The following is a 57,671-nucleotide window of genomic DNA, read 5'->3' as shown; positions in this document are numbered from 1 at the left end:
GTGAGCACAACCACTACACCCCCGGCGAGCGCCAGGTGCAGTTCGAGCTCAAGGGTTGGCGAGTGCGACCGTTGATCTGCTACGACCTGCGCTTCCCGGTGTGGAGCCGTGACGCTCAGGACACCGATCTGCTGCTGTACACCGCCAACTGGCCCGGCGCACGGCGCCAGCACTGGAACCGCTTGCTGCCGGCGCGGGCGATCGAGAACCTGTGCTATGTGGCGGCGGTGAACCGCATTGGCACGGATGGCAAAGGTTTTGCGTATACCGGTGACAGCCAGGTGCTGGATTTTCAGGGCGAGACGTTGCTCAGTGCGGGGGAGGCTGACGGGGTGTTCAAGGTGGTGCTGGATGCGGCAGAGCTGGCGGCGTACCGCACGCGGTTTCCGGCGAATCTGGATGCCGATACCTTTGAACTCACCTGAGATTTTTGTTGCCTGACAGACCGCTTTCGCGAGCAGGCTCGCTCCTACATTGGATCGGTGTGAACACGGTCACTGTAGGAGCGAGCCTGCTCGCGATGGGGCCGGGATAAACAACGCAAAAACACCGGCAAACAAAAAGGCCCCGAGGTTCACACCCCGGGGCCTTTTGCACTTCAGCGATGGCTTACGCCGCTTTAGCTTCCGGCTGGCTCAGCGAGCGGTTCAGTGCGCTGAACAAGGCCTTGAAGCTGGCGGTGGTGATGTTTTCGTCGATGCCGACGCCATGTACCGCACGTTCGCCGTTCACTCGCAGTTCAATGTAGGCGGCAGCCTTGGCATTGGTGCCCGCGCCGATGGCGTGCTCGTTGTAGTCCATGATTTCCACCGGTACCGGCAGGCCGGCCACCAGTGCTTCCAGGGCGCCGTTGCCCTTGCCGCGCCAGTGCAGGTTGGTCTCGCCCTGGCCTTGGCTGGCCACTTCCACTTCAACGGCGCTGTGACCGTTTTCTTCCTGCAGGCGATGGCTGACCAGCGCGTACGGGGTGTTGGCCTGCAAGTACTCGCTGTGCAGCAATGCATGGATCTGCTGGGCGGTCATTTCAAGGCCCAGGCGGTCGGTTTCACGCTGTACAACCTGGCTGAACTCGATCTGCATGCGACGTGGCAGGCTGATGCCGTATTCCTGTTCCAACAGGTAGGCGATGCCGCCCTTGCCCGATTGGCTGTTGACGCGAATCACCGCCTCGTAGCTGCGACCGATGTCGGCCGGGTCGATTGGCAGGTAAGGCACTTCCCACATTGCATCGGGTTTCTGCTGGGCGAAGCCTTTGCGGATTGCGTCCTGGTGCGAGCCGGAGAACGCGGTGTGAACCAGGTCGCCGACGTACGGATGACGCGGGTGTACCTGGATCTGGTTGCACTCTTCGACGACTTTGCGCACACCGTCGATGTCCGAGAAGTCCAGCTCAGGGTGAACGCCCTGGGTGTAAAGGTTCAAGGCCACGGTCACGAGGTCGACGTTACCGGTGCGCTCGCCGTTGCCGAACAGGCAGCCTTCGACACGGTCGGCGCCAGCCATCAGGCCCAGCTCGGTGGCCGCAACGCCGGTGCCACGGTCGTTGTGGGTGTGCAGGCTGATGATCACGCTGTCACGACGGTTGATGTGACGGCCGAACCATTCGATCTGGTCGGCATAGATGTTCGGGGTCGCGCATTCCACCGTGGCCGGCAGGTTGAGGATCATCTTGTGCTCGGGCGTCGGGTTCCAGACTTCGATCACCGCGTCGCAGACTTCCTTGGCGAACTCCATTTCGGTGGCGCTGAAGGTTTCTGGCGAGTATTCGAAGGTCCACTCGGTGTCCGGCTGCATGGCCGCGTATTTGACGAACAGCTTGGCGGCGTTCACGGCGATGGCCTTGACCCCGTCCTTGTCCTGGTTGAAGACAATGCGGCGGAAGGAAGGGGAGGTCGCGTTGTACAGGTGAACGATGGCTTTCTTCGCGCCGCGCAGGGATTCGAAGGTGCGCTCGATCAGGTCTTCACGGCCCTGGGTCAGCACCTGGATGGTGGTGTCGTCCGGGATGTGGTTGCCTTCGATCAGGGTGCGAACGAAGTCGAAGTCGGTTTGCGAGGCGGCCGGGAACGACGCTTCGATTTCCTTCACGCCGACCTGCACCAGGGTTTTCCAGAAGCGCAGCTTCTTGACGGCGTCCATCGGTTCGATCAGCGACTGGTTACCGTCACGCAGGTCGGAGCTGCACCAGATCGGCGCGGCGGTGATGGTTTTTGACGGCCAGGTGCGGTCCGGAATGTCGATGGTCGGGAACGCGCGGTATTTCGAAGACGGGTCTTTGAGCATGCTCATCAGGAAATCCTTATTGTGTTGGCCGAAAAAAGGCGGCCTGCCGGTGGATCAAAAGTTCTTGGGGTACGGCTTGGGACGAGACACCACGATTCAGCCCGGCAGTCGTGCACTGACGAGGCACAGGCTGCGGTGCTGGCGGAGCTGAATGAGGGTGTGAGAGGTTTTCATGCCTTCAACCCTAACCTTGGGGGGGAAGGTTGGCAAGCAGTCGAAAAAAATTGAGAGGAATACTCGTGAGCGGGTATTTATCGAGATTTTATTGCTGCAAATGATTGCGAAGATTGTGTTGTTTGCGCGAGGTTTGAGCGGTGCGCAATTGGTGTGGGGTATGGCTGGACGACTTTCGGTGCCTGTGAAATTGCCATCGCGAGCAAGCTCGCTCCCACAGGACAGCGCAATCCCTGTAGGAGCGAGCTTGCTCGCGATGAGGCCAGAGGCCTTATTCAGGGATCAGGGCTGAAACGCACCAATGAAGATAGCCGGATCGACCCGCGCATCGTTCAGGCTGATATTCCAGTGCATGTGCGGTCCGGTCGCGCGGCCGGTCGCGCCGACTTTGCCGACCACGTCACCGCGGGCCAATGGCTGCCCCACCTTCACGTCGATTTTCGACATGTGGCAGAACATGCTGATAAAGCCTTGGCCATGGTCGACGAACACCGTGTTGCCATTGAAGAAGTAGTTGCCGATCAGGATCACCTTGCCGGCGGCCGGGGTCTTGATCGGTGTACCGGCCGGCACGGCGAAGTCCAGTCCAGCGTGGGGGTTACGTTCTTCACCGTTGAAAAAACGGCGCACGCCGAACTTGCTCGATAGCGGCCCGCTCACCGGTTTGTCCAGTAGCAGGTTGCTCGGGGTGTTGGGGCTGAACGTGCGGTAAGCGGCAATCTGCTCGGCCAGTTCACGCTCGATGCGCTTGAGGTTTTCCGGGTCCGGATTGACCTGTTGGGTGTTCTTCAGGGTGATGCGCTGTTCCGGGTATTTTTTGTCGCCAACCGTAAAACTCAGATTACGACCGCCGCTGCTGACCGATTGAGCCCCCGGCTTGACCGTCAGCGGTAGGCCGACAATGGCCAGCCAGTTGTTCTGTTCCTTGACCACCAGCACTGGTTTGCCTTCATAAGTGGCTTTTGGCGCCTGGGCGGACGTGCCCAGGTCCAGCACGGCAACGCCGCCCGGGACCGGTTTGTTCAACTGGCGGGTGATGTAGCTGTCGGCATGGGCGTTGAAGGTCAGGAGCAGCAACAGCAACGGAGCAAAGAAACGCGGCATGGATCAATCCAGTAAAGAAAGGGTGACAGGCGTCAGGTGATTGTCTTCGACCCGCACTTGCAGTTCGCCTTCGCCCAGTTTGGCTTTCAGGCGCTGGCCGGTATGGGTTTGCGCGGCGTTGCGGATCGCGTTGCCGCGCTCGTCCAGCAAGATGCTGTAGCCACGGCCGAGGGTCGCCAGCGGGCTGACCACATGCAGTGTCTGCATCTGGCTGTGCAGTTGCAGGCGACGGTTCTTCAGCCCTTCGCGGATCGCGCGCGGCAGGCGTTCGGCCAGGCTGTCGAGGCGCTGGCGCAGCATTGCCAGTTGCCGGCCCGGATGTTGTGCGGCCAGACGGGTTTCCAGGCGGATCAAGCGTTCACGACGGGTGTTGAGGCTGCGCTCGAACGCGCGGCGCATGCGCATGTCCAGGTCATCCAGGCGTTGCGCTTGCTGGCGCAGACGCTCGCCGGGATGGCGCAGGCGCCGGGAAATGCCTTCCAGGCGCAGGCGGTCGCGCATCAAGCGGTCACGCATGCGCATCACCAGCCGTCGGTGCAGGCTTTCGACCCGACGCATCAGGTCGCTGGAGTCCGGTGCCAGCAATTCGGCGGCCGCGGAAGGGGTGGGCGCGCGAACATCAGCCACGAAGTCGCTGATCGACACGTCGGTTTCATGGCCGACCGCGCTGACAATCGGTGTCACGCAAGCGTCTACGGCGCGGGCCACGGCTTCTTCGTTAAAGCACCAGAGGTCCTCCAGCGAACCGCCGCCCCGGGCCAGGATCAGTGCGTCGAAACCGCGGGCATCCGCCAGTTTCAGGGCGCGGACAATCTGCGCGGTGGCTTCGCGGCCCTGTACGGCGGTAGGGATCAGGGTCAACTGCACCTGCGGTGCACGACGGCGGAACACGCTGATGATGTCGCGGATCACCGCCCCGGTGGGTGAACTGATGATGCCGATGCGTTGCGGATGCGCCGGCAGCGGCACCTTGCGTTCGGCACTGAACAGCCCTTCGGCGCTGAGCTTTTCCTTGAGTGCATCGAAGGCCAGGCGCAAGGCGCCATCGCCGGCCGGCTCCACGGTGTCGAGGATCAGCTGATAATCACCGCGCCCCTCGAACAGCGAGACCTTGCCACGAACCTTGACCGCCAGGCCGTCCTTCAAGGCCTGGCGAACCCGTGCCGCGTTCTGCCGGAACAGCGCGCAACGCACCTGGGCGCCGCTGTCCTTGAGGGTGAAATACACGTGGCCGGACGCCGGGCGGGCGAGGTTGGAGATTTCGCCTTCGACCCAGATGTTGCTGAACACGTCTTCAAGCAACACCCGCGCGCGGCCGTTGAGCTGGCTGACGGTCAGGACTTCGCGGTCCAGGCCGAGTCTTGCAAAGGGATCTTTAATCATGGGGCGCAGTTTAAAGGCATTCGGTGGTCAATCTCCATGTGTCAGCACAATTCCCTTGTAGGAGCGAGCCTGCTCGCGAATGCGTTGTGTCAGCTACATCAATTTTGAATGTTATGCCCATTCGCGAGCAGGCTCGCTCCTACAGGAGGTAAAGTCGTCGGCGGTATTCAAGGAAGATGGGAGAGTGAGTGTGTTCGAACTGTTGAACCAATGGCCTTTCGGCCCGCTTGAATGGCTGGTAATCGGTGCAGGCATCGCCCTGGCCTACATCGTGTTCGGCATCGCCGGTTTCGGCACTGCGCTGGTGGCGGGGCCGATTCTGATTCTATTCATGCCGCTGTCGAAGATCGTGCCGCTGCTTGTGCTGCTGGATTTTGTCGCGGCGTTCGGCAACTTGTTGCCCTCGCGGCGTGATGTGGCGAAACCGGAACTGCTGCGCTTGCTGCCCTGCATGGCTGTGGGGTGCACGCTGGGGGTGATTTTCCTGCTGAACCTCAAATCCGACCTGTTGCTGCTGTTGATGGGGCTGTTTATCAGCGCCTATGCCATTTACAGCCTGTGGATCAAGACCCGACCAACACAGCTGTCCGCCCTGTGGGCGTTGCCGATGGGGACGGTGGGCGGAATGTTTGGCGCGTTGTTTGGCAGCGGCGGCTTTCTCTATGCGATCTATTTGAACAGCCGGTTGCCCAAGGAGGCGGCCCGGGCCACCCAGAGTGCGCTGATCAGTTGCAGTACGGTGGTGCGTCTGAGCCTGTTTGCAATCGCCGGTGTGTATGCCGATTTGCCGCTGTTGGTGCTGGCGGTTTGTCTGTTGCCGGCGATGGCGCTGGGGCTGTGGGTTGGCCGGAGGTTGACCATGCGTATGTCCCGCGAGGCGTTCGTGCGGCTGGTGACGTGGCTGGTGCTGGTCAGCGGGATTGCGTTGATCGGGCGTTACTTGAGCACTTAAAAATTCAACCTGTGGCGGGGAGTTGGTGTCAGAGAGCTATTTTGTGGCGAGGGAGCTTGCTCCCGCCCGGCTGCGCAGCAGACGCTTATTCATCCAGACCGGTTTAACTGACAGAAAGGCCAGGGCCGCTTCGCAGCCCAGCGGGAGCAAGCTCCCTCGCCACAATTATTTAGTCGTTGTACTGGCTCAACAACCGCTCCAGCCGTGCACTGAGGCGACGTTTGATTTCGGTCTCGATGTGCGGGGCGAAATCGTCGATCACGTCTTGCATGATCAACTGCGCGGCGGCGCGCAATTCGCTGTCCAGGTGCAGCAAGTCATCCGGGTTCTTGCTGGCGGCAGGCGCCGGCGTCGCCGCGGTGACGGGTTCAACGATAGGGGCAGGGGTTGTCGGTACGACGGGTGGCGAAGGCTCGCTCACGGTGTCGAACAACATCGGAATCTGTTCCTGGTCACCTTCCTCGACCGTATCGGTCAGCAGGGGCGGTTGCAGGTTGTCATCGCCGAGCAATTGGCGGATCGACTCAAGGTCGTCCAGCAGGTGCGCGGACTGTTGCAGCGGTTTTGGAGTGTCCATTGGAAGGCTCAGAGTCGCTGTAAACGGTGATCTTGCAGAGGATAGCCCTGTTCGCGGTAGAAACGGAAACTCTCCCGCGCGGCCGCTCTGATCGTCGGATCCTCCACCACCACTTCCGCCACCCGGGCGAACTTGTTGGCGAAGGCCGGGACTTTCAGGTCGAGATTGACCAGCAAATCCTGATGCTGACCGCAGTCATCGCCCAACCCCAGGACAATCAAACCCTCAGGTTCGCTGTCGGCGGGGCCGTGGGGCACGAAGCTTTCGCCCTTGAACGCCCACAGCCGCGCATCGAGATCGTCACGCTGGGCCGCGTCGCTGCAATGCAGGTAGATGCGGTGGCCCATGCGCCAGGCTTTCTCGGTGAGCTTGCAGGCAAAGTCCAGGCGTGCCGAAGGATCGGCGCTGGGCAGGATATAGAAGTCGACTTTGGTCATTGCGGTTCCAGAGCGGCAAGCGGCGTCACCGGAAAGTGACGCCGCCGCCCATCAACGGTTTCAGGCTTTGGCGCGGTCCAGCAAGTATTGGGTCAGCAGGGGAACCGGACGGCCAGTGGCACCCTTGTCCTTGCCGCCGCTGGTCCAGGCCGTGCCGGCGATGTCCAGGTGCGCCCAGTTCAGGTTCTTGGTGAAACGCGACAGGAAGCAGGCCGCAGTGATGGTGCCGGCCTTCGGACCGCCAATGTTGGCGATGTCGGCGAACGGGCTGTCCAGCTGTTCCTGGTACTCATCGAACAGCGGCAGTTGCCAGGCGCGGTCGTCGGCGGCCTTGCCGGCGCTCAGCAGTTGGTCGATCAGTTCGTCGTTGTTGCCCAGCAGGCCCGACGTGTGGGAACCCAGGGCAACCACGCAGGCGCCGGTCAGGGTCGCGATGTCGATGACTGCTTGCGGCTTGAAGCGCTCGGAGTAGGTCAGGGCGTCGCACAGCACCAGGCGGCCTTCGGCGTCGGTGTTGAGGATTTCCACGGTCTGGCCGCTCATGGTGGTGACGATGTCGCCCGGGCGCGAAGCGTTGCCGCTCGGCATGTTTTCGGCGCAGGCCAGAATGCACACCAGGTTGATCGGCAGCTTCAGTTCGAGCACGGCACGCAGGGTGCCGAACACGCTGGCGGCGCCGCCCATGTCGTACTTCATTTCATCCATGCCGGCGCCCGGCTTGAGGCTGATGCCGCCGGTGTCGAAGGTGATGCCCTTGCCGACCAGCGCGTACGGCTTCTCGGATTTCTTGCCGCCGTTGTATTGCATGACGATCAGGCGCGGAGGCTGGGCGCTGCCCTGGCCGACGGCGTAGAACGAACCCATGCCCAAGGCCTTGATCTTCTTCTCGTCGAGGACTTCGACTTTCAGGTCCTTGAATTCCTTGCCCAGGTTTTTCGCCTGCTCGCCGAGGAAGGTCGGGTGGCAGATGTTCGGCGGCAGGTTGCCCAGGTTGCGGGTGAAAGCCATGCCGTTGGCGATGGCAGTGGCGTGGGTCACGGCGCGTTGCACTTCGGCCTGGGCAGCCTTGATGGTCAGCAGGGTGATTTTTTTCAGGGCGCGGGGTTCGGCTTTCTGGCTCTTGAACTGGTCGAAGCTGTACTCGCCGTCCACCAGGGTTTCGGCCAGCAGGCGGGTCTTGCCGTAGCTGTCGCGGCCTTTTACGACCAGTTCATCCAGGGCCAGCACCGCATCGCTGCCGCCCAGGCCTTTGAGGGTATTGAGGATGCCGGCGATGATCTTGCGGAACGGGCGGTCACCCAGTTCGTCATCCTTGCCAACGCCCACCAGCAGCACGCGCTCGGCCTTGAGGTTCGGCAGGCTCTGCAGCAGCAGGCTCTGGCCAACCTTGCCGGCCAGGTCGCCGCGCTTGAGCACTGCGCTGATCGCGCCGCCGCTCAGTTCGTCGAGTTGTTTGGCAACAGCGCCGAGCTTGCGGCCTTCGCCAACGGAGACCACGAGAGTGGCGGTCTTCAACGTTTCGGGGTTGACGCTTTTTACAACCAGTTCCATGTCCGGGTCCCTGAATTGATGGTTATCACGCATGCGCCCGACACCTTATGTGCGTCGATTGCTTATAAACAGAAAGGCGCCAGGATCGACCGGCGACAAAGGCCGCAGTTTGAACCTCGCTACCGGCGGCTGACAACCCTCGGTTGTACGATCTTCAGCGCTTTCACAGGCTGCTTGAGCTTGCGCAGTGACAGGCGCACCCAATCACAGGATAATGCGCCATCTTTTTCGGCGGCTCTGCCTCGCGGGCTGTCCGATACGTTTGCTTGTTTGGCCGCCTTAGCCTGACAACCCTGGAGTGTCTGGTTTGATCGTCTTCCGTTATCTATCCCGCGAAGTCCTGTTGACCTTGAGCGCCGTCAGCGCCGTGCTGCTGGTCATCATCATGAGCGGTCGCTTCATCAAATACCTCGCCCAGGCGGCTTCGGGCCTGCTGGATCCGGGTTCGTTGTTCCTGATCATGGGCTATCGCCTGCCGGGTTTCCTCCAGCTGATCCTGCCGCTGGGGCTGTTTCTCGGAATCCTGTTGTCCTACGGGCGCCTGTACCTCGAAAGCGAAATGACCGTGCTCTCGGCCACTGGCATGAGCCAGCAGCGGCTGGTTTGCATGACGCTGTTCCCGGCCACCCTCGTTGCACTCATCGTGGCGTGGCTGAGCCTGAGCCTGGCGCCACAGGGGGCCAATCAGTTTCAGTTGCTGCTGAACAAACAGGATGCCCTGACCGAATTCGATACCCTGGAGCCTGGGCGCTTCCAGGCTTTGCGTGACGGTACCCGGGTCACCTATACCGAGCGCATGTCGGATGACCGCGTCAATCTGGGTGGTGTATTCATCTCGCAGAAAAACATCAGTTCCAATAACAAGGATCGCGGTATTTCCGTGTTGGTGGCGGAAAAGGGGCGCCAGGAAATTCGTCCGGACGGCAACCGCTACCTGATCCTTGATAACGGCTATCGCTATGACGGTAATCCGGGGCAGGCCGACTACCGGGCGATCAAGTACGACGAGTACGGTGTGTTGCTGCCAAAACCGGAAGTCAGCGACGAAGTCACCGACCGCGACGCGATGCCGACCAGTACGTTGATCGGCAGTGAAGACATTCGCATGCGCGCCGAGCTGCAATGGCGTATGTCTCTGCCGTTGCTGGTGTTCATCGTGACCTTGATGGCGGTGCCGCTGTCGCGGGTCAACCCGCGTCAGGGCCGATTCCTCAAATTACTGCCGGCGATTCTTCTTTATATGGCTTACCTGACCATTCTGATTGCCGCCCGCGGCGCCCTCGACAAGGGCAAGATCCCCGCGGTGATTGGCTTGTGGTGGGTGCACGGGATTTTCCTGTCCATCGGCCTGGGCTTGCTCTATTGGGAGCCCTTGCGCTTGAAGAGGGCGAGTCGCCGCAGCGCGCTGGAGGTGGCCCGTGGTTAAGCTGGATCGCTACATTGGTAGCAGTGTGTTCATGGCGATCCTGGCGGTGCTCGGGATCATTCTCGGTCTGGCGACCCTCTTTGCCTTCATCGACGAGATGGGTGAAGTCAGCGATACCTACACCTTGGTCGATGCGCTGAGTTATGTATTGTTGACCGCGCCGCGCCGGATGTACGAACTACTGCCGATGGCTGCGCTGATCGGCTGCCTGATCGGTCTGGGCAGCCTGGCCAGCAACAGTGAACTGACCATCATGCGTGCCGCTGGTGTGTCGATCGGCCGGATCGTCTGGGCGGTCATGAAGCCGATGCTGGTATTGATGCTCGCCGGTGTATTGGTCGGCGAGTACATCGCGCCACCTGCCGAAACCACCGCGCAGGCCAATCGCTCGCTGGCCCAGGGCAGCGGTGATGCACAGAGCGCCAAGCACGGTTTGTGGCACCGCCAGGGCGATGAATTCATACACGTCAACTCGGTGCAACCCAACGGCATTCTGTATGGCGTGACCCGCTATCGTTTCGACAACGAGCGGCACATGCTGTCGGCTAGCTTCGCCAAGCGTGCCGAGTTCGACACCGATCACTGGCAGCTGACGGATGTCACGACCACACTGTTCCACGAGCGCAACACCGAAGTGGTTTCGACCCCGCAAGAGCGCTGGGAAGTTGCGTTGAGCCCGCAGTTGCTGAATACCGTGGTCATGGTGCCCGAGTCGCTGTCGATCAGCGGCCTGTGGAGTTACATCCACTATCTGGCGGACCAGGGCCTGAACAATGGCCGCTACTGGCTGGCATTTTGGGTCAAGGTGTTGCAGCCGGTGGTGACTGCCGCTCTGGTATTGATGGCGATTTCCTTCATCTTTGGCCCTCTGCGTTCGGTGACCCTGGGTCAACGGGTGTTCACCGGCGTGCTGGTGGGCTTCACCTTCCGCATCGTTCAGGATCTGCTGGGGCCTTCGAGCCAGGTATTCGGCTTCCCGCCGTTGCTTTCGGTGCTGGTGCCGGCAGGTATTTGTGCCGTGGCGGGGCTCTGGCTATTGCGTCGAGCTGGCTGACGGCGGGCATTTCCCGACCGCTTTGACGTTAAAAAACGCCCTTGTCGCAAGACCGGGGCGTTTTTGTAGGCACCGTCTGACCTGCGAACGTGACGCTTGCGCCGTGGATCAGGTACAATTCCCGGCTATTTTTCGGCGGGCTATGCCTGCAGCCTTTTTGAGTGTTGATCCGTGAGTGATTTGAGTCATATCCGCAATTTCTCCATCATCGCCCACATTGACCATGGCAAGTCGACGCTGGCCGATCGCTTCATTCAGATGTGTGGCGGCCTCGCCGAGCGCGAAATGGAAGCCCAGGTCCTGGACTCCATGGACCTTGAGCGTGAACGCGGGATCACCATCAAGGCGCACAGCGTCACCCTGTATTACAAGGCCAAAGACGGCATCAACTACCAGCTGAACTTCATTGATACCCCCGGCCACGTTGACTTCACCTATGAGGTGAGCCGTTCGCTGGCCGCCTGTGAAGGCGCGCTGCTGGTGGTCGATGCCGGTCAAGGCGTTGAAGCGCAGTCGGTTGCCAACTGCTACACGGCAATCGAGCAGGGCCTGGAAGTGATGCCGGTGCTGAACAAGATCGACCTGCCACAGGCCGATCCGGACCGTGTTAAAGAAGAAATCGAAAAAATCATTGGCATCGATGCCACCGATGCGGTCACTTGCTCTGCCAAGACTGGCCTGGGCGTCGATGAAGTGCTCGAGCGCCTGGTCGCCACCATTCCTGCGCCGACCGGCAACTACGAAGATCCGCTGCAAGCGTTGATCATCGACTCCTGGTTCGACAACTACCTGGGCGTTGTTTCCTTGGTACGCGTGCGCCACGGTCGTGTGAAGAAGGGCGACAAGATCCTGGTCAAGTCCACCGGCAAGATCCACCTGGTAGACAGCGTCGGTGTGTTCAACCCGAAGCACACCCCTACCGCTGACCTCAAGGCCGGTGAAGTGGGCTTCATCATCGCCAGCATCAAGGACATTCACGGTGCGCCAGTGGGCGACACCCTGACCTTGAGCTCGACGCCGGACGTTGATGTACTGCCAGGCTTCAAACGTATTCAGCCGCAGGTCTACGCCGGTCTGTTCCCGGTCAGCTCCGACGACTTCGAAGACTTCCGCGAGGCGCTGCAAAAGCTCACCCTGAACGACTCGTCGCTGCAATACACGCCGGAAAGCTCCGACGCACTGGGCTTCGGCTTCCGTTGCGGCTTCCTCGGCATGCTGCACATGGAAATCATCCAGGAGCGCCTGGAGCGCGAGTACAACCTGGACCTGATCACCACGGCGCCGACGGTAATCTTCGAGCTGCTGCTCAAGACCGGCGAGACGATCTACGTCGATAACCCGTCGAAGCTGCCGGACCTGTCTTCCATCGAAGACATGCGCGAGCCGATCGTGCGTGCAAATATTCTTGTGCCGCAAGAGCACCTGGGCAACGTCATTACCCTGTGCATCGAAAAACGTGGTGTGCAGGTCGACATGCTGTTCCTCGGCACCCAGGTACAAGTGACCTACGACCTGCCGATGAACGAAGTGGTCCTGGACTTCTTCGATCGCCTGAAATCCACCAGCCGCGGCTATGCTTCGCTGGACTACCATTTCGATCGTTATCAATCGGCTAGTCTGGTGAAACTGGACGTGCTGATCAACGGTGACAAGGTCGATGCCCTGGCGCTGATCGTGCACCGTGACAACTCGCACTACAAAGGTCGCCAGCTGACCGAGAAGATGAAAGAACTGATTCCACGGCAGATGTTCGACGTGGCAATCCAGGCCGCCATTGGCGGGCAGATTGTTGCGCGGACAACCGTCAAGGCGCTCAGAAAGAACGTATTGGCCAAATGCTACGGTGGTGACGTCAGCCGTAAGAAGAAGCTGCTGGAAAAGCAAAAGGCCGGTAAGAAACGCATGAAGCAGGTCGGCAACGTGGAAATTCCACAGGAAGCCTTCCTTGCAGTGCTCAGGTTGGATAGTTAGGTCCTATGTCACTAAATTTCCCGCTGTTGCTGGTCATCGCCGTGTTCGTCTGCGGCCTGTTGGCGTTGCTCGATCTGTTGATCCTGGCCCCGCGTCGGCGTGCCGCCATCGCTTCCTATCAGGGCAGCGTCAGCCAGCCTGACATGGTCGTGGTCGAGAAGCTGAACAAAGAGCCGCTGCTGGTTGAATACGGCAAGTCGTTCTTCCCGGTGTTGTTCATCGTGCTGGTGCTGCGTTCGTTCCTGGTGGAACCGTTCCAGATTCCTTCCGGTTCGATGAAGCCAACCCTGGATGTCGGCGACTTTATCCTGGTGAGCAAGTTTTCCTACGGGATCCGCTTGCCGGTGATCGACAAGAAAGTCATCGAAGTCGGTGATCCGCAGCGCGGCGATGTGATGGTGTTCCGCTACCCGAGCGACCCGAACGTCAACTACATCAAGCGTGTGGTTGGTTTGCCGGGCGACACGGTTCGCTACACCGCCGACAAGCGCCTGTTCGTCAACGGTCAATCGATTGCCGAGCAACTGGTCGGCGCCGAGCCGGGCACGCTGGGCAGCGCTGAGCTCTACAAGGAAAAACTCGGCGCGGCCGAGCACATGATCCGCAAGGAAATGAGCCGCTACCGCGCAATGCCGGACCATTCGTGGACCGTGCCGGCCGGGCACTACTTCATGATGGGCGACAACCGCGACAACTCGAACGACAGTCGCTACTGGGATGATCCAAACATTCCCAAGGATCTGCTGGGCATGGTTCCCGACAAGAATATCGTCGGCAAGGCCTTCGCGGTCTGGATGAGCTGGCCGGAACCCAAACTCAGCCACCTGCCGAATTTCTCGCGGGTTGGCCTGATCAAGTAATCAAACACGGCGCTGTTGAACACAGCGCCGAATGCATTTCTGGAACCGGCAGATTCGGGGGCCAGAGGCATGAAAACAATGATATTCAGGACGTTATTTTTGAACACAGCGTTAATTGTCCCAAGCCTGCGCCGCCTCACGGCAATGGCGGTGGAATCCAGCCACGAACTCAGCGTGGGTAAACCGTGAGCGTCTCCTTAAGCCGTCTAGAGCGTCAGCTCGGCTACACCTTCAAGGATCAGGAACTGATGGTCCTGGCCCTGACTCACCGCAGCTTTGCCGGGCGTAACAACGAACGCCTGGAATTCCTCGGTGACGCCATTCTCAACTTCGTCGCCGGCGAGGCGCTGTTCGAGCGCTTCCCGCTGGCTCGCGAAGGCCAGTTGTCGCGTTTGCGCGCGCGACTGGTCAAAGGTGAGACCCTGGCCGTACTGGCCCGTGGTTTCGATCTGGGCGAATACCTGCGCCTGGGCTCGGGCGAGCTGAAAAGCGGCGGTTTCCGTCGCGAGTCGATTCTTGCCGATGCCCTCGAAGCGTTGATCGGTGCGATCTACCTCGATGCCGGCATGGAAATGGCCCGCGAGCGTGTGCTTGCCTGGCTGGCCGGCGAGTTCGAAGGCCTGACACTGGTCGACACCAACAAAGATCCAAAGACCCGCCTGCAAGAGTTCCTGCAGTCCCGTGGTTGTGAGCTGCCGCGTTACGAAGTGGTGGATATCCAGGGTGAGCCGCATTGCCGGACGTTCTTCGTCGAATGCGAAATCATCTTACTGAATGAAAAAAGCCGAGGTCAGGGTGTGAGTCGTCGTATTGCCGAACAGGTAGCGGCCGCCGCAGCACTGATTGCCCTGGGTGTGGAGAATGGCAATGACTGATACAAACGCAACTCGCTGTGGCTATGTTGCCATCGTCGGCCGTCCGAACGTGGGCAAGTCCACGCTGCTGAACCATATCCTGGGTCAGAAGCTGGCGATCACCTCGCGCAAACCGCAAACCACCCGTCACAACATGCTCGGTATCAAGACCGAGGGCGATGTGCAGGCGATCTACGTCGACACCCCCGGTATGCACAAGGGTGGCGAGAAGGCCCTGAACCGCTACATGAACAAGACCGCTTCGGCGGCGTTGAAAGACGTCGACGTGGTGATTTTCGTGGTCGACCGCACCAAGTGGACCGAAGAGGACCAGATGGTTCTCGAGCGCGTCCAGTACGTGACCGGCCCGCTGATCGTGGCGTTGAACAAGACCGATCGCATCGAAGACAAGGCCGAGCTTATGCCGCACCTGAGCTGGTTGCAGGAGCAGTTGCCGAATGCGCAGATCATCCCGATTTCCGCACAGCACGGGCACAACCTCGATGCACTGGAACGCGTAATCGCCGAGCACCTGCCGGAAAACGATCACTTCTTCCCGGAAGACCAGATCACCGATCGCAGCAGCCGTTTCCTTGCCGCCGAACTGGTGCGCGAGAAAATCATGCGCCAGATGGGCGCCGAGCTGCCGTACCAGATCACCGTTGAAATCGAAGAGTTCAAGCAGCAGGGCAAGACCCTGCATATCCATGCCTTGATCCTCGTCGAGCGCGATGGCCAGAAGAAAATCATCATTGGCGACAAGGGCGAGCGCATCAAGCGCATCGGCACCGAAGCGCGCAAGGACATGGAGCTGCTGTTCGACTCCAAGATCATGCTCAACCTGTGGGTCAAGGTTAAGGGTGGTTGGTCCGATGACGAGCGTGCATTGCGTTCGTTGGGTTATGGCGACCTGTAAAGCCGGACCCAAGTGATGTAACTGTAGGAGCGAGCCTGCTCGCGATAGCGGTCTGTCAGTCAACGAGTGTGTTGAATGTTAGTCCCTCATCGCGAGCAGGCTCGCTCCTACAGTGGTTTTGGGGTTGCCAGTAATATCTGCTTCTTCATCGAGATCTGCGATTTCCATGTCCCAACCCATCCCCCAACCCGCCTACGTCCTGCACTCCCGCGCCTACCGTGAAAACAGCGCGCTGGTGGACTTCCTCACGCCGCAAGGTCGACTGCGGGCGGTGTTGCGCAGTGCGCGGGGCAAGGCCGGGACGTTGGCGCGGCCGTTCGTGCCACTGGAAGTCGAGTTCCGGGGCAAGGGCGAGCTGAAGAATGTCGGGCGCATGGAAAGTGCCGGGGTTTCCACCTGGCTCATTGGCGAGGCGCTGTTCAGTGGGCTTTATCTCAATGAGCTGCTGATTCGTCTGTTGCCCGCCGAAGATCCGCTCCCCTCGGTGTTCGATCATTACGCCGCCACCTTGCTGGCGCTGGCCGAAGGTCGCCCACTGGAGCCCTTGCTGCGCTCCTTCGAGTGGCGCTTGCTCGATGACCTCGGCTACGGGTTTTCCCTGACGACTGATATTCATGATCAGCCCATCGCGCCGGACGGTCTCTACCGTTTGCAAGTGGATGCGGGGCTGGAGCGGGTCTATCTGCTGCAACCGGGCCTGTTCAACGGCACCGAACTGTTGGCCATGGCCGAAGCCGACTGGTCCGCCCCCGGCGCCCTGTCTGCCGCCAAGCGCTTGATGCGCCAGGCGTTGGCCGTTCACCTGGGCGGCCGTCCACTTGTCAGTCGCGAGCTGTTTCGCAAGCCCTGATCACACCGTATGCTGTGCACCGAACTTTCTCTTCTACTGGAGCGCTTTCCGTGACCACCAGCACCCGTATTCTTCTTGGCGTGAACATCGACCACGTTGCCACTCTGCGTCAGGCCCGGGGCACCCGTTACCCGGACCCGGTCAAGGCAGCGCTGGACGCGGAAGAGGCGGGCGCCGACGGCATCACCGTGCACCTGCGCGAAGACCGTCGGCACATTCAGGAGCGCGACGTTCTGGTGCTCAAGGACGTGCTGCAAACCCGCATGAACTTCGAAATGGGCGTCACCGAAGAAATGATGCAGTTCGCCGAGCGCATCCGCCCGGCGCACATTTGCCTGGTGCCGGAAACCCGTCAGGAACTGACCACTGAAGGCGGCCTGGACGTGGCGGGGCAGGAAGCGCGGATCAAGGCCGCGGTCGAGCGCCTGTCGAAGATCGGCTCCGAAGTGTCGCTGTTCATTGACGCCGATGAGCGCCAGATCGAAGCCTCCCGCCGTGTCGGCGCGCCGGCCATCGAGCTGCACACCGGGCGTTATGCCGATGCCGAGACACCGACCGAAGTCGCCGAAGAACTCAAGCGTGTGGCCGATGGCGTGGCCTTCGGCCTGGCCCAGGGGCTGATCGTCAATGCCGGCCATGGCCTGCACTATCACAACGTTGAAGCCGTGGCGGCGATCAAGGGCATCAACGAGCTGAACATCGGCCATGCGCTGGTGGCCCATGCGCTGTTCGTTGGCTTCAAGTCGGCTGTTTCGGAGATGAAGGCGTTGATTCTGGCGGCTGCCAAAGCCTGAAGAACGACACCAAACCCTGTGGGAGCGGGCTTGCTCGCGAAAGCGGTTTATCATTCAACATCTCTGTTGGCTGGCACACTGCTTTCGCGAGCAAGTCGAATCGTCGCACCGCCGCTCCCACATTTGATCTCGGTTGTTCTGTTAGAGCGGTGAAGGCTCTTGAGCAGGCTTGGTCTTGTCGATCCCCGGAACAAGCAGTTTGCCCTCGGCGACCTGATCGCCTTCAAGCTGCGGCTGCGTGACCCAGGTCAGAATGTCGTAGTAGCGACGGATGTTCGCCACGAAATGCACCGGTTCGCCGCCACGGGCGTAGCCGTAACGGGTTTTGCTGTACCACTTCTTTTCCGACAGGCGCGGCAGGATCTTCTTCACGTCCAGCCATTTGTCCGGGTTCAAGCCTTCCTTGGCCGCCAGTTTACGCGCGTCATCCAGGTGGCCGCTGCCGACGTTGTAGGCTGCCAGGGCAAACCAGGTCCGGTCCGGTTCCTGAATCGAATCGTCGAGCTGGTCTTTCATGTAGGCCAGGTACTTGGCGCCGCCCATGATGCTCTGCTTGGGGTCCAGTCGGTTGGACACGCCCATGGCCTGTGCGGTGTTCTGGGTCAGCATCATCAGGCCGCGCACGCCGGTCTTGGATGTGACCGCCGGTTGCCACAACGACTCCTGGTACCCGATGGCCGCGAGCAGGCGCCAGTCGACTTTCTCTTTCTTGGCGTACGACTTGAAGTGCTGTTCGTACTTGGGCAGGCGTTGCTGCAAGTGTTGGGCAAACGTGGTGGCGCCCATGTAGCCGAGGACGTCGACATGCCCGTAGTAGCGGTCCTTGAGGCGTTGCAGGGTGCCGTTCTTCTTGACCTTGTCGAGGTAGTCGTTGATTTCGTTGAGCAGGCTGTTGTCGTCGCCCGGTGCGACGGCCCAGCTCTGGTTGCTGGCGTCACCGAGGTCGAAGGCGACCCGGATGTTGGTGAAGTACACCTGGTTCATTGCCACTTCGTTGGAGTCGACCAGTGTCAGGTCGATCTGACCTTCGTCCACCATGCGCAGGAGATCGACGACCTCGACCGCGTCAGACTCTTCGTATTCGATGCCGGGAAATTTCTGTTTCAGTTGCGCGAGCTGTTCGGCGTGGGTGCTGCCCTTGAGCACCATGATCTTCTTGCCCACCAGGTCTTTCGCATCGGTCGGTCGTGACTGACCGTTGCGGTAGATGATCTGCGGGGTGACTTCCAGATAGGAGTGCGAGAAGCGCACCTGCTTCTTGCGTTCTTCGCTGCTGACCAGACCGGCCGCCGCCAGCACCGGGCCATTGGGCTTGCCGACCTGGTTGAACAGGTCATCGAGGTTGTCGGCGGTCTCGATCTTCAGCTCCACCCCCAGATCGTCGGCGAAGCGCTTCACCAGCTCGTATTCGAAGCCGGTTTCACCGTTGCGATCCTGAAAGTAGGTGGCAGGGCTGTTTCGGGTAACCACCCGCAGCACACCATCCTCCTTTACGCGCTCGAGCGTGTTGGGTTTATCAACACAGCCACCGAGCATCAGGAAGAGTCCGGTTGCGATCAGCCATTTGGCATACCGCGGACGCAAAGCCGTTGGGAAAAACATCTGCGCAGTATACGCAAAGGACCACGGGCGCCATATCTCGACAGTGAGGGGGTTGTCTGCTAGAGATCACAAAACCGGCAGAAACCCCGCAGGAATGGGCCTTTTCTGCATTTTGTTACAGTAAAAATAAGCTGTCGTCACACGCCCAATTAACCTGACTTTCGAGGCAGAAACACAGAACGACACCCGAGTGCAACCGTGCGTAGCGTTTCGGGTGATGTCGCGGGCTGTTTAGGCTAGAATGCACGGCCTCAAAGCACACCCCTTCCCGAGGCTGTCCCGAAGATGTTGATCCTGCGCGGCGCTCCTGCCCTTTCTGCCTTTCGCCACAGCAAACTCCTTGAGCAACTGAGCCAGAAGGTTCCGGCTGTCAGTGGCCTGTATGCTGAATTCGCTCACTTCGCCGAAGTTACGGGCGTCCTGACCGGCGACGAACAGCAGGTGCTTGCGCGCCTTCTGAAGTACGGTCCAAGCGTTCCGGTACAAGAACCGACCGGTCGTCTGTTTCTGGTGCTGCCGCGTTTCGGCACCATCTCTCCGTGGTCGAGCAAGGCCAGCGACATAGCCCGTAACTGTGGCCTGGCGAAAATCCAGCGCCTGGAGCGCGGTATCGCGTTCTACGTGGCCGGCCAGTTCAGCGACGCTGAAGCCCAGCTGATCGCCGACGGCCTGCACGACCGCATGACCCAGATCGTCCTGGGCAACCTCGAACAGGCCGCCGGCCTGTTCAGCCACGCCGAGCCAAAACCCCTGACCGCGATCGACGTGTTGGGTGGCGGCCGCGCCGCGCTGGAAAAAGCCAACACCGAGCTGGGCCTGGCCCTGGCCGAAGACGAGATCGACTACCTGGTCAACGCCTTCGTCGGCTTGAAGCGCAACCCGCACGACATCGAACTGATGATGTTCGCCCAGGCGAACTCCGAGCACTGCCGCCACAAGATCTTCAACGCCAGTTGGGACATCGACGGCCAGAGCCAGGAAAAAAGCCTGTTCGGCATGATCAAGAACACCTACGTGATGCACAGCGAAGGCGTTCTGTCGGCTTATAAGGACAACGCTTCGGTGATCGTCGGCTCCGTGGCCGGTCGTTTCTTCCCGGACCCTGAGACCCGCCAGTACGGCGCGGTGCAGGAACCGGTGCACATCCTGATGAAGGTCGAGACCCACAACCACCCGACCGCGATTGCCCCGTTCCCGGGCGCATCCACCGGTTCCGGCGGCGAAATCCGCGACGAAGGCGCGACCGGTCGCGGTGCCAAGCCGAAGGCTGGCCTGACCGGTTTCACCGTGTCGAACCTGCAGATCCCGGGCTTCGAACAGCCGTGGGAAGTGCCGTACGGCAAGCCTGAGCGCATCGTTACTGCGCTGGACATCATGATCGAAGGCCCGCTGGGCGGCGCTGCGTTCAACAACGAATTCGGTCGTCCGGCCCTGACCGGTTACTTCCGTACCTTCGAACAGTCGATCACCACCCCGCACGGTGACGAAGTTCGCGGTTACCACAAGCCGATCATGCTGGCTGGCGGCATGGGCAACATCCGTGAAGAACACGTCAAGAAAGGCGAGATCCTGGTCGGCTCCAAGCTGATCGTGCTCGGCGGCCCGGCGATGCTGATCGGCCTGGGCGGCGGCGCGGCCTCCTCCATGGCCACCGGCACCAGCTCGGCAGACCTGGACTTCGCTTCTGTACAGCGCGAAAACCCTGAGATGGAACGTCGCTGCCAGGAAGTCATCGACCGTTGCTGGCAACTGGGTGACAAGAACCCGATCAGCTTCATCCACGACGTGGGTGCGGGCGGTCTGTCCAACGCCTTCCCGGAACTGGTCAACGATGGCGACCGTGGTGGCCGTTTCGAACTGCGCAACATTCCAAACGACGAGCCGGGCATGGCCCCGCACGAAATCTGGTCCAACGAATCCCAGGAACGTTACGTTCTGGCGGTCGGCCCGGCTGACTTCGAGCGCTTCAAGGCGATTTGCGAACGTGAGCGTTGCCCGTTTGCCGTAGTCGGCGAAGCCACTGCCGAACCACAGCTGACCGTGACCGATAGCCACTTCGGCAACAGCCCGGTGGACATGCCGCTGGAAGTACTGCTGGGCAAGGCTCCGCGCATGCACCGTTCGGTGGTTCGTGAAAACGAACTGGGCGATGATTTCGATCCGTCGACCCTCGACATCGCCAACTGCGTCGAGCGCGTTCTGCATCACCCGGCCGTGGCCAGCAAGAGCTTCCTGATCACCATCGGCGACCGCACCATCACCGGCCTCGTGGCTCGTGACCAGATGGTCGGCCCGTGGCAGGTTCCGGTGGCCGACGTTGCCGTCACCGCCACCAGCTTCGACGTCTACACCGGTGAAGCCATGGCCATGGGCGAGCGTACTCCGCTGGCACTGCTGGACGCTCCGGCGTCGGGCCGCATGGCCATCGGCGAAACCCTGACTAACATCGCCGCTTCGCGCATCGGCAAGATCTCCGACATCAAGCTGTCGGCGAACTGGATGTCCGCTGCCGGTCACCCGGGTGAAGACGCACGCCTGTACGACACCGTGAAAGCGGTCGGCATGGAACTGTGCCCTGAGCTGGGCATCACCATTCCGGTGGGCAAGGACTCGATGTCCATGGCCACCCGCTGGAACGACGAAGGCGTGGACAAGTCCGTGACTTCGCCGATGTCCCTGATCGTGACCGGTTTCGCGCCAGTGACTGACATCCGTCAGACCCTGACCCCGCAACTGCGCATGGACAAGGGTACCACCGACCTGATCCTGATCGACCTGGGCCGCGGCCAGAACCGCATGGGTGCCTCGATCCTGGCACAGGTTCACGGCAAGCTCGGCAAGCAGGCTCCGGACGTCGATGACGCCGAAGACCTCAAAGCCTTCTTCGCGGTGATCCAGGGCCTCAACGCCGACGGTCACCTGCTGGCTTACCACGACCGTTCCGACGGTGGTCTGCTGACCAGCGTTGTCGAGATGGCGTTCGCCGGTCACTGCGGCCTGAGCCTGAACCTCGACGGTCTGGCAGAAACTTCGGCCGACATCGCCGCGATTCTGTTCAACGAAGAACTGGGCGCCGTGATCCAGGTTCGCCAGGACGCCACCCCGGACATCCTCGCGCAGTTCAGCGCTGCCGGTCTGGGTGATTGCGTATCGGTGGTCGGTCAGCCGATGAACAACGGCGAGATCAGCATCACCTTCAACGGCGAAACCGTGTTCGAAGGCCAGCGTCGTCTGCTGCAACGCCAGTGGGCCGAGACCAGCTACCAGATCCAGCGTCTGCGTGACAACGCCGACTGCGCCGAGCAAGAGTTCGACGTGCTGCTGGAAGAAGAGAACCCGGGCCTGAGCGTCAAGCTGAGCTACGACATCAACCAGGACATCGCCGCGCCTTACATCAAGAAAGGCATTCGCCCACAGGTTGCCGTACTGCGTGAGCAGGGCGTCAACGGTCAGGTGGAAATGGCGGCCGCGTTCGACCGCGCCGGGTTCAACGCGATCGACGTGCACATGAGCGACATTCTGGCCGGCCGTGTCGACCTGAACGAGTTCAAGGGCATGGTCGCTTGCGGCGGCTTCTCTTACGGCGACGTATTGGGTGCCGGTGAGGGCTGGGCGAAATCGGCGCTGTTCAACAGCCGTGCCCGCGATGCGTTCCAGGGCTTCTTCGAACGCAACGACAGCTTCACCCTCGGCGTGTGCAACGGTTGCCAGATGATGTCCAACCTGCACGAGCTGATCCCGGGCAGCGAGTTCTGGCCGCACTTCGTGCGCAACCGTTCCGAGCAGTTCGAAGCGCGTGTTGCCATGGTGCAGATCCAGGAGTCGAACTCGATCTTCCTGCAAGGCATGGCCGGTTCGCGCATGCCGATCGCCATTGCTCACGGCGAAGGTCATGCCGAGTTCTCCAGCGAAGAAGCACTACTGGAAGCCGATCTGTCCGGTTGCGTGGCGATGCGTTTCGTCGACAACCACGGCAAGGTCACCGAAAGCTACCCGGCCAACCCGAACGGCTCGCCGCGCGGGATCACCGGCCTGACCAGCCGCGACGGTCGCGTGACCATCATGATGCCGCACCCGGAGCGTGTGTTCCGTGCCGTGCAGAACTCGTGGCGTTCGGATGACTGGAACGAAGATGCACCGTTGATGCGCATGTTCCGTAATGCTCGGGTCTGGGTAAACTAAAAGCGGGTGAACTAAGCGCCGTGTACAAGCTCAGCTTTTTCGTTCCAACCAGTCACGTCGAAGACGTGAAGAGTGCCGTCTTCGCCGCCGGTGGCGGTCGAATCGGTGCTTACGACCACTGTGCATGGCAGGTGTTGGGCCTGGGTCAGTTTCGTCCACTGGACGGCAGTCAGCCGTTCATTGGCGAAGCGGGGCAGGTCGAGCAGGTCGAGGAATGGAAGGTTGAGCTGGTGGTGGCCGATGAGTTGATCCACTCGGTGGTGGCGGCTCTGAAACAGAGCCATCCCTACGAGACACCGGCTTATGAGGTGTGGCGGTTGGAGGATTTCTGATCTTCCTGGCTGCTGAAATGAGAAACCCGCTGAAAGAGATTTCAGCGGGTTTTTTGTTGCTCAGGATTCAGTGGTGTCAGTGAGGGCCTCATCGCGAGCAGGCTCGCTCCTACAGTGGTGCGGTGTACGCAGAGCAAATGTAGGAGTGAGCCTGCTCGCGATGGCGGCCTATCAGGCACCGAGGATCTAAACCTTGGCACTCACCTCACTGCGATTGACCAATGCTTCCAGCGCATCACTCAAGCTCGGCGCCTTGTCGCCAACCAACAGATGCCACACGCCACCTTCCAACTGGCTGACTCCCTGACAGCCCAGTGCTTTCAAATCACACTCCGACAACGCTTTGCCATTGGCCAGTTGCAGGCGAATTCGGGTCATGGCGATGCAATCGAGTTGCAGCACATTGTCACCACCGCCCAGGGCGCTGAGCCATTGCTGCGCCTCGGGTGTCACCACGGCGGCGGGTTTGGGTGCGTCGATTTCTGCCGCTGGTGACGACACTAAGGCCCGACCCAGCGCCGGCATCGCCAGGCGAATCTCATCGGCAATGGCATCGGCCATTGGCCCCACCACCACCTGCAAACTCCCGCCCTTGCCCGGACGCACCACGGCCATGGCGCCGAGCGCTTTCAGGTCGGTATCCGAGGCCTTGTTGCGATCCACCATGTCCAGGCGCAAGCGCGTAGTGCAGGCGCCGACGGTGATCAGGTTTTCGGCACCGCCCAAGGCCTTGATGTAAGCCCCGGCGCGCTCGTTGTCGGCAACTACAGTCTTCTCGACGGTGGCGGCATCTTCACGCCCCGGGGTTTTCAGGTCGAAGCGACGGATACAGAAATCAAACACTACGTAATAGATCACGGCATACGCCAGGCCCACCGGGAACACCATCCAGCCGTTGGTGGACTTGCCCCAGCCAAGGATCATGTCGATGAAGCCGCCGGAGAAGGTGAAACCCAGGTGGATGTTCAGGGCATTGGTGATCGCCATCGACAGGCCGGTCAACAACGCATGCAGCAGATACAGCAGCGGCGCGAGGAACATGAAGGCGAATTCGATCGGCTCGGTGACGCCGGTCAGGAACGCGGTCAACGCCATCGACAGGAAGATCCCGCCCATCACCTTGCGCCGTTCCGGCAGGGCGTTGCGGTACATCGCCAGGCAGGCGGCGGGCAGGCCGAAGATCATCATCGGGAACATGCCGGTCATGAACTGGCCACCTTTCGGGTCGCCGGCGAAGTAGCGCGACAGATCGCCGGTCACCAGCGCGCCGGTGGTGGGGTCGGTGAAGTTGCCGAACACGAACCACGCCATGTTGTTGAGGATGTGGTGCAGGCCGGTGACGATCAGCAGGCGGTTGAACACGCCGAAGACGAACGCGCCGAAGCTGCCGCTTTCCATCATCAGCGTGCCGAAGCTGTTGATGCCGTGCTGGATCGGCGGCCAGATGTAGCCGAACACCACGCCCAGGCCCACGGCGGCGAACCCGGTGGCAATCGGCACAAAACGCCGGCCGCCGAAGAACGCCAGGTACTCCGGCAGCTTGATGTCCTTGAAGCGGTTGTACAGCGCGCCGGCCATCAGGCCGCTGACGATCCCGGCGAGCATGCCCATGTTGATGCTCGGGTCGAGCACCTTGAGGGTGGAGATCATCACCAGGTAGCCGATCACCCCGGCAAGCCCCGCCGTACCGTTGTTGTCCTTGGCGAAACCGACCGCGATGCCGATGGCGAAGATCATCGCCAGGTTGGCGAAAATCACTTGGCCGGCGTCGTGGATGATCGCGATGTTCAGCAGGTCGGTATCGCCCAGGCGCAGCAGCAGGCCGGCAATCGGCAGGATCGCGATCGGCAGCATCAGTGCGCGGCCGAGGCGTTGCAGGCCTTCGATGAAAAGTTGGTACATGGCGGTTCTCCGTGGATTCTTGTTGTTCTTTAGCTCAGAGGCCAATGCTGGTGACAGGCGTGACGCACCGCGCTGGCGCTGCTCAACTTGAGCAGGTCGTGGCTGATGCGCCGGCATTCGCTGGCGTCGAGATGACGCACGCGGTCCTTGATTTCACCGACCTGTACCGGGCTCACCGACAACTCACTGACGCCCAGGCCGATCAACACCGGCGTGGCCAATGGATCGGACGCCAGAGCGCCGCACACGCCCACCCAACGGTTGTGCTGCGCCGCACCGGCGCAGGTCTGGGCGATCAGCCGCAACAGTGCCGGATGCAGCGCATCGACGCGCGCAGCGAGCCCAGCGTGGTCGCGGTCCATGGCCAGGGTGTATTGCGACAGGTCGTTGGTGCCGATGGACAGGAAGTCCGCGTGTTCGGCCAGTTGCTCGGCCAGCAGCGCGGCGGCCGGAACTTCGATCATGACGCCCAGTTCCGGGCGTTGCGCCAGGCCGAGTTCGCCGCACAAGGCATCGAGGCGCTGGCGGATGTGCAGCAGTTCATCGACTTCAGTGACCATTGGCAGCAGGATCCGGCAGCGTGACAACGGACGCAGGTGCAACAGCGCGCGCAGTTGCTGGTCGAGCAGTTCAGGACGCACCTGGGCCAGGCGAATGCCGCGCAGACCGAGCACCGGGTTGGCCTCAGCGGGCAGTGGCAGGTAGTCCAGTTGCTTGTCGCCGCCGACATCGATGGTGCGGATGATCACCGACTTGTCGCCCATGGCATCGAGCACCGCTTGATAGGCGTGGAGTTGTTCCTGTTCGTCCGGGGCGGTGTGGCGGTCGACGAAGAGAAACTCGGTACGCAGCAAGCCGACGCCGTCGGCGCCATTGGCCAATGCGTCTGCCGCTTCCGTGCTAGACGCCACATTGGCGGCGACTTCGATGCGCAGGCCATCGCTGGTCAGCGCAGGTGTGTGGGCCTGGGCCTGCTGTTCGGCCCGGCGTTGTTGCTGTTGCTGTTGCAGCTGGCGCACGTCGGTCAGGCGCTGTGTGCTGGGTGTCAGTTCGAGGCGGCCGCCGTCGGCGTCCAGCACCACCGGTTGCCCCTGTTGCTGATCGAGCAGCGTCGAACCCAGTGCGACCATGCACGGCAGACCTTTGCCCCGGGCCAGAATCGCGACGTGGGAGGTCGCGCCACCTTCGGCCATGCACAGCCCGGCGACGCCTTGCTGGCTCAGTTGCAGTAAATCGGAAGGCGTCAGTTCATGGGCCGCGACGATGGCGCCGGCCGGCACGTCGTAATGCCAGGTATCGCCGAGCAATGCGCGCAGTACCCGTTGCTTGAGGTCGCGCAGGTCGTTGGCGCGTTCGGCCAGCAGCGTGCTGCCGGTTTGCTGGAGGACTTCGCATTGCGCGTCGATGGCCTGGCTCCAGGCGTGGGTCGCGGCCGTGCCCTGGGCAATGGTTTGACTGGCGGCGTCCAGCAAGGCCGGGTCTTCGAGCAGCGCCAGGTGTGCGGCGAAAATCGCCTCCTCCGCGGTGTCCCTGTGTTTTTTCGCCAAGGCCAGCGTGTGTTCGATTTCGCTGCGCACCTGGCTCCGTGCCGCGTCCAGCACTTGCTGTTGTTGCAGCCGATCATGTTGGCCGGCATCCAGCGGCAGGCTGATCGCATTCAGGCGAAACAGAGGTCCGCCGACCAGGCCGGGTGCCGCGCAGACGCCGTGTAACACGCCGGCTTCGGCGGGACGATTGCGTTGGGCAATCGTTGCTGGCGCGGCAGCGTGGTGGTCTTCGGCCAGGGCTGTGGATAACGCGGTCAGCAAGGCTTGCAGCGCAGCTTCGGCATCCGGGCCCTGGCAACTGACCTGGACCTCCGCCTGCTCGCCGATGGCCAGCCCCATCAGGCCGATCAGGCTGTCGCAGGTGGCCGACTTGCCGGCGAAATGCAGCTGCGATTTGCTTTTGAATCCTTGCGCGGTCTGACGGATCAACGCAGCCGGCCGCGCGTGCAGACCGCCACGGTGAGCAATGCGCACGTGACCGACAATCTCTGCGCCAGCAAACTCGGTATCCACCTGTGCGCTCGACGTCTGTCGACGAATGATGTGCAGCAGCGGCTCGCCGACCTTGACTGACTTGAGGGTGATGGGCCGTGCCTGAAAGTCCTGGCTGTTGGTGAGGATCAGCAGGCTGACCAGGCTTTTGCACTGTTGCGCGACCTTGTCGAGGTCGTAGCGCAGCAGCGGCTGGCCGTTGGCGACACGCGCGCCTTCCTTGACCAGCATCGAGAAGCCCTGGCCCTGCAACTCGACCGTGTCGAGCCCCAGGTGCAGGAGCAATTCCGCGCCGTTGTCGGCACGCAGGGTTACCGCGTGACCGGTGCGGGCGACATGCACCACCACGCCGGCGCAGGGGGCGTGGAGTGTGTCGTTGAGCGGATCGATGGCGATGCCGTCACCCATGGCGCCGCTGGCAAACACCGGGTCCGGGACTTTGGCGAGCGTGAGCACCGGGCCGCTGAGCGGGGCGCTTAAGGTCAGCTCTTTATTGTTGTTATGCATGGCTCGGTCTCATCAGGAAATCGTTTCGAGTCGGACTCAATGGGTGCGCGTCACTTTGCTCAGGTGTCGCGGCTGGTCCGGGTCCATTCCGCGGGCCACAGCCAGGCCGGCGGCCATCACGTAGAAACTCTGGATCGCGAGAATCGGGTCGAGGGCCGGGTGCTCGGCGCGGGTCAGGGTCAGGTCGCGTTCAAGCACGTCATCCGGCGCGGCCAGCAGGACACGGGCGCCGCGCTGGCGCATATCGGCGGCCAGGCTCAGCAAACCGGCCTGTTCGGCACCCCGTGGGGCAAACACCAGCAGCGGGTAGTTGTCGCCGATCAAGGCCATCGGACCGTGACGGACTTCGGCGCTGCTGAAGGCTTCGGCCTGGATCGCCGAGGTCTCCTTGAACTTGAGGGCCGCTTCCTGGGCGATAGCGAAACCGGCGCCACGGCCGATCACCATCAGTCGCTGGCAATCGCGCAGGGCGTCGATGGCCGGGCTCCAGTCCTGTTGCGCGGCGTGGCGCAGACCTTCGGGCAAGGCAGAACCGGCCTCGAGCAGTTCGGCGTCTTCTTTCCAGTGGCCAATCAATCGGGCGCTGGCGCTGAGGGTGGCGATGAAGCTCTTGGTCGCGGCGACGCTACTTTCGGTGCCGGCACACAGCGGCAGGCTGAATTCGCAGGCAGCTTCCAGCGGCGATTCTTCTGCGTTGACCATCGAAATGCTCAGGGCGCCGCGCTTGCGCAACAGGCGCAGGCTGTTGACCAGGTCCGGGCTTTGCCCCGATTGCGAAAAGGCGAATGCCACCTGGCCGCTGACCTTCAATGGCGCTTGCTGCATGGTCACCACCGACATCGGCAGCGATGCCACCGGGATGCCCAGCAGTTGCATGGTCAGGTAGGCGAAGTAGCTGGCGGCGTGGTCGGAGCTGCCGCGCGCCACGGTCATGGCCACTTGTGGCGGCTGACGACGCAGGCGCCCGGCGATCTCGATCATCTGCGGGTCGAGTTTTTGCAACTGGGCCTGCACGGCCTCGAACGAGGACAGCGCCTCTTCAAGCATTTTTGAAGTCAATGTCTTCTCCTTCGACCATCACGGCGGTCAGTTTCAGTGAGCGATCCAGCCGCACGCAGTCGGCCCAGGCCCCCGGTTGCAGGCGCCCGCGTTCGGTGATGCCGAGGTAGTCGGCGGGGAATTGCGACAGGCGCTGCGAGGCTTCGGCGATGGGCAGCCCGATCTTCACCAGGTTGCGCAGGGCCTGATCCATGGTCAGGGTGCTGCCGGCCAGGGTGCCGTCGGGCAGGCGCACGCCGCCCAGGCATTTGGTCACGGTGTGGCTGCCGAGCTTGTACTCGCCATCGGGCATGCCGGCGGCCGCAGTCGAGTCAGTGACGCAATACAGGCACGGAATCGAACGCAGGGCCACGCGGATGGCGCCGGGGTGCACGTGCAGCAAGTCCGGGATCAGTTCAGCGAATTTGGCGTGGGCCAACGCGGCGCCGACGATTCCCGGTTCGCGGTGATGCAGCGGGCTCATGGCGTTGTAGAGGTGGGTGAAACTGCTGGCACCGGCCTCCAGCGCGGCCACGCCTTCCTCGTAACTGCCCAGGGTGTGGCCGATCTGCATGCGAACGCCGCGGCTGCTGAGGTCGCGAATCAAGGCATCGTGACCGGCGATTTCCGGGGCAATGGTGATCACCCGGATAGGGGCGAGCGCCAGGTACGCTTCGACTTCGGCCATCAGCGCGGTGTGGGCGAAGTTGGGTTGCGCGCCGAGTTTGCCGGGGTTGATGTAGGGGCCTTCGAGGTGCACGCCGAGCACCCGGGCGCAGCCTTGGGGCCGCTGCTCACAGAATTCGCCGACGGCCTTGAGCACGCGCAAGATCTCTTCGTTCGGTGCGGTCATGGTGGTGGCCAGCAGCGACGTAGTGCCGAAGCGCACGTGGGTTCGGGTGATGGTTTCGAAGGCCGGCGTGCCCTCCATGATGTCTTTGCCGCCGCCTCCGTGAACGTGCAGGTCGATGAAACCCGGCAGCAGGTACGGCAGATCGTTGTCCGCCGGATCGCAGGGCTGGCCTTCGATCGACACGACTTTGCCGTGTTCGTGCACCAGTCGGCCGCGAACCCAGCCGTGGGCGGTGAGGATGTTGTCTTCGGACATGATCGGGATCTCGGTGTTTAGCGACACAGCTCTTTATCTACGGAGCTCTGCGACAAAGTCGTAGTAGTCGTTACGGCAGTAGGTGTCGGTGACTTCGATGGGCGTGTTGTCTTCGAGGTAGCCGACCCGGGTCATCAGCAACATGGCGGTGCCGGGGGCGATGCCCACCAGTGCGGCGAACTCGTCCGAGGCGTTGATCGCCTGGATGTGCTGCAGGGCGCGGACAACCGGCTTGCCGATGCCGTCGAGGAACTCGTAGAGGGAATCGCCCACCGCCTGCGGTTTGGGAATGATCGAGGCGGGCAGGGTGCTCATCTCGATGGCCATCACCGTGTCGTCGGCCTTGCGCAGGCGTTTGAGGCGCGCAACCTTGTCGTTGGGCGACAGGCCGAGGCGGATCAGCTCTTCGTGGGTCGGCAGGGTAATTTCCCGCTCCAGCCATTGCGAGCCGGGCACGAAACCCTTGAGGCGGAGCATTTCACTGAAGCCGGAAAGGCGCGACAACGGTTGTTCGAGGCGCGGCGTGATGAAGGTGCCGGAACCCTGGTTGCGGCGGATCAGGCCTTGTTCGAACAACACTTCCAGCGCCTTGCGGGCGGTGACGCGGGAGATGCCCAGCGTCTCGCTCAGATTGCGTTCCGATGGCATCGCCTGCTCGGCTTTCCACTGGCCGGCGTGGATCGCCGCTTCCAGGTTGCGTGCCAGTTGCAGGTACAACGGTGTGGGTTGGGTGTCGTCGGGGCGCAGGGCCTGGAGATCGTTCATGGCGGGTGTCCGGGGCGGATATTGGAATGTTTTTGCCCGTGAATGGGCGAAAACTAATACCACTTGAATACCATGTCAACGTCAGGGTTTTGCTGTTTGTGTAGGAAAGCCTGCCTTGTCGGCCGATTGGAATGGGGGTTGGTTTGAAGTGGTATTAGTGGTGGGCTTTGAAGCGACAAAGATCGCAGCCTGCGGCAGCGCCTGCAGAGCGAAATGGTATTCACCCTGTGGGAGCTGCCGAAGGCTGCGATCTTTTGAATTTATTTTTTGCGGGCGACCAATGGTCGTGGGGGAATTACGGGCGGATTTCGATCATCGTGCCGTCCGGCACCAGGTTCCAGACTTCGCGCATGTCCATGTTGCGCATGGCGATGCAGCCGTCGGTCCAGTCCAGGGTATGGAACAGGTCTTCGGGGGTGTCTTCGCTGTCCGGGGTGCCGTGGATCATGATCATGCCACCGGGTTCGACGCCTTCACGACGGGCGCGGGCAGAGTCGCTGATGTTCGGATAGGAAATGTGCATCGCCAGGTTGAAGCGGTCGCTGACCTTGCGCCAGTCGACCCAGTAGAAACCTTCCGGGGTGCGCTTGTCGCCTTCCATCAGCTTGGGCCCCTTGGGGCGCTTGCCCAGGGAAATGCGATAGGTCTTGAGCGGCTTGCCGTCATTGATCAATTGCAATTGATGGGAAGACTTGAGAATCAGGATCTTCTCGATGACCTTGCCGTCCAGGGTTTCCACGGCAGAAGCCTGGGACACCGTGACGAACGACAAACAGAACAGGGCAAGCAACCAGCGCATTGAAACGATTCCCCAGGAGGTGTCGCGACTATTTATGTATAGAAGTTTTTGCAGGAGCTGCCGCAGGCTCGTGCCGCGTTCGGGCGGTCTTTCGGCGCCTTTGAGTGATGCCGAGATGACATCAGATAATGGCAGGCTGAGCAAGTGGCGGGATCGATTCAGACCGAACGGGATAGACCTCGGTCCGCCGGTCAGCGAAGAAGCATTCTAAGGTACGGCCCACCGTGCGGAAAGCCAGCTCATCCCATGGAATGTCCGCTTCGTCGAATAGTTGCACTTCCAGGCTCTCGGGGCCGGCAGAAAAGTCCAGGTCGGCCAGTTCGGCACGGAAGAACACATGCACCTGGCTGATGTGCGGCACGTCGATCAGGGTATAGATGCTCAGGTTGCGCACCCGGGCGCAGGCTTCCTCGGCGGTTTCGCGAATGGCGGCCTGTTCGATGGTCTCGCCGTTCTCCATGAAACCGGCGGGCAGGGTCCAGTAGCCGCGACGTGGCTCGATGGCCCGCCGGCACAGCAACACCTGGGTGCCCCAGGTCGCCACGCAGCCGGCGACGATGTTGGGGTTCTGGTAGTGAATGGCGTGACAGCTGTCGCAAACAAAACGCAGGCGCGAATCGCCTTCGGGAATGCGCTGGGTCACCGGGTTACCGCACTGGCTGCAAAATTTCATGCTGGGGTTCCTGAATGCTGCGCCTATCTTGGCGTGCGGCAGTGCCGGTCGGCAAGTTGTCGTTTCGCGACATGGGGCGGTTGCGGGGGTTGGGCGACCGCAGCGATTGGTGCATGATGCCGGGTAAGGCACAGATCGAGAACACTCATGCTGGATGAGCTACTGCATCGGGTTAGTAACCACACTCCACGCACACTGGAGACCGACCGTCGTTTTCCCGAGGCCGCGGTGCTGGTGCCCATCACTCGCAGTGACGAACCCGAGCTGGTGTTGACCCTGCGTGCCAGCGGCCTGTCGACCCATGGCGGCGAAGTCGCCTTTCCCGGCGGACGCCGTGACCCCGAAGACCCCGACCTGATTTTCACCGCCCTGCGTGAAGCCGAAGAAGAGATCGGCCTGCCGCCGGGGCTGGTCGAGGTGATCGGCCCGCTCAGCCCGCTGATCAGCCTGCATGGCATCAAGGTCACACCCTATGTCGGGGTGATCCCGGATTTTGTCGAATACCGGGCCAACGATGCCGAGATCGCTGCGGTGTTCAGCGTACCCCTGGAGTTCTTCCGCAAAGACCCCCGCGAACATACCCATCGTATCGATTATCAGGGCCGCAGCTGGTACGTGCCGAGCTATCGCTTTGGCGAATACAAGATCTGGGGGCTGACGGCGATCATGATCGTCGAGTTGATCAACCTGCTGTATGACGCCAAAATCAGCCTGCATCAGCCTCCCAAAAGCTTTATCAATATCTGACGCCATCGTTCGAATGGCCTGAATCCTGATTTCGCTGAAAAAAGCCTGCCTGAGCCTTGAGGAATACCACAATGAAATACCGCCTGGGCGACGCCCGCGTCGAAACCCATCCACAGAGCTGGGTCGCACCCAATGCCGTGCTGGTGGGCAAGGTCAAGCTGGATGAGGGCGCCAACGTCTGGTTCAACGCCGTATTGCGCGGCGACAACGAATTGATCCTGATCGGCAAGAACAGCAACGTCCAGGACGGCACCGTGATGCACACCGACATGGGCTACCCGCTGACCATCGGCACTGGCGTGACCATCGGCCACAACGCCATGCTCCACGGCTGCACCGTCGGCGACTACAGCCTGATCGGCATTAACGCGGTGATTCTCAATGGCGCGAAGATCGGCAAGAACTGCATCATCGGCGCCAATTCACTGATCGGCGAAGGCAAGGAGATTCCGGACGGATCGCTGGTCATGGGGTCGCCCGGCAAAGTGGTGCGCGAATTGACCGAGCCGCAAATCAGGATGCTGGAAGCCAGCGCTGCTCACTACGTGCACAACTCGCAGCGCTATGCCCGCGACCTGGCCGAGCAGGAAGAATGACTGCCACTGAACGTCCGGTAGCATCGCCCTGCGTGAACATTTGTGCGCTGGATGACGATGACATCTGCACCGGTTGCCAACGCACGGTGGAGGAGATTACCCGCTGGAGCCGCATGGACAACGACGAGCGGCGCAAGGTGCTGGGGTTGTGTCATGAGCGGGCCAAGTCCAGTGGGTTGATCTGGATGCTGCCTTCCAAATCCGATCGCTGAGTGGCGGAGCTTCTGTGGCGAGGGAGCTTGCTCCCGCTGGGTTGCGAAGCAACCCCAAAAATCTCAAGTGAATGTGCTGATTTCGGGGCCGCTACGCGACCCGACGGGAGCAAGCTCCCTCGCCACAGGTTATTTGTGTACCGAAGATGAAGTATCCTGTGCACAAAATTGACAGGTACTCCCACGCCTCATGCTCTTCCTGATCGCCTACATCAGCAGCGTCGTGCTGATCAACTACGCCTTTTCCACCGCGCCGCACCTGGACATCATCTGGTCGGCCTGGGGCGGGCTGGTGTTTGTGTTGCGCGACATGGTGCAAGCCCGATTCGGGCATGGCGCCCTCGCAGCGATGCTGGTGGCGCTGGTGTTGTCCTATGCCACCTCCGATCCGTCCATCGCCCTGGCCAGCGCCACGGCGTTCGCGGTTTCCGAGTGCATCGACTGGCTGGTGTTCAGCATTACCAAGCGTCCGCTGCATGATCGCCTGTGGATAAGTTCGGCCCTGAGCATTCCCCTCGATACCTTTATCTTTTTCGGCATGATCGACGCCCTGACGCCGGGGGTGATCCTCACCGCCCTGGGTTCGAAGTTCGCCGGGGTCACCGCCGTGTGGCTGATCATGGCCTGGCGCCTGCGCAAACAGGCTGTCGTCAGCTGAAGTTCATGTAAAATGCCGCGCTTTCTCCCCATGGGAAGCGCGCATGGCGACGCGTCCCTCGATGATCCGCTCCTTGAGGACCTTCAGATGACCCGTATCGGAACTCCATTGTCGCCCACCGCGACCCGCGTATTGATGTGTGGCTGTGGCGAGTTGGGCAAGGAAGTGGTGATCGAGCTGCAACGCCTGGGCGTTGAAGTGATTGCCGTGGACCGCTACGCCAATGCGCCGGCCATGCAGGTGGCGCACCGCAGCCACGTGATCAACATGCTCGATGGTGCCGCCCTGCGCGCCGTGATCGAAGCCGAGAAGCCGCACTTCATCGTCCCGGAAATCGAAGCCATCGCCACCGCGACTCTGGTGGAGCTGGAAGCCGAAGGCTTCACCGTGATTCCGACCGCCCGCGCCGCGCAGCTGACCATGAACCGCGAAGGCATCCGTCGCCTGGCCGCTGAAGAGCTGGACCTGCCGACCTCGCCGTACCACTTTGCCGACACCTTCGAGGACTACAGCAAAGCCGTTGAAGACCTCGGGTTCCCATGCGTGGTCAAGCCGGTCATGAGTTCTTCGGGCAAGGGCCAGAGCCTGCTGCGCAGCGTCGATGACGTGCAGAAAGCCTGGGACTACGCCCAGGAAGGCGGCCGTGCCGGTAAAGGTAGGGTGATCATCGAAGGCTTCATCGATTTCGACTACGAAATCACCCTGCTGACGGTGCGCCACGTCGGCGGCACCACCTTCTGCGCGCCGGTCGGCCACCGTCAGGAGAAGGGCGACTACCAGGAATCCTGGCAGCCCCAAGCCATGAGCCCGGTTGCCCTGGCTGAATCCGAACGCGTCGCCAAGGCTGTGACCGAAGCCCTGGGTGGCCGTGGTCTGTTTGGCGTCGAGCTATTCATCAAAGGTGATCAGGTGTGGTTCAGCGAAGTCTCGCCGCGCCCACACGACACCGGCCTGGTGACCCTGATCTCCCAGGACCTGTCGCAGTTCGCCCTGCACGCCCGCGCGATTCTGGGCCTGCCGATCCCGTTGATCCGTCAGTTCGGGCCTTCGGCCTCGGCGGTGATCCTGGTGGAAGGGCAGTCGACCCAGACCGCTTTCGCCAACCTGGGTGCCGCGCTGAGCGAACCGGATACCGCGTTGCGCCTGTTCGGCAAGCCTGAGGTCAATGGCCAGCGCCGCATGGGCGTGGCCCTGGCGCGCGACGAATCGATCGAAGCCGCCCGCGCCAAGGCGACCCGTGCTTCGCAGGCGGTTGTCGTAGAGCTGTAAAAACTTCGTGGGCCAGCCTGTATCCCCTGTGGGAGCGGGCTTGCTCGCGAATGCGATCTGACATTCAGCAATGTTTTCGACTGACACACCGCCTTCGCGGGCAAGCCCGCTCCTACAGGGTCGGTGCCAGGCATCAGGTCTGGGTCGACCTATAATTTGTGGATGCTCAAGTTCCTTCATCAAAGCTTCAGGCCTGTACCCATGAATTCCCAAAGCATCATCGTCCCGAAAATCTCCACCCTGCCGGTGCACGAACCCCGGGCCCGGGCCGTCGTACGTTGGCTGGTGCGCAAGAACATCATCGAGGAAGAACTGACCACCTGTGGCCGCACCGGCAACCGCATGGCCCATGCCATCGCCGACGGTGCCCGCGCAGTGGTCCTGCACCCTGAAGCCCTGCCGTTCGGCGAGCCGATCAATGGCCTGGAGATCATCACCAAGCGCTGCATCTATACGCCAGCCAAGGGTTTCCTTGAAGAGGCGGGCTGCGCCGAGTGCCGCAAGGAAGTGGGTGAAGCCCTGTTCGAAAGCCTGGAAGACTGGATGCCGGGGCGTACCGACAACTTCACCTGCCCCGAATGCGGGCATGAAGACGACATCAACGGCTTCCTGTTCCTGCAGGAATGCGGTTTCTCCAACCTCGGTTTCATCTTCAACAACTGGGCTGAAGCCGGGTTCAAGCAGAGCTTTATCGATGAATTCGCCGATTGGCTCGATCAGCCGGTCAGTTGGGTGAAAGTCGAATTGTAGGCGGCGCCAATCTCCGTATGTCAGTAATGCCAATAATAGACAGAGTTTTACATTGAACCCGAGGGGGTGTCTGACTATAATGGCGCGCTTCCATTTTCCCGCTCGGGAGCCCCCGCGATGCTGCGTATCAGCCAAGAAGCTCTGACATTCGACGACATTCTCCTAGTGCCCGGTTATTCCGAGGTGCTTCCTAACGAAGTCAGTCTCAAGACCCGCCTTACCCGTGGCATCGAGCTGAATATTCCACTGGTTTCCGCCGCCATGGACACCGTCACTGAAGCCCGTCTGGCAATCGCCATGGCTCAGGAAGGTGGTATCGGTATCATCCACAAGAACATGACCATCGAGCAGCAAGCTGCCGAAGTCCGCAAGGTCAAGCGTTACGAAGCCGGTGTGGTCAAGGATCCGATCACCATTGAAGCCGACGCTACCGTGCGTGAGCTGTTCGAACTGACCCGCATGCACAATATCTCCGGCGTTCCGGTGCTGCACAATGGCGACCTGGTCGGCATTGTCACCTCCCGTGACGTGCGTTTCGAGAACCGTCTGGAAGCCACTGTCCGTGAAGTGATGACGCCTAAAGAGCGTCTGGTCACGGTCAAGGAAGGCGCCGACAAGAACGATGTGCGTGAACTGCTGCACAAGCACCGCATCGAACGCGTGCTGATCGTCGACGACAAATTCGCTCTCAAGGGCATGATGACCGTCAACGACATCGAAAAAGCCAAGGCTTACCCGCTGGCCAGCAAGGACGATCAAGGTCGTCTGCGTGTTGGCGCTGCAGTCGGCACCGGTAAAGACACCGGCGATCGCGTTGCCGCGCTGGTCGCTTCCGGCGTTGACGTGGTGGTGGTCGACACCGCTCACGGTCACTCCAAAGGCGTGATCGACCGCGTTCGCTGGGTCAAGCAGAACTTCCCTGAAGTGCAGGTTATCGGCGGCAACATCGCCACCGGTGCTGCCGCCAAGGCCCTGGCCGAAGCTGGCGCTGACGCAGTCAAGGTCGGTATCGGCCCTGGCTCGATCTGCACCACCCGCATCGTCGCCGGTGTCGGCGTGCCGCAAATCAGTGCCATCGCCAACGTTGCCGCTGCCCTTGAAGGCACTGGCGTTCCGTTGATCGCCGACGGCGGTATCCGTTTCTCCGGTGACCTGTCCAAGGCCATCGTGGCCGGTGCTTCCTGTGTGATGATGGGCTCGATGTTCGCCGGTACCGAAGAAGCGCCGGGCGAGATCGAACTGTTCCAGGGCCGTTCGTACAAGGCTTATCGCGGCATGGGTTCGCTGGGCGCCATGTCCCAGGCTCAAGGTTCCTCCGACCGTTACTTCCAGGATTCCTCGGCAGGCGCCGAGAAGCTGGTTCCGGAAGGCATCGAAGGGCGTGTTCCGTACAAGGGCACCCTGAGCGCGATCATCCACCAGTTGATGGGCGGCCTGCGTTCCTCGATGGGCTACACCGGCAGTGCCGACATCGAAGAGATGCGCACCAAGCCTGAGTTCGTGCGGATCACCGGCGCCGGCATGGCCGAATCCCACGTTCACGACGTGCAGATCACCAAGGAAGCGCCAAACTACCGCGTAGGTTGAGCCTTCAAGCAACAAGCTAAGCAACCGGGGCTGTTTTATTCAGCCCCGAGTTGTTTCTGAATCACGACTGTTTCCGAATTTTTTAGACGAGACTGAATCATGGCCCTCGACATTCACGCTCACCGCATCCTGATCCTCGACTTCGGTTCCCAGTACACCCAGCTGATCGCCCGCCGCGTGCGTGAAATCGGCGTGTACTGCGAACTGCACCCGTTCGACATGGACGAAGATGCGATCCGCGAATTCGCTCCTAAAGGCGTCATCCTCGCCGGCGGCCCGGAGTCGGTTCACGAAGCCAACAGCCCGCGCTGCCCACAAGCGGTTTTCGATCTGGGCGTGCCGGTCTTCGGTATCTGCTACGGCATGCAGACCATGGCCGAGCAACTGGGTGGCAAGGTTGAAGGTTCCGAACTGCGTGAGTTCGGTTATGCCCGCGTTGACGTGGTCGGCAAGAGCCGCCTGCTCGACGGCATCGAAGACCACATCGACGCCGACGGCCTGTTTGGCCTCGACGTGTGGATGAGCCACGGTGACAAGGTCACCCGCATGCCGGAAGACTTCCACATCCTGGCCAGCACCCCGAGCTGCCCGATTGCCGGTATGTTCAACGATGCTCGCGGCTACTACGGCGTGCAGTTCCACCCGGAAGTGACCCATACCAAGCAGGGCGGTCGCATCCTGTCGCGCTTCATCCTCGACATCTGCGAGTGTGAAGCCCTGTGGACCCCGTCGAAAATCGCTGAAGACGCCATCGCCCAGGTTCGCGCCCAGGTTGGCACCGACAACGTCCTGCTCGGCTTGTCCGGCGGTGTTGACTCCTCGGTAGTTGCCGCACTGCTGCACAAAGCCATTGGCGACCAGCTGACCTGCGTGTTCGTCGACAACGGCCTGCTGCGCTTGCACGAAGGCGAGCAAGTGATGGCCATGTTCGCCGAGAACATGGGCGTCAAGGTGATCCGCGCCAACGCCGAAGAGCAGTTCCTCGGCAACCTGGCCGGCGAAGCCGACCCGGAGAAGAAGCGCAAGATCATCGGCCGTACCTTCATCGACGTGTTCGATGCCGAATCCTGCAAGCTGGACAACATCAAGTACCTGGCCCAGGGCACCATCTACCCGGACGTGATCGAGTCGGCTGGCGCGAAAAGCGGCAAGGCCCACGTGATCAAGTCGCACCACAACGTGGGCGGCCTGCCGGAAGAAATGAACCTGAAGCTGGTTGAACCCCTGCGCGAGCTGTTCAAGGACGAAGTCCGTCGTCTGGGCCTGGAACTGGGCCTGCCGTACGACATGGTCTACCGTCACCCGTTCCCGGGCCCGGGCCTGGGCGTGCGCATCCTCGGTGAAGTGAAGAAGGAATACGCCGACCTGCTGCGTCGCGCCGACCACATCTTCATCGAAGAGCTGCGCAAGGCCGACTGGTACCACAAGGTCAGCCAGGCATTCGTGGTGTTCCAGCCGGTGAAATCGGTTGGCGTGGTGGGCGATGGCCGTCGTTACGCCTGGGTCGTGGCCCTGCGTGCCGTGGAAACCATCGACTTCATGACCGCGCGTTGGGCACACCTGCCTTACGAACTGCTGGAAACCGTTTCCGGCCGCATCATCAATGAAATCGAAGGCATCTCCCGCGTCACCTACGACGTGTCGAGCAAGCCGCCAGCGACCATTGAGTGGGAATGATCGAATTGAACCTGTGAAACCGGGTTCAAACCGATAGTGCCATGCGAAGCCCCGGGTCGAGAGACCCGGGGCTTTTTGCATTTCAACGGACGCGTGTGGGTTTCAAGCCATTGCGGCGCAGTGCATCCGAAAGGTCGGCCAGGCTGGCAAATTGCTTATTATTGATGCTGCCCCACTGTGGGCGCTCGATGTACACGCCTGTGGCGTCGGCGTGGATCAGTGTGCGCACCAGTGAGCCGTCCCGGGCGCGGTGAACCAATTCGAGCTGGTTGCCGTACTTCTCGATGCTGAGCATGCCCGGTTGATTGAGTGCAGCCTCGAGTACCAGTTCCCTGGCAAGCTCTGGGGATTCCACTTGCAGGAGCAGGTCGTTCTTGATGGTGAACTCGGTGTTGTCTGTACGGCTGGTTCCGGATTCTCCCGGATCTGGCTCAATGCTCGTGGGCTGGGCGATCTCGCCACTTTTTACCCGCAGTCCGATGCCCCCTTCCAGTTCGCTGACACCCGCGACGCCTTCCCAGGTATTGGAGTGGGTATTGCCAACCAGTGCAATCCAGCGATGAGGGCCTCTAGCGGCCTGATCAGCATCGATAATGATCTTGGCAAAGTAATTCATCATTTTGTGCCGGTGGGCGTGTGCTGTCTCGAACATGTTATCGACGCGATAGCTGGCGGCACAGTCGATCGCCTGTACGCGAATGTGGTTTTTCTGCGCGGCCTTGACCACTTTCATAAAGGTGAATCGGCCAGAGGGATCGGTGTGATGACCTGTATCAAGGTTCTTCAGGTAACTTTTCAGGCTTTTCGACATTACGCCGCTCTTGTTGAAAACATCCAGGTCTACCTGATGGAAGTCGTTGAGCAGGTGTTCCATGTACAAGGTTTTAACCTTTTGTTTGCTGAGTATTTCCATGTTCTCGATCAGGAACTGTTTGCTGCCAATGCTGGAGTGGCTTTCGCCGACTACAAGGGCGGGTGACTCTTCGAACAGCGTCTCGATGATGTCCTTGGTTCGGCTTACCGGGCCAAAGGTCGGAATGGTCGGCCTGGGAGGGAGTTCCGGAAGGTTTTGATAGTAGGCCTCTGCGTCTCGAAACAAGGTTTTTCTCAGGGCCTTGAACTGCATCAGAGCGCCTCCGGGATTAAAGATGTCGTCGAAAGCGTCACTGAGTTGATTGACTTTGTAAACGTCAGTGACGATAGGCAGCAACTCGGCCCGTAACGCCTGGGGCACGTCATAGACAGTGGTGGGGCTGGCTACGTTAGGTAAAGGTTCTGGCGTCCTTCCCCATGGCCAACATCCGAAAATGCTACCGCCGCCATACAGCCCGGGCCGTGTCAGGAGTTCCCATTCACCCGCGGCGTTCAAGCGAACCGGCAGGTTGCGGTAAAACGAGAACGGATTGGCGGGATCGATGATGACCCAGGTCTTCAACTCGTTGACGTAGCGCACCAGGTAGTAGTCGCCATTGATCCTGATGTAGTTGCCGCCCGTCGCCGGCTGATAAATGTTGCGGTACTGGCCTTCCTCGGCCGCTACCTGCAACCCATCGAGTACCTCATTGGTCTCGAACGGGGCTAGCGGGTTTTCACCTTCCAGGACATAGGCTCGACCAGGAGCGGCAACGGTGATTTTCGGCGGGGCGCCATTGGGGTGTTCGTTTTCGGCGGCGAGATTCTCCTGGGGGGTGAACTCATCGTTAGCTTCACCGACTTCCGCTACCTCGACCGAGCCGCCGAGCGCCAGCGCATTGAAGAGGGTATCGATGCTGCTGAAGATGGCGCCGAGTACACCGGCCTTGCGCTCCTGGGTATTCTTCCCGTTGACGGCCTGGTCGATGTTCAGGCCGATGTTGGCCAGGCCGGCGCCGACAGCCGCGAGGGCAACCGGCCAGCCCACCACGGCCATCGCCCCAAAGAGGCGGCTGAAGGTGCTCAGGTAGCCGATCCACAGCTTTTCCCGCAGGTCGCCATTGGAGCGCAGGGACAGATCGGCGTCGTCGAACATGCGTTCCCTAACCGAGTCACGGATCCAGCTGAAGACGTCACCCTCGATGTCGGGCGCGTCCTGATCGAACAGGCTGCTGTCGTATTTGCCCCAGGCCGAATACAGCAGGTCTAGGGTGTGATTCAGGCCGACGTTGTCGCCATCCTGTTGTTGGGCCGACAGGGGAAAGTGCGCCATGAAGCGGGCGCGATTATCCGGGTGGTTGTTCTGGCACAACAGCCACCAGTGCAGGTCGTGGGAGGTTTCGAATACATGGAAGGCATCTGTTTCGCCAGGGGTATACAGGATCTGCCGACCCTGGCGGTCGATGATGCGCAGTATGTCGCAGGCGAAGTAGTTGCCGATGTACAGGGGCGTGGCCCGCAGGCCTTCGGCAGGTGGCTCATGGGCGTGGAGCATGTCGAGGGTGATGGGCCAGGAGAGGTGGCCGGCCACAGCCTTGAGTACGGTCTTGAGGTTCTCGTTGCTCAGGCGTGAGCCGTCGTGTTCCTCCAGCGCCTTGGAAATGAAATTGAGCTTGGCCAGGGTGCGGAAATTGTCTGAATGCTGGCGCCAGAAGGCGCCCATCTTGTCCCAATAGCGGTCGTGAAAATTGATGCGCCACAGGTCCTTGATGACCACGCTTGGGTACATCTTCACCTCGTTGGTTTCGTTGTAGATCCGGGCGTTCGCCCCCTCGTTGTAGAAACCACCGTCACTGTCCAGCAGGTCGGCATTGTCCTGATCGTGGGCTTGAAAGCGCTGGATCACCAGTTGCGGCAAGGTCAGCGACTCAATGGGCTTGGGGTAGTGTTCCCAGAACAGGAAGGCCTTGGTGCTGGTCACCGAAGTGTTGTCGAAACGGTGCCACCAGACTTTGTCCGGATCGATGTGCTGGATACCGTACTTGTCCAGAATCCCCCGGGCTTCGATATGGGCCATGTCGTGCATGTCGGGGCATGCTTCCACGAACGGGACCACCAGGTCTTTGAGGGCCTGCACGTCGTCGGAGTTGGGAAGTAGGAATTGTGAGTTTGTATCTGAAGAATTCATTTCTCTCTCCTTGAGAAATGGATGGGTTTGAAGTCGGCACTATGCCCTGCGGACTACAGCCTGATCTGTAGGAATGACGGCGCACGGTGTCCGGTATTGATGGATCTGTGCTGTCAGAGGCGGATCCGAACAGACTGCCGGCCCCGCTGCGGCCCGTCGTCACGCCCACTTTGCTGTTTCTTTCACAACTGCGGGTGTATCGTATTCGCCTTTTGCGGGCCCCGGGCCTGTCGCTGATACGTGAGGTAGTTGAGTTCATGTCGTTTACCCGTCGCCAAATCCTCGGTGGCCTGGCCGGTCTTGTTGTCGTTGGCGTCGGTGCGGGGGGCGCATCGCGCTACTGGCTGGGCAAGATGGCTGACGCCGAGGCGGGCCACGACTACGAGCTGATCGCAGCACCGCTGGACGTGGAACTGGTAGCCGGGCACAGGACCCAGGCTTGGGCCTTCGGCCCGTCGGCGCCGGGCACCGAATTGCGGGTGCGCCAGGGTGAATGGCTACGGGTGCGCTTCATCAACCATCTGCCGGTCGCGACCACCATCCACTGGCACGGCATCCGCCTGCCGCTGGAAATGGACGGTGTGCCTTACGTGTCGCAATTGCCGGTGTTGCCGGGTGAGTACTTCGATTACAAATTCCGCGTGCCGGATGCCGGCAGCTACTGGTATCACCCGCATGTGAACAGCAGCGAAGAGCTCGGCCGTGGCCTGGTCGGCCCGTTGATCATCGACGAACGCGAGCCGACCGGTTTCAAGTATGAAAAGACCTTGAGCCTCAAGAGCTGGCATGTCGACGACGTCGGTAATTTCGTCGAATTCAGCATTCCCCGTGAAGCGGCCCGTGGTGGCACGGCGGGACGCCTGGCGACCATCAATGGTGTACCGCAAGCGGTGATCGACTTGCCGGCCGGGCAGATCACCCGTGTACGCCTGCTCAACCTCGATAACACCCTGACCTATCGCCTGAACATTCCCGGCGTCGAAGCGCAGATCTATGCGCTGGACGGCAACCCGGTCGAGCCACGACCGCTCGGCAAGGAGTACTGGCTCGGTCCGGGCATGCGCATTTGCCTGGCGATCAAGGCCCCGCCGGCCGGTGAGGAGTTGTCGTTGCGCAACGGCCCGGTGCGCCTGGGCACGTTCCGTTCGGTGGCCAATGCCGATGCGCCGACCGAGTGGCCGCCGGCCCTGCCGGCCAACCCGATTGCCGAGCCGGACCTGGCCAATGCCGAGAAACTCAACTTCAATTTCGAATGGGTCGGCTCGGTGTCGGTCAACGTTGATAACGGCAAGCCGCCGAGCCTGTGGCAGATTAATGGCAAGGCCTGGGACATCACCGACAAGACCTGCGCCGACCGGCCGATTGCCAAACTCGAGAAGGGCAAGAGCTACATTTTCGAATTGAAGAACATGACTCAGTACCAGCACCCGATTCACCTGCACGGCATGAGTTTCAAGGTCATCGCCTCGAACCGGCACAAGGTCATTCCGTACTTCACTGACACCTACCTGCTGGGCAAGAACGAGCGCGCGCAGGTAGCGTTGGTGGCGGATAATCCGGGTGTATGGATGTTCCACTGCCATGTGATCGACCACATGGAAACCGGCCTGATGGCCGCCATCGAGGTGGCGTGATGCGTCAGATTCGTCCCGCCGCCATCATCGACCGCAGCCGTGATCGCGAATTCATGCGTGAGGCCCTGGCCCTGGCGGCCCAAGGCGCGGCCCTCGGCGAAGTGCCGGTGGGCGCGGTACTGGTGCAGGACGGCGAAATCATCGGTCGCGGCTTCAACTGCCCGATCACTGGTAGCGACCCGAGCGCCCACGCCGAGATGGTCGCCATCCGCGCCGCCGCCCAGACTGTGAGCAACTACCGCCTGCCGGGCAGCACGCTGTATGTGACGCTGGAGCCGTGCAGCATGTGCGCAGGCCTGATCGTGCATTCGCGGATTGCCCGGGTGGTGTACGGCGCGCTGGAGCCGAAAGCCGGGATCGTGCAGAGCCAGGGGCAGTTCTTTACCCAGGGCTTTTTGAATCACCGGGTGCTGTATGAGGGCGGGGTGTTGGCGGAGGAGTGTGGGGCGGTGTTGAGCGAGTTTTTCAAGGCGCGCCGCGCCAAACCTTCAGACTGAACACAAAACCCATTGTAGGAGCGAGCCTGCTCGCGATTCGATCTGACAGTCACATCTGTGCTGAATGTCAGTTCGCAATCGCGAGCAGGCTCGCTCCTACAGGGTTACTTGGTGTCCAATTATTTCTTCGCCACGATGACCGCCCGCATCGGCGCCGGAAGCCCTTCAACGGTCTTGCTGTGATCCTCGGGATCGAGGAAATCACTGAGCGACTGATACTTCATCCACTCCGTCCCGCGCTGTTCCTCGACCGTGGTGGTGCTCACATCCACGCACTTCACATCCGTGAACCCGGCCCGACGTAGCCACAACTCCAGTGCAGGCACCGACGGCAGGAACCACACGTTGCGCATCTGCGCGTAGCGATCTTCCGGCACCAGTACCTGATGCTTGTCGCCTTCGACCACCAGGGTTTCCAGCACCAGTTCACCACCCTTGACCAAGCAATCCTTCAGCGCCAGCAAATGCTCGATCGGCGAACGGCGGTGGTAGAACACGCCCATGGAAAACACCGTGTCGAAGCCTTCAAGGTTCGGCGGCAGGTCTTCGAACGGGAAGGGCAGGTGCCAGGCATTCGGCTCTGACAGGTAACGCTGCACTGCCTGGAACTGGCAGAAGAACAGCCAGTTCGGGTCGACGCCGATTACGCTATTCGCGCCGGCACCGAGCATGCGCCACATGTAATAACCGTTGCCGCAGCCGACATCGAGGATGCGCTTGCCTTTCAGGTCCAGGTGCGGGGCGACTCGCGACCATTTCCAGTCCGAGCGCCATTCGGTATCGACGTGCACGCCGAACAGGTCGAACGGCCCCTTGCGCCATGGCGACAGGCCCATCAGCGCGGTGCGCATTTGCGCGCGGGTCTCGTCGTTGCAATCGGTGTCCAGCTTCAAGCCATTGAGCAAATCGACTTCGCTCGGCTGGATCTTCGGCAGGGCGTCCAGCGCGCTTTGCCAGCGTTCCAGGTCGCCATGGCCCTTTTCCATTTTCTTGTCGAGTTGCGCTTGCAGGGTGTTGGCCCATTCGGCCAGCGGCGTGCCGGCCAGACGGCGGGCGAGGGGGGACAGATCAATCATGGCAAGGCAATCAACGAGGCAAAGTTAAGACACTGGAACCACGGCACGACTTTCGAGAACCCGGCGGCCAGCAGGCGTTCGCGGTGTTCTTCGAGGCTGTCGGGCTTCATGACGTTTTCGATGGCGCTGCGCTTCTGGGCGATTTCCAGCTCGCTGTAGCCGTTGGCGCGTTTGAAGGCGATGTGCAGGTCGGTGAGCAGTGCGTGTTCCTGCTCGTCTTCGAAGCGCAGTTTTTCCGAGAGGATCAGGGCACCGCCGGGCAACAGCGACTGACGGATGCGCGACAGCAACGCCGTGCGCTGGTCCGGGGCGATGAATTGCAGGGTGAAGTTCAGCGCGACCACCGAGGCCGGCTGGAACTCCAGCGCGAGGATGTCGCCCTCGATCACCTCGACCGGCAGCAACTCCTGGAACATCGAATCCTGCCCGTTGAGGTACTCGCGGCAACGCTCGACCATCGCCGCCGAGTTATCCACAGCGATCACCCGGCAACCGTCGGTGCGCACGTGCCGGCGCAGGGCCTGGGTCACGGCCCCCAGCGACGAGCCGAGGTCGTAGAGCACACTATTGGGCTGGGCGAATTGCGCGGCGAGCACGCCGAGGTTTTCGACGATGGTCGGATAACCTGGCACCGAGCGCTTGATCATGTCCGGGAACACCCGCACCACGTCCTCGTTGAAGGCGAAGTCAGGCACCTGGGCCAAAGGCTGGGCGAAAAGGCGATCGGGTTCTTTGCTCACGGCGGTTCCAGCGGTGTAGGTGGAAAAGGCCGGCATTTTAGCCAAGTTGGCGCGGGGATGCGCGGGTTGTCTGATAAAGCGGTGGGCTCACCATGATTTGTGGAGAGAAACACCATTGTGGCGAGGGAGCTTGCTCCCGCTGGGCCGCGCAGCGGCCCCAAAACCAATCAAACTGGTTTAATCAGGTGGATCCGACTGGCCGGGGTTGCGACTGCTACGCAGCCGAGCGGGACGGTGCGGCGTTCCGACAAGCTCCCTCGCCACAGGGGTTAGCGTGATCTTTGGGTGAATGCCGAGGCAGTGATCCCCCATTGTCCCAGCCAGTAACTGAGAATGATCACATAAGGCGCCGCGTCGAACGGCACCACAAACCGGCTGATGCCAATCACGCTGTCGGAGAACACGAACGCCACTGCGCCCGCTGCCGCCAGCAGCGCCGAGCGTTTGGGTACGTCGCTCCCGAGTCGGGCCAGGGCGCGCCAGAGCATGGCGCTGATGGCCGTGCCATAGACAATCACGGGCACCAGCAATGGGCCGAGGCCGTTGGAAATCAGAATCCCCAGCAGGACGGCACCGACGCCAAGGGCCAGCACCAGCGGCAGCACGGCCGGGCGTCGGCAATCGCTCAGATAAGCCTTGAGATAGGCCAGATGCGCGACCAGAAACGCGCCCAGCCCAAACACAAACAAATCCCCCGGCCACGCCAGCAACACATCGCCGACCAGGGAAAAAATCAACCCCAGGCTGATCCAGCGTCGATATTCACCGGGCGGTGCGTCATGCAGCCAGCCGAGCAGGGCCAGCACCGGCAGCGGCTTGACCAGCAGGCACAGCAGAGACGCATGCACGCTCAGGCCATAAAGAAAGGTCACCGCGCCCATCAGCGCCAGTATCAGCCAGCCCACGGTCAGTTGACCGAGATCGTGCAGTCGAACGAATCCACCGGCAGCACTTCCGGCGCCCATGGTTGTTGCGAGGTCAGGCGCAAACGCCCGGTGCCGGGCGCAAAAGCCTGAAAGCGCCAGGTCGAGACCCCGGCCGCGCCGACGATGCCGGCATCTTCCGGATTTCGATAAACCTCTGGCCCCAGGGCGTGCAACACGCCGCCGGCCGAATCCTGGATCGCCCAGCGATAGCCCGTGGTCGGATTGCTCGGCAGGGTCAGGATCAGGTTTTGCCCGTTGCTGAGCTGCACCGGACATTCGCTTTGTTTTTCCACGGTCACGTTGTGCGCAGGTTGCGTGGCGCACGCGGCCAGCAAGGCGAGGGCGAGGGGGACAAACAGGCGAATGGGGGACATAAAGTCAGTGGCTCCGGTGTTCACGACGAACGGCGAGCATAACTGAAGATGAGACAAAGTGTGACCAGAGCCGTGAAGATGAGTGGCGAACGCGTCAGGCTCTGATGCGAGGGTGAGAAAACGAGGCTATTAGCTACTTATCCGGTAACTTCGAGTTCACCTTCAATCTCGTCGACTTGATTGTGGAATTTCAGCTTGAAACTTAGCCAGTATTTTTTAGTGGGAATGTCGAGATAGGATTTGAAAGTTCCTTCGTTGGCGTAGTTTTTTTCTCCCCCATTGAGGTAGAAAACATCTTTCAGTCGTTGTCCACGTACAAACACCTGTTCTCCGTTCGGAGTGGATGAGTCGATGATCAAGTTGATCGCACGTCCATTTGGAGAAAACAGGTTTTTGGAACCCTCGATTGTTATTTCTCCTTCATGGTGATTTACAGTAATTGTGTCGGCATTGAAGAGCTCATCGCAGTTTTGTTTTACTGTGAAGTAATATGAGGTTTTAGGTTTCGTGGAAAACTTTTGAGATGTCATGGTGATATTTCCCTAAAGGATTAAAAGATAAATCGAATGGGGAATGTATAAGAGTAAGGGGGTGGTCCGATACTGTCAATTTTGTCAGGTTTTAAAAACGAATCGCGATAAATATTATATTTTAATGCGTCGAAGGCGATTGAAAAGTGTCTTCACTACCTTCATCACGAGCAAACTGTGTTTGTCATTGATGAAGGTGATGAAGCCTACTTGGTTGTCAGAACAACACCTTCGCCACATCCGCAAAGCGTTTGGCAAAGTGCACGGTAATGCCTTCCTTCAGATACTCCGGCAGTTCCTCGAAATTGCCCTGATTCGCCTCCGGCAGAATCAGCTCGAAAATCTTCTGCCGCCGCGCCGCAATCACCTTTTCCCGCACCCCGCCAATCGGCAGTACGTGCCCGGTCAACGTCAGTTCGCCGGTCATGGCCACGCCTTTTTTCGGTGGCTGATTGCGCGCCAGCGAAAGCAGGGCGCTGGCCATGGTCACGCCGGCGCTCGGGCCGTCTTTCGGCGTGGCGCCTTCCGGCACGTGCAGGTGGACGAAGGCTTCGTCGAAGAACTTCGGATCGCCGCCATAGGACTTCAGGTGTGAGCTGACGTAGCTGTAGGCGATTTCCGCCGACTCTTTCATCACGTCACCCAGTTGCCCGGTGAGCTTGAAACCACGGTTGAGGGTATGGATGCGCGTGGCTTCGATCGGCAGGGTCGCGCCGCCCATACTGGTCCAGGCAAGGCCGGTGATCACGCCGACACCCGACAGCACCTGCTCGTTGCGGAACACCGGTTTGCCGAGGGACGCCTCGAGGTCTTTCGGGCCGAGCTTGATCACAGCCTTCGGCTCATCGAGCAGTTTCATCACCGCTTTACGCACCAGTTTGCCGAGGTTTTTTTCCAGCTGGCGCACGCCGGCTTCACGGGCATAACCGTCGATCAACGCCTTGAGCGCACTGTCGCTGATGCTCAGGCTGCCCTTGGACACGCCGGCTTTCTCAAGCTGCTTGGGCCACAGGTGACGCTTGGCGATGGCGACTTTTTCTTCGGTGATGTAGCCCGACAGGCGAATCACTTCCATCCGGTCCAGCAACGGGCCGGGGATCGAATCGAGGGTGTTGGCGGTGCACACGAACAACACTTTCGACAGGTCCAGGCGCAGGTCCAGATAGTGGTCGAGGAACTCGACGTTCTGCTCCGGATCCAGGGTTTCCAGCAACGCCGAGGCCGGGTCGCCCTGGTAGCTCTGGCCCATCTTGTCGATCTCGTCGAGCATGATCACTGGGTTCATCACTTCGACGTCTTTCAACGCCTGCACCAGTTTGCCCGGCTGCGCGCCGATGTAGGTGCGGCGGTGGCCCTTGATTTCGGCTTCGTCGCGCATGCCGCCAAGGCTGAAGCGGTAGAACGGCCGGCCCAGGGATTCGGCGATGGATTTGCCGACGCTGGTCTTGCCCACGCCCGGCGGGCCGACCAGCAGCACGATGGAACCGCTGATTTCGCCTTTATAGGCACCGACGGCGAGGAATTCGAGGATGCGGTCCTTGATGTCGTCGAGGCCGGCGTGGTGTTTGTCCAGCACCTTGCGCGCGTGCTTGAGGTCGAGTTTGTCCTCGCCGTACACGCCCCACGGCACCGAGGTCGCCCAGTCGATGTAATTGCGGGTGACCGCATACTCCGGTGAGCCGGTTTCGAGGATCGACAGCTTGTTCATTTCTTCTTCGAGGCGTTTCTGCACCTGCGCCGGCAGGACTTTGCCCACTAGCCGCTGTTCGAACTGTTCGAGGTCGGAGCTGCGGTCGTCCTTGGTCAGGCCGAGTTCCTGCTGGATGACCTTGAGTTGTTCCTTGAGGAAGAACTCGCGCTGATGTTCACCGATTTTTCGGTTAACTTCGGCGGAAATCTCTTTTTGCAGGCGCGCGACTTCGACTTCCTTGCGCAGCATCGGCAGGACTTTTTCCATGCGCTTGAGCATCGGCACGCAGTCGAGCACTTCCTGCAGCTCACTACCGGTGGCCGACGTGAGCGCGGCGGCGAAATCGGTCAGCGGCGACGGATCGTTGGGGCTGAAGCGGTTGAGGTAGTTCTTCAACTCTTCGCTGTACAGCGGGTTGAGCGGCAGCAGTTCCTTGATCGCATTGATCAGCGCCATGCCGTAGGCCTTGACCTCGTCGGTCGGCTCGGTGGGCTGGTGCGGGTATTCGACTTCCACCAGGTACGGCGGGCGGTGATGCTTGAGCCAGGTCTTGAGGCGGACGCGGGTCAGGCCTTGGGCGACGAATTGCAGCTTGCCGTTTTCGCGGCTGGCGTGGTGCACCTTCACCAGGGTGCCGTAGAGCGGCAGGGCCGAGGTGTCGAAGTGGCGCGGGTCTTCCTGGGGGCTGTCCATGTAGAACAGGGCCAGGGAGTGGTGTTCGGACTTGGCCACCAGGTCCAGGGTCTCGGCCCATGGCTCTTCGTTGACGATGACCGGCAACACTTGGGCCGGGAAAAACGGGCGGTTGTGAATCGGGATGATGTAGACCTTGTCCGGCAGGTTCTGGCCAGGCAAGGCCAGGCCTTTGCCAGGTTTGTGCTGCGGGGCGTTTTTCGGATCGGCGTATTCGCTCGGGTCTTCGGGGAATTCCTGCTGGTCGCTCATGGGGGCACCTGCGCAATGGGTATGGGTCTTAGATGGGGCAGGTTGGCGGTGGTTTCAACGGTCATTTTCTGCGAAACGGTGTTTCGCAGGCGTGATCAGCGCAGAGACAGGTTAGCTGGATTTCGGCACGACACGTTCAATTGTGGGAGCGAGCCTGCTCGCGAAAGCGATGTATCAGACACATTTATATCGACTGGTATGGCCTCTTCGCGAGCAGGCTCGCTCCCACAGGGGGGGCGGGGGTGTTTTGAAATCTGCGGTCACAAAAAAAGGCGACGTCCTCACGGACGTCGCCTTTCGTTTTACTGCCGCTAAAACTTACTCAGACAGTTTGTACGCAATCACATAGTCACCCATTTTGGTGCCCAGTGAGCCATGGCCACCGACGACCAACAGCACGTACTGCTTGCCGTCCTTGCCGGTGTAGGTCATCGGCGTAGCCTGACCGCCAGCCGGCAGGCGCGATTTCCAAAGCTCGTTGCCGGTGTTGACGTCATAGGCGCGCAGGTATTGATCCAGCGTGCCGCTGAGGAAGCCGACGCCGCCGGCGGTGACCATTGAGCCGCCCATGCTTGGCACGCCGAGTGGCAGGCCGATAGGCAATGGCGAGCTGTCGCGGCTGGTGCCGTTCTTGCGTTTCCACACGACTTTGCTTGTGGTCAGGTCGATGCCGGCCACGTAGCCCCAGGCCGGAGCCTGGCACGGTACGCCGAACGGCGACATGAACGGGTGCATGATCACCGCGTAAGGTGCGCCCGTGTTCGGTTGCACGCCCGCCGTTTCGCTCTCGCGCTTGCTGCCGGCCGCGACTTCGGCGCGTGGCACCATTTTCGAGACGAAGGCCATGTAGTTCGGGCTGGTGAAGAGCATCTGGCGAACCGGGTCGACCGAAACTCCGCCCCAGTTGAAGACGCCGACGTTACCCGGATAGATCAGGCTGCCCTGTTCCGACGGCGGGGTGTACTGGCCTTCGTAACGCAACTCCTTGAACTGGATGCGGCACAGCATCTGGTCGAACGGGCTGGCGCCCCACATGGCTTTTTCGGTCAGTTCCGGGGCCAGCAGGTTCAGGTCCGAACGGGCCTGGGTCGGCGCGGTGTGGTCACCTTTCACGGCGCCTTGCGGAACCGGGATTTCCTTGATCGGGATGATCGGCGTGCCGTCGCGACGGTCGAGGACGTACAGGCTGCCTTGCTTGGTCGGTTGGATCACAGCCGGCTTGATGCCGTCGGCGGTTTTCATGTCCAGCAGGGTTGGCTGGCTGCCAACGTCCATGTCCCACAAGTCGTGGTGAGTGAATTGGTAGTTCCAGCGCACCTTGCCGGTGGCCAGATCCAGCGCGACCAGGCCGGCACTGAACTTCTCGGCGCCCGGGGTACGGTCTGCGCCCCACTGGTCAGGGGTCTGGTTGCCCAGTGGCAGGTAGACCATGCCGAGTTTTTCGTCGACGCTGGCCAGCGACCACATGTTGGCCGAGTTGCGGCTGTAGTGTTCGCCCTCTGGCAGCGGTTCAGTCGCGTCTGGATTGTTGCTGTCCCAGTTCCACACCAGATGACCGTCGTGTACATCAAAGGCACGGATCACGCCGGATGGCTCGTTGGTCGACTCGTTGTCGGTGACGTGGCCGCCCATGATCACCAGGTCACGGGTGATCGCTGCTGGCGAGGTGGAGTAGTAGCCACCGGGGGTGAACGGTCCGATGCCTTGAGTCAGGTCAACCACACCGTTTTTACCGAAACCTTCGCAGACCTTGCCGGTGTCGGCATTGAGTGCGATCAGGCGTGCATCGGCGGTCGGCAGGTACAGACGACGCGGGCAGGCCTGGGCAACGGCTTTGCCGGCCTCGGAAATCACTGCGGAGGCAGCGTTTTCAGACTTGGCGTAGGCCGCTTCGTCGTAGTACGACACGCCACGGCAGGTCATGTGGGCGAAGCCCTTGAAGCCCACCGGGCTCTTGATCTGCGGGTCGAAACGCCACAGTTCCTTGCCGGTGTCCGGGTCCAGCGCCAGCACCTTGCTATGGGCGGTGCAGGCATAGAGCATGCCGTTGGCCTTGAGCGGGGTGTTTTCGTTGGTCAGTTCCACCGGGTCATCGGCGGTTGGCAGATCACCGGTCTGGATACGCCAGGCTTCTTGCAGCTTGCCGACGTTGGCCGGAGTGATCTGCTTGAGCGGCGAGTAGCGGTCACCGAATTCGCTGCGGCCATAGGCCTGCCAGTCTCCTTCGGGCATCTGCGGCGCGGTGCTGGTCATGTCAGCCGAGTCACGACCCAACTCGCCGAGGGTCTCGCCCGGATGGGTGAACTGGCTGGCTACGGCGGTGGCGCCGGCCAGGACCACGGCCACGCTCAAGGCGCCAGTGCCCATAGGGGCAGGGCCGTTGATCAGCAATGGACGACGGAACCACGGCAGCAGCATCACCACACCGAGGGCGAACCACAGCGCCAGGCGCGGCACCAGTTGCCACCAGTCGAGGCCCACTTCCCACAGCGCCCAAACGGTACTGGCGAACAGCACCAGTGCGTACAGGCCCAGGGCCGCGCGGCGGGCGGCGATCAACAGCACGCCGCTCAGCGCGATGCCGATACCGGCCAGCAGGTAATACAGCGAGCCGCCGAGCATGCTCAGCTTGATCCCCCCGGCCAGCATGGCCAGGCCCATTAGCAGAAGCAGTATGCCGAGCAGGGTCGGCCATAGACGGCTTCGACCCAAGGCACTATCAGTGCTCATAGTGTGATTCTCCGTGACGTTTCAAGTAGTCCTGCGCAAGTTCACTGTAGATGACGATCTTGTGCGGGCATGGTTCAGATAAAACGGGTGTGGTTGACGCAGTCCCTGTAGGAGCGAGCTCTGTGGCGAGGGGGCTTGCCCCCGTTCGGCTGCGAAGCAGTCGCAAAGCATTGCACTCGTTGTGCCTGACACGTCGCGGTTGCAAGTATTGGGGTCGCTTCGCAACCCAACGGGGCGGTGCGGCGATCCGACAAGCCCCCTCGCCACATGTCGCTCCTACAAAGGCTTTGTGGTGTTTGTCAGAACGAGGACTGGACCTTGATCCCGCCGATCAGCGCGTCATCGACCTCGTTCACGCCACCGGGATGGCGGATGTATTGCAGGTTCGGGCGCACGGTCAGCCAGTTGGTCACGTGCACGCCGTAATAGAGCTCGGCGCTGTATTCGGTGTCCTGGGGCGGCAGGAAGGACTGATTGTCGAAGTCGAAGACGGCGTTGGCCTGGTTGGTCGCCTCGGCATTCTTGCGAAAGGCCGGGTTGACGTGGACGCGGGCCATGGCGAACCCAATGTCGTCCCGGGCGCGCGCGTCGAACGGGCCTTTGTAGACGAGACCGGCCTGGACATAGTTGTCGATGGCGTTGGTCTTCTTGTCGTGCATCGTGCCGTTGGCGAACAGGCTCAGGCCCCGGGAGTGGTCGCTGGCGACGCTGGTGACTTGCTGCTGAAGGCCCAGCCACACGCCGTGTTTGCTCGAGGCGCTGCGGTAGGCTTCGCCGCTCAGGGCGGCAGGCTGGCCATTGCTGTCCTTGTAGACGTCGGTGGCGCTGGCGCTGCTGTAGTAGTAACCGGCGCGGTATTCACCCGGCAGGCCGTTGAGTTTTGGCGTCCACACCAGCTCCACCGGCAGGACCGCGCCCTGGGTGCCGCTGCCGCTGAGCTTGAAGCCGTTGTTGCGGTCAAGGTTCGATGGGTTCTGTTCGTACGCGCCGACCTGTGCATAAAGCTCTGGCGTCAGGTTATATTTGACTCGCATCGCCCACTGGCTGACCGGCCAGTTGTACCAGATGTCGCCCGCCCAGTTGCCGACCTGGGAACCGCAGAACGCCAGGTTCTGGAAGTCGCAGGGGAAGCTGTTGAAATCTTCGCCTTCGCCGAATCGGCCGACCTTGATGTCGAGTTTTTCATCGAAGAACTTCTGCTGATACCACATCTGCGTCAGGCGCCAGGTCTGGCCGCGGCCCCAGACTTCCTGGGCCGAGGTGAAGCCGCCGACACGCGGGTCGTTGATGCGGTCGTTGCTGATGTTGTTGCCGTTGCGTTCGGTGATGGTCAACTGGAATTCGGCATCGTCCCAGCCGAGGATCTTCTGCAAGTCCAGGTGGGTGCCCAGGCCGAACTGGTCGCTGTAGCGCGCGGTGCGGTCGTGGTCGTAGCCACCGTGCAGATTGCTGCCCATTTCACCGGTGTAATCGACTTTGAAGTCGTAGCCTTTTTCCGCGAGCTCTGTGCGAGTGCCATTCCAGTCACCGAGCATCCACGGTGAATCGCTATCGAAGGCCGGCGCCGCCTGAACGCAGGAGGCAAGGCCCAGCGCGGTGAGGCCACCAATCAGGGGCAGGATGTTTCGGTGGGCAGCAGTTGCAAAGACAGCGCTGTCTTGCAAAGATTTAAAGTCAGGCATAGAGACGGAGTTCTTGATCTTTTTCTGGGGGATAAACGGAAAGCAGCAGGCGTGAAGCGAAAGCAGAAGCGTTTCAGCAGGCAGCGGGGCGCAAGGATAATGTTCTGTTACAAATAGAGAAAGTGCTTTTGCTGACATGCATCGTTTCGGATTTGGTAACAGTGACAAAAGATCGCAGCCTGCGGCAGCTCCTACATTGGAATGCGTATCCTGCCGCAGGCTGCGATCTTTTCCGTTTCACCTACATTTAACGTAAGGTGCGCGGCTTCCAATTCCCACTCTGCTCGAAGGCCCGGCATGACCGAACACAACACCGATCCGTTGCATGGCGTGACGCTGGAACAGATCCTCAACGCGCTGGTTGAACACTACGAGTGGTCGGGGCTGGCCGAGCGCATCGATATCCGCTGCTTCAAGAGCGACCCGAGCATCAAGTCGAGCCTGACGTTCCTGCGCAAGACCCCGTGGGCGCGGGAGAAGGTCGAACGCCTGTATGTGAAGTTGATGCGCACCAAACGACCGCTTTGAACATGGCCGACCCGTCTGCGTTACGCCGTCGTTTGGTGGCCATGGCTGCCATGCTTGGCTGGGCGGGATTGAGCATCCAGATGTACCTGATTTTCCATTCACGCTGGACGCTGGGCGCGAGCCTGATCGGCGGGCTGATGAGTTTTTTCAGCTATTTCACCGTGCTGAGCAACACCTTGGTGGCGACCGTGCTGACCTGTGAATGGACATCCCGCGAGTCAGCCGCGCGCCGCTGGTTCCTGCAGCCTTGGGTCAGCAGTGCGATTGCTGTGAGCATCGCCGTGGTGAGCCTTGCCTACAACCTGCTGCTGCGCCACTTGTGGCACCCCGAGGGCTGGCAATGGCTGGCCGATGAGCTGTTGCACGACATCATGCCGTTGCTGTTCCTGGGGTATTGGTGGCGATGTGTGCCCAAGGGCACATTGCGCGTGTGGCATATCGCGCTGTGGGTGATTTATCCGCTGCTGTATTTCGCCTATTCACTGTTGCGCGGGCATCTGCTGGCGGTTTACCCGTATCCCTTCGTGGATGTGGACAAACTGGGTTATCCACAGGTGTTCATCAATGCCGGTGGGTTGTTGGCGGGGTTTGTGGTGATTGCGTTGCTGGTGATCGGGCTGGATCGGTGGCGGGCTCGAAGGTGAGCGCCATGGGTGTTTTGAGCACCTTTTGTGGTGAGGGAGCTTGCTCCCGTTGCACTGCGCAGCAGTGCTAAAACCTGCATCCTGGTTAATCTGATACACCCCAAGCGCAGATTTACGACTGCTTTGCAGCCGAGCGGGAGCAAGCTCCCTCGCCACAGAACATCCGGCTCACCTATGGATGATCTTTATTCTTCGCCGCTGTCCCCCAATTTCCAGTACCCAACCGCCTTGACGAACTGCTCGTCCAGCCCATGCTCATCGAGCAATACCCGACGAATCTGCCGCGACACTTTGCTCTCGGTCGCCACCCACGCATACAGGCTGCCGGATGGCATCTGGATCTGGCGCACGGTAGCCAGCAGATTGTCCTTGCCACCTTCGCGCAGCACCCAGATCACATTGACCTCGGCCGCACTGTGCAGCACCTGCTGCTCCTTGCCGTTTTCCACTTTGACGATCACCAGCGCACGGCGGTTGGCCGCCAGGCCTTCCAGACGCCGGGCGATGGCGGGCAGGGCGGTTTCGTCGCCGATCAGCAAATAGCTGTCGAAGATGTCCGGCACGATCATCGAGCCCCGTGGCCCGCCGATGTGCAGGAACTGCCCGGGCTGGGCCTGCGCCGCCCAGGTCGAGGCAGGGCCGTCGCCGTGCAGTACGAAGTCGATGTCCAACTCCAGGGTATCGAGGTCATAGCGGCGCGGGGTGTAGTCACGCATCTCAGGCAGCGGACCGTTGTCCTTGCCGGCGCCCAGTACCAGGGTTTCCAGCGCCGCGGCCTGTTCGGCATTCTGCGGGAACAACAACTTGACGTGATCGTCCGTGCCCTGGCTGACGAAACCCGCCAATTCAGGGCCGCCCAGGGTAATTCGGCGCATGCGCGGGGTCAGGTCGACCACGCGCAACACTTCCAGGCGACGGCGTTTGATTTCGTGCATGACACGGTGAATGGTTGAGGCGATGACTTCAGTCATTCGGCGTTCTCCTGAACGGGTTGAACGGCAGGGCC

At 61.0% G+C, this 57,671-nt stretch carries 50 protein-coding genes (2 of these 50 running past the window's edge); 25 read left to right on the top strand and 25 right to left on the bottom strand.

Annotation, left to right across the window (positions count from 1 at the left end; all coding sequences use genetic code 11):
- A protein-coding gene (locus KGB07_RS23130) for an amidohydrolase (protein ID WP_223466632.1) crosses the window boundary here: on the top strand, positions 1-425 show its 3' portion. Its footprint begins 367 nt before the window's first position; the window shows 425 of its 792 coding nt (coding positions 368-792); the start codon falls outside the window, past its left edge; its stop codon occupies positions 423-425.
- Between the two features lie 184 nt (positions 426-609).
- On the opposite strand, the gene leuA is transcribed toward KGB07_RS23130, so the two are convergent.
- The 3 genes from leuA to xseA all read right to left on the bottom strand — a co-directional run bounded on the left by leuA (position 610) and on the right by xseA (position 4,944).
- The gene (leuA, locus tag KGB07_RS23125) at positions 610-2,289 is read right to left on the bottom strand and encodes a 2-isopropylmalate synthase (RefSeq protein ID WP_046040940.1); all 1,680 of its coding nucleotides are present in this window, start codon (positions 2,287-2,289) and stop codon (positions 610-612) included.
- Positions 2,290-2,739: 450 nt separating this feature from the next.
- The gene (locus KGB07_RS23120; protein WP_223466631.1) at positions 2,740-3,561 is read right to left on the bottom strand and encodes a peptidoglycan DD-metalloendopeptidase family protein; all 822 of its coding nucleotides are present in this window, start codon (positions 3,559-3,561) and stop codon (positions 2,740-2,742) included.
- 3 nt (positions 3,562-3,564) lie between these two features.
- Positions 3,565-4,944 (bottom strand): exodeoxyribonuclease VII large subunit, encoded by a 1,380-nt coding sequence (xseA, locus tag KGB07_RS23115; RefSeq protein WP_223466630.1) that lies wholly within the window; start codon positions 4,942-4,944, stop codon positions 3,565-3,567.
- 184 nt (positions 4,945-5,128) lie between these two features.
- On the opposite strand from xseA, the gene KGB07_RS23110 reads away from it, so the two are divergent.
- Positions 5,129-5,896 carry a sulfite exporter TauE/SafE family protein gene (locus tag KGB07_RS23110; protein WP_223466629.1) on the top strand — a complete coding sequence of 256 codons (768 nt, stop codon included), beginning with the start codon at positions 5,129-5,131 and terminating at the stop codon, positions 5,894-5,896.
- 169 nt (positions 5,897-6,065) lie between these two features.
- On the opposite strand, the gene KGB07_RS23105 is transcribed toward KGB07_RS23110, so the two are convergent.
- Genes KGB07_RS23105 through KGB07_RS23095 form a run of 3 tightly spaced genes read right to left on the bottom strand, consistent with a single transcriptional unit; the run spans position 6,066 to position 8,461 of the window.
- On the bottom strand, positions 6,066-6,473 hold the full coding sequence (locus KGB07_RS23105; protein WP_223466628.1) for a DNA polymerase III subunit chi: 408 nt from the start codon (positions 6,471-6,473) through the stop codon (positions 6,066-6,068).
- Positions 6,474-6,481: 8 nt separating this feature from the next.
- Positions 6,482-6,910, bottom strand: a complete 429-nt coding sequence (locus KGB07_RS23100; protein ID WP_046040948.1) for a DNA polymerase III subunit chi — start codon at positions 6,908-6,910, stop codon at positions 6,482-6,484.
- Positions 6,911-6,970: 60 nt separating this feature from the next.
- A complete protein-coding gene (locus KGB07_RS23095) occupies positions 6,971-8,461 on the bottom strand; it encodes a leucyl aminopeptidase (RefSeq protein ID WP_223466641.1) in 1,491 nt (496 codons plus the stop codon).
- Between the two features lie 307 nt (positions 8,462-8,768).
- On the opposite strand from KGB07_RS23095, the gene lptF reads away from it, so the two are divergent.
- The 8 genes from lptF (at position 8,769) to pdxJ (ending at position 17,186) form a co-directional block, all read left to right on the top strand.
- The gene (lptF, locus tag KGB07_RS23090; protein WP_046040950.1) at positions 8,769-9,887 is read left to right on the top strand and encodes an LPS export ABC transporter permease LptF; all 1,119 of its coding nucleotides are present in this window, start codon (positions 8,769-8,771) and stop codon (positions 9,885-9,887) included.
- Positions 9,880-10,941 carry an LPS export ABC transporter permease LptG gene (lptG, locus tag KGB07_RS23085; protein ID WP_046040952.1) on the top strand — a complete coding sequence of 354 codons (1,062 nt, stop codon included), beginning with the start codon at positions 9,880-9,882 and terminating at the stop codon, positions 10,939-10,941. The genes lptF and lptG overlap by 8 nt, the downstream gene beginning before the upstream one ends.
- A gap of 171 nt (positions 10,942-11,112) precedes the next feature.
- Positions 11,113-12,912, top strand: a complete 1,800-nt coding sequence (lepA, locus tag KGB07_RS23080; protein WP_046040954.1) for a translation elongation factor 4 — start codon at positions 11,113-11,115, stop codon at positions 12,910-12,912.
- Between the two features lie 5 nt (positions 12,913-12,917).
- On the top strand, positions 12,918-13,772 hold the full coding sequence (gene lepB / locus KGB07_RS23075) for a signal peptidase I (protein ID WP_046040956.1): 855 nt from the start codon (positions 12,918-12,920) through the stop codon (positions 13,770-13,772).
- A 185-nt stretch (positions 13,773-13,957) separates the two neighbouring features.
- Entirely contained in the window at positions 13,958-14,647 is a 690-nt protein-coding gene (gene rnc / locus KGB07_RS23070) for a ribonuclease III (RefSeq protein WP_008053221.1), read from the top strand.
- On the top strand, positions 14,640-15,542 hold the full coding sequence (era, locus tag KGB07_RS23065) for a GTPase Era (protein ID WP_007973959.1): 903 nt from the start codon (positions 14,640-14,642) through the stop codon (positions 15,540-15,542). The genes rnc and era overlap by 8 nt, the downstream gene beginning before the upstream one ends.
- A 166-nt stretch (positions 15,543-15,708) precedes the next feature.
- Complete coding sequence (recO, locus tag KGB07_RS23060; RefSeq protein ID WP_046040959.1) at positions 15,709-16,392, top strand: DNA repair protein RecO; 684 nt, start codon at positions 15,709-15,711, stop codon at positions 16,390-16,392.
- Between the two features lie 50 nt (positions 16,393-16,442).
- On the top strand, positions 16,443-17,186 hold the full coding sequence (pdxJ, locus tag KGB07_RS23055; protein ID WP_223466627.1) for a pyridoxine 5'-phosphate synthase: 744 nt from the start codon (positions 16,443-16,445) through the stop codon (positions 17,184-17,186).
- Between the two features lie 141 nt (positions 17,187-17,327).
- Here pdxJ and mltF read toward each other — a convergent pair whose 3' ends face one another.
- Complete coding sequence (mltF, locus tag KGB07_RS23050) at positions 17,328-18,788, bottom strand: membrane-bound lytic murein transglycosylase MltF (protein ID WP_046040963.1); 1,461 nt, start codon at positions 18,786-18,788, stop codon at positions 17,328-17,330.
- Positions 18,789-19,073: 285 nt separating this feature from the next.
- Between mltF and purL the strand changes: the two genes are divergently transcribed.
- Both purL and KGB07_RS23040 read left to right on the top strand, forming a co-directional pair.
- Positions 19,074-22,970, top strand: coding sequence for a phosphoribosylformylglycinamidine synthase (gene purL, locus KGB07_RS23045; RefSeq protein WP_223466625.1), 3,897 nt, complete (start codon positions 19,074-19,076; stop codon positions 22,968-22,970).
- A 20-nt stretch (positions 22,971-22,990) separates the two neighbouring features.
- Positions 22,991-23,302: a YqfO family protein gene (locus KGB07_RS23040; protein ID WP_046040968.1), complete on the top strand. Its 312-nt coding sequence runs from the start codon at positions 22,991-22,993 to the stop codon at positions 23,300-23,302.
- 186 nt (positions 23,303-23,488) lie between these two features.
- Here the strand turns inward: KGB07_RS23040 and nagE are convergent, their stop codons facing one another.
- From nagE to KGB07_RS23005, 7 genes are all read right to left on the bottom strand, one after another.
- Complete coding sequence (gene nagE / locus KGB07_RS23035) at positions 23,489-25,204, bottom strand: N-acetylglucosamine-specific PTS transporter subunit IIBC (RefSeq protein ID WP_046040971.1); 1,716 nt, start codon at positions 25,202-25,204, stop codon at positions 23,489-23,491.
- Between the two features lie 29 nt (positions 25,205-25,233).
- Entirely contained in the window at positions 25,234-27,750 is a 2,517-nt protein-coding gene (ptsP, locus tag KGB07_RS23030) for a phosphoenolpyruvate--protein phosphotransferase (RefSeq protein ID WP_223466622.1), read from the bottom strand.
- Between the two features lie 36 nt (positions 27,751-27,786).
- A complete protein-coding gene (locus tag KGB07_RS23025) occupies positions 27,787-28,809 on the bottom strand; it encodes an SIS domain-containing protein (protein WP_185754787.1) in 1,023 nt (340 codons plus the stop codon).
- Positions 28,790-29,896: an N-acetylglucosamine-6-phosphate deacetylase gene (gene nagA / locus KGB07_RS23020; RefSeq protein WP_046040976.1), complete on the bottom strand. Its 1,107-nt coding sequence runs from the start codon at positions 29,894-29,896 to the stop codon at positions 28,790-28,792. Before nagA ends, KGB07_RS23025 begins: the two co-directional genes overlap by 20 nt.
- A 33-nt stretch (positions 29,897-29,929) precedes the next feature.
- Positions 29,930-30,661, bottom strand: a complete 732-nt coding sequence (locus KGB07_RS23015) for a GntR family transcriptional regulator (protein ID WP_046040977.1) — start codon at positions 30,659-30,661, stop codon at positions 29,930-29,932.
- A 295-nt stretch (positions 30,662-30,956) separates the two neighbouring features.
- Positions 30,957-31,460 (bottom strand): murein L,D-transpeptidase family protein, encoded by a 504-nt coding sequence (locus tag KGB07_RS23010; protein ID WP_046040978.1) that lies wholly within the window; start codon positions 31,458-31,460, stop codon positions 30,957-30,959.
- A gap of 121 nt (positions 31,461-31,581) precedes the next feature.
- Entirely contained in the window at positions 31,582-32,133 is a 552-nt protein-coding gene (locus KGB07_RS23005) for an NUDIX hydrolase (protein ID WP_046040979.1), read from the bottom strand.
- Positions 32,134-32,147: 14 nt separating this feature from the next.
- On the opposite strand from KGB07_RS23005, the gene KGB07_RS23000 reads away from it, so the two are divergent.
- The 9 genes from KGB07_RS23000 to guaA all read left to right on the top strand — a co-directional run bounded on the left by KGB07_RS23000 (position 32,148) and on the right by guaA (position 39,629).
- Entirely contained in the window at positions 32,148-32,291 is a 144-nt protein-coding gene (locus KGB07_RS23000; RefSeq protein ID WP_185754788.1) for a hypothetical protein, read from the top strand.
- The gene (locus tag KGB07_RS22995; RefSeq protein ID WP_046040980.1) at positions 32,281-32,880 is read left to right on the top strand and encodes a CoA pyrophosphatase; all 600 of its coding nucleotides are present in this window, start codon (positions 32,281-32,283) and stop codon (positions 32,878-32,880) included. The genes KGB07_RS23000 and KGB07_RS22995 overlap by 11 nt, the downstream gene beginning before the upstream one ends.
- A 71-nt stretch (positions 32,881-32,951) precedes the next feature.
- Positions 32,952-33,476: a gamma carbonic anhydrase family protein gene (locus KGB07_RS22990; RefSeq protein WP_046040982.1), complete on the top strand. Its 525-nt coding sequence runs from the start codon at positions 32,952-32,954 to the stop codon at positions 33,474-33,476.
- Positions 33,473-33,688: a DUF1289 domain-containing protein gene (locus tag KGB07_RS22985; RefSeq protein ID WP_046040984.1), complete on the top strand. Its 216-nt coding sequence runs from the start codon at positions 33,473-33,475 to the stop codon at positions 33,686-33,688. Before KGB07_RS22990 ends, KGB07_RS22985 begins: the two co-directional genes overlap by 4 nt.
- A 190-nt stretch (positions 33,689-33,878) precedes the next feature.
- A complete protein-coding gene (locus tag KGB07_RS22980; RefSeq protein ID WP_223466620.1) occupies positions 33,879-34,346 on the top strand; it encodes a VUT family protein in 468 nt (155 codons plus the stop codon).
- Between the two features lie 87 nt (positions 34,347-34,433).
- A complete protein-coding gene (gene purT, locus KGB07_RS22975; protein WP_046040988.1) occupies positions 34,434-35,615 on the top strand; it encodes a formate-dependent phosphoribosylglycinamide formyltransferase in 1,182 nt (393 codons plus the stop codon).
- 201 nt (positions 35,616-35,816) lie between these two features.
- On the top strand, positions 35,817-36,365 hold the full coding sequence (locus KGB07_RS22970) for a hypothetical protein (protein ID WP_046040989.1): 549 nt from the start codon (positions 35,817-35,819) through the stop codon (positions 36,363-36,365).
- A gap of 117 nt (positions 36,366-36,482) precedes the next feature.
- Positions 36,483-37,952: an IMP dehydrogenase gene (guaB, locus tag KGB07_RS22965; RefSeq protein WP_223466618.1), complete on the top strand. Its 1,470-nt coding sequence runs from the start codon at positions 36,483-36,485 to the stop codon at positions 37,950-37,952.
- Positions 37,953-38,051: 99 nt separating this feature from the next.
- Positions 38,052-39,629 carry a glutamine-hydrolyzing GMP synthase gene (gene guaA, locus KGB07_RS22960; RefSeq protein WP_046040991.1) on the top strand — a complete coding sequence of 526 codons (1,578 nt, stop codon included), beginning with the start codon at positions 38,052-38,054 and terminating at the stop codon, positions 39,627-39,629.
- Between the two features lie 82 nt (positions 39,630-39,711).
- Here the strand turns inward: guaA and KGB07_RS22955 are convergent, their stop codons facing one another.
- The gene (locus tag KGB07_RS22955) at positions 39,712-42,669 is read right to left on the bottom strand and encodes a membrane-targeted effector domain-containing toxin (protein ID WP_223466617.1); all 2,958 of its coding nucleotides are present in this window, start codon (positions 42,667-42,669) and stop codon (positions 39,712-39,714) included.
- A gap of 257 nt (positions 42,670-42,926) precedes the next feature.
- Between KGB07_RS22955 and KGB07_RS22950 the strand changes: the two genes are divergently transcribed.
- Together KGB07_RS22950 and tadA are read left to right on the top strand one after the other, a co-directional pair.
- Complete coding sequence (locus tag KGB07_RS22950) at positions 42,927-44,303, top strand: multicopper oxidase family protein (RefSeq protein WP_223466615.1); 1,377 nt, start codon at positions 42,927-42,929, stop codon at positions 44,301-44,303.
- Positions 44,303-44,800 carry a tRNA adenosine(34) deaminase TadA gene (gene tadA / locus KGB07_RS22945; RefSeq protein ID WP_223466614.1) on the top strand — a complete coding sequence of 166 codons (498 nt, stop codon included), beginning with the start codon at positions 44,303-44,305 and terminating at the stop codon, positions 44,798-44,800. Before KGB07_RS22950 ends, tadA begins: the two co-directional genes overlap by 1 nt.
- A gap of 119 nt (positions 44,801-44,919) precedes the next feature.
- Here tadA and cmoB read toward each other — a convergent pair whose 3' ends face one another.
- The 8 genes from cmoB to KGB07_RS22905 all read right to left on the bottom strand — a co-directional run bounded on the left by cmoB (position 44,920) and on the right by KGB07_RS22905 (position 55,493).
- A complete protein-coding gene (gene cmoB / locus KGB07_RS22940) occupies positions 44,920-45,876 on the bottom strand; it encodes a tRNA 5-methoxyuridine(34)/uridine 5-oxyacetic acid(34) synthase CmoB (RefSeq protein WP_223466613.1) in 957 nt (318 codons plus the stop codon).
- Complete coding sequence (cmoA, locus tag KGB07_RS22935; RefSeq protein ID WP_191628059.1) at positions 45,873-46,652, bottom strand: carboxy-S-adenosyl-L-methionine synthase CmoA; 780 nt, start codon at positions 46,650-46,652, stop codon at positions 45,873-45,875. Before cmoA ends, cmoB begins: the two co-directional genes overlap by 4 nt.
- A gap of 233 nt (positions 46,653-46,885) precedes the next feature.
- Entirely contained in the window at positions 46,886-47,521 is a 636-nt protein-coding gene (locus tag KGB07_RS22930) for a lysoplasmalogenase (RefSeq protein ID WP_223466640.1), read from the bottom strand.
- A 2-nt stretch (positions 47,522-47,523) separates the two neighbouring features.
- A complete protein-coding gene (locus KGB07_RS22925) occupies positions 47,524-47,916 on the bottom strand; it encodes a protease inhibitor I42 family protein (RefSeq protein ID WP_223466612.1) in 393 nt (130 codons plus the stop codon).
- Between the two features lie 137 nt (positions 47,917-48,053).
- Positions 48,054-48,446, bottom strand: a complete 393-nt coding sequence (locus KGB07_RS22920; RefSeq protein ID WP_046040998.1) for a hypothetical protein — start codon at positions 48,444-48,446, stop codon at positions 48,054-48,056.
- A 217-nt stretch (positions 48,447-48,663) separates the two neighbouring features.
- Positions 48,664-51,081: an endopeptidase La gene (lon, locus tag KGB07_RS22915; protein ID WP_223466611.1), complete on the bottom strand. Its 2,418-nt coding sequence runs from the start codon at positions 51,079-51,081 to the stop codon at positions 48,664-48,666.
- A gap of 318 nt (positions 51,082-51,399) precedes the next feature.
- The gene (locus KGB07_RS22910) at positions 51,400-53,811 is read right to left on the bottom strand and encodes a glucose/quinate/shikimate family membrane-bound PQQ-dependent dehydrogenase (RefSeq protein WP_223466608.1); all 2,412 of its coding nucleotides are present in this window, start codon (positions 53,809-53,811) and stop codon (positions 51,400-51,402) included.
- Positions 53,812-54,110: 299 nt separating this feature from the next.
- Positions 54,111-55,493 (bottom strand): carbohydrate porin, encoded by a 1,383-nt coding sequence (locus tag KGB07_RS22905; protein WP_223466607.1) that lies wholly within the window; start codon positions 55,491-55,493, stop codon positions 54,111-54,113.
- A gap of 297 nt (positions 55,494-55,790) precedes the next feature.
- Between KGB07_RS22905 and KGB07_RS22900 the strand changes: the two genes are divergently transcribed.
- Complete coding sequence (locus tag KGB07_RS22900; protein ID WP_007985772.1) at positions 55,791-56,021, top strand: VF530 family DNA-binding protein; 231 nt, start codon at positions 55,791-55,793, stop codon at positions 56,019-56,021.
- 2 nt (positions 56,022-56,023) lie between these two features.
- Positions 56,024-56,665, top strand: a complete 642-nt coding sequence (locus KGB07_RS22895) for a Pr6Pr family membrane protein (RefSeq protein ID WP_223466606.1) — start codon at positions 56,024-56,026, stop codon at positions 56,663-56,665.
- Between the two features lie 185 nt (positions 56,666-56,850).
- Here the strand turns inward: KGB07_RS22895 and KGB07_RS22890 are convergent, their stop codons facing one another.
- Complete coding sequence (locus KGB07_RS22890) at positions 56,851-57,636, bottom strand: siderophore-interacting protein (protein WP_223466605.1); 786 nt, start codon at positions 57,634-57,636, stop codon at positions 56,851-56,853.
- Positions 57,633-57,671, bottom strand: the final stretch of a protein-coding gene (locus KGB07_RS22885) for a PadR family transcriptional regulator (protein ID WP_046041007.1). Its footprint extends 537 nt past the window's final position; only the last 39 of its 576 coding nucleotides appear in the window; the start codon falls outside the window, past its right edge; it ends in the stop codon at positions 57,633-57,635. The genes KGB07_RS22890 and KGB07_RS22885 overlap by 4 nt, the downstream gene beginning before the upstream one ends.

Source organism: Pseudomonas sp. GL-RE-26 (assembly GCF_019956275.1).
GTDB classification, from domain to species: domain Bacteria; phylum Pseudomonadota; class Gammaproteobacteria; order Pseudomonadales; family Pseudomonadaceae; genus Aquipseudomonas; species Aquipseudomonas grandcourensis.
This window is presented reverse-complemented; position numbering and strand designations above follow the sequence as displayed.

Excerpts from the sequence above, each read along its gene's own strand:
- KGB07_RS22990 (WP_046040982.1), top strand. The coding sequence starts at position 32,952 with ATGAAATACCGCCTGGGCGACGCCCGCGTCGAAACCCATCCACAGAGC.
- era (WP_007973959.1), top strand. The coding sequence starts at position 14,640 with ATGACTGATACAAACGCAACTCGCTGTGGCTATGTTGCCATCGTCGGC.
- KGB07_RS23005 (WP_046040979.1), bottom strand. The coding sequence starts at position 32,133 with ATGAAATTTTGCAGCCAGTGCGGTAACCCGGTGACCCAGCGCATTCCC.
- KGB07_RS22985 (WP_046040984.1), top strand. The coding sequence starts at position 33,473 with ATGACTGCCACTGAACGTCCGGTAGCATCGCCCTGCGTGAACATTTGT.
- KGB07_RS23095 (WP_223466641.1), bottom strand. The coding sequence starts at position 8,461 with ATGGAACTGGTTGTAAAAAGCGTCAACCCCGAAACGTTGAAGACCGCC.
- guaA (WP_046040991.1), top strand. The coding sequence starts at position 38,052 with ATGGCCCTCGACATTCACGCTCACCGCATCCTGATCCTCGACTTCGGT.
- cmoA (WP_191628059.1), bottom strand. The coding sequence starts at position 46,652 with ATGCCGGCCTTTTCCACCTACACCGCTGGAACCGCCGTGAGCAAAGAA.
- ptsP (WP_223466622.1), bottom strand. The coding sequence starts at position 27,750 with ATGCATAACAACAATAAAGAGCTGACCTTAAGCGCCCCGCTCAGCGGC.
- KGB07_RS22925 (WP_223466612.1), bottom strand. The coding sequence starts at position 47,916 with ATGTCCCCCATTCGCCTGTTTGTCCCCCTCGCCCTCGCCTTGCTGGCC.
- KGB07_RS22890 (WP_223466605.1), bottom strand. The coding sequence starts at position 57,636 with ATGACTGAAGTCATCGCCTCAACCATTCACCGTGTCATGCACGAAATC.
- nagE (WP_046040971.1), bottom strand. The coding sequence starts at position 25,204 with ATGTACCAACTTTTCATCGAAGGCCTGCAACGCCTCGGCCGCGCACTG.
- purL (WP_223466625.1), top strand. The coding sequence starts at position 19,074 with ATGTTGATCCTGCGCGGCGCTCCTGCCCTTTCTGCCTTTCGCCACAGC.
- KGB07_RS22950 (WP_223466615.1), top strand. The coding sequence starts at position 42,927 with ATGTCGTTTACCCGTCGCCAAATCCTCGGTGGCCTGGCCGGTCTTGTT.
- tadA (WP_223466614.1), top strand. The coding sequence starts at position 44,303 with ATGCGTCAGATTCGTCCCGCCGCCATCATCGACCGCAGCCGTGATCGC.
- KGB07_RS23015 (WP_046040977.1), bottom strand. The coding sequence starts at position 30,661 with ATGAACGATCTCCAGGCCCTGCGCCCCGACGACACCCAACCCACACCG.
- KGB07_RS23010 (WP_046040978.1), bottom strand. The coding sequence starts at position 31,460 with ATGCGCTGGTTGCTTGCCCTGTTCTGTTTGTCGTTCGTCACGGTGTCC.
- purT (WP_046040988.1), top strand. The coding sequence starts at position 34,434 with ATGACCCGTATCGGAACTCCATTGTCGCCCACCGCGACCCGCGTATTG.
- KGB07_RS22995 (WP_046040980.1), top strand. The coding sequence starts at position 32,281 with ATGCTGGATGAGCTACTGCATCGGGTTAGTAACCACACTCCACGCACA.
- xseA (WP_223466630.1), bottom strand. The coding sequence starts at position 4,944 with ATGATTAAAGATCCCTTTGCAAGACTCGGCCTGGACCGCGAAGTCCTG.
- KGB07_RS22900 (WP_007985772.1), top strand. The coding sequence starts at position 55,791 with ATGACCGAACACAACACCGATCCGTTGCATGGCGTGACGCTGGAACAG.
- lepB (WP_046040956.1), top strand. The coding sequence starts at position 12,918 with ATGTCACTAAATTTCCCGCTGTTGCTGGTCATCGCCGTGTTCGTCTGC.
- leuA (WP_046040940.1), bottom strand. The coding sequence starts at position 2,289 with ATGAGCATGCTCAAAGACCCGTCTTCGAAATACCGCGCGTTCCCGACC.
- KGB07_RS22970 (WP_046040989.1), top strand. The coding sequence starts at position 35,817 with ATGAATTCCCAAAGCATCATCGTCCCGAAAATCTCCACCCTGCCGGTG.
- guaB (WP_223466618.1), top strand. The coding sequence starts at position 36,483 with ATGCTGCGTATCAGCCAAGAAGCTCTGACATTCGACGACATTCTCCTA.
- KGB07_RS23105 (WP_223466628.1), bottom strand. The coding sequence starts at position 6,473 with ATGGACACTCCAAAACCGCTGCAACAGTCCGCGCACCTGCTGGACGAC.
- mltF (WP_046040963.1), bottom strand. The coding sequence starts at position 18,788 with ATGTTTTTCCCAACGGCTTTGCGTCCGCGGTATGCCAAATGGCTGATC.
- KGB07_RS22905 (WP_223466607.1), bottom strand. The coding sequence starts at position 55,493 with ATGCCTGACTTTAAATCTTTGCAAGACAGCGCTGTCTTTGCAACTGCT.
- KGB07_RS22910 (WP_223466608.1), bottom strand. The coding sequence starts at position 53,811 with ATGAGCACTGATAGTGCCTTGGGTCGAAGCCGTCTATGGCCGACCCTG.
- cmoB (WP_223466613.1), bottom strand. The coding sequence starts at position 45,876 with ATGATTGATCTGTCCCCCCTCGCCCGCCGTCTGGCCGGCACGCCGCTG.
- KGB07_RS23100 (WP_046040948.1), bottom strand. The coding sequence starts at position 6,910 with ATGACCAAAGTCGACTTCTATATCCTGCCCAGCGCCGATCCTTCGGCA.
- KGB07_RS23120 (WP_223466631.1), bottom strand. The coding sequence starts at position 3,561 with ATGCCGCGTTTCTTTGCTCCGTTGCTGTTGCTGCTCCTGACCTTCAAC.
- KGB07_RS22920 (WP_046040998.1), bottom strand. The coding sequence starts at position 48,446 with ATGACATCTCAAAAGTTTTCCACGAAACCTAAAACCTCATATTACTTC.
- KGB07_RS22955 (WP_223466617.1), bottom strand. The coding sequence starts at position 42,669 with ATGAATTCTTCAGATACAAACTCACAATTCCTACTTCCCAACTCCGAC.
- KGB07_RS22895 (WP_223466606.1), top strand. The coding sequence starts at position 56,024 with ATGGCCGACCCGTCTGCGTTACGCCGTCGTTTGGTGGCCATGGCTGCC.
- KGB07_RS23000 (WP_185754788.1), top strand. The coding sequence starts at position 32,148 with ATGCTGCGCCTATCTTGGCGTGCGGCAGTGCCGGTCGGCAAGTTGTCG.
- lon (WP_223466611.1), bottom strand. The coding sequence starts at position 51,081 with ATGAGCGACCAGCAGGAATTCCCCGAAGACCCGAGCGAATACGCCGAT.
- KGB07_RS22980 (WP_223466620.1), top strand. The coding sequence starts at position 33,879 with ATGCTCTTCCTGATCGCCTACATCAGCAGCGTCGTGCTGATCAACTAC.
- recO (WP_046040959.1), top strand. The coding sequence starts at position 15,709 with ATGTCCCAACCCATCCCCCAACCCGCCTACGTCCTGCACTCCCGCGCC.
- nagA (WP_046040976.1), bottom strand. The coding sequence starts at position 29,896 with ATGTCCGAAGACAACATCCTCACCGCCCACGGCTGGGTTCGCGGCCGA.